Source organism: Ruegeria sp. E1 (assembly GCF_056534225.1).
In genome coordinates this window covers 57672-115342 of record NZ_JBQFPE010000002.1, presented here as the reverse complement: position 1 = coordinate 115342, position 57671 = coordinate 57672, and the positions used below count along the sequence as shown (strand labels likewise).

The following is a 57671-nucleotide window of genomic DNA, read 5'->3' as shown; positions in this document are numbered from 1 at the left end:
CACCCATGACGAAAGGCAACTGAACTTTTTTCTGCGCGCCATAAAGCTCGACATCGTATTCGATCTGAACCCTTGGCGCACGATTACGGGCGATGAACTTTTGCGAACTATCAGCCATTGGTTTGCCCCTTGAGTTCTGCGACCTCGCGGCGCAACGCTTTGACCTCTTGCATCAGCTCCATCACATGTTCATCAACGATATCTGTTTCGCTGCGGACGAGATCGCGCAGGTGCGAAAATTCTTCAACCGATTCATCCTCAACCGCGGATTGCATCGTATTTACCAACAGGCCAATAAACAGGTTCAGGACCGAAAACGCGGTAATCACGATGAAGGGTACAAAGAAGATCCAGGCGGTCGGATGGACCTCCATCACCGGGCGCACGATACCCATGGACCAGCTTTCCAGCGTCATGATTTGAAACAGCGAATAAAGCGACCGCCCAAGCGATCCGAACCATTCGGGGAAGTCGGGGCCGTACATCAGCGTCGCCATCACGGCGAAAACGTAAAATACGATTGAAATCATGATGATCACCGCACCCATGCCGGGCAGTGCATCCAGCAGCGCTTGAACCACCGAACGCATCTGCGGAATAACCGACAGCAGCCGCATAGCACGGATAACCCGCAACCCCCGCAAGGCCGACAAACCGTCGCGGTTGGGCAACAGGCCCAGCGTTACGACAACAAGATCAAAGATATTCCATGCATTTTTGAAGAAGGACAGCCGGTAGGCGTAGAATTTCACCAAAAGCTCGGCCACGAAGATGCCAAGAACGACCTTGTCGAAAGCTACCAGAAAATGCCCGACATTGGCCTGAACTGCAGGTGAAGTAGAAAGGCCCAGCGTGATCGCATTGAAGATGATCACGCCCAGAATGGTGTTGGTCACGGCCCTGCGCTCGACAAATTCCCGGGCACGTTCACGCAGCGTGGGGTCAGGGGCCGTACGAGATTCCAACGGGTTCACTCCTTAAACAGGACGGGCAGCGACGGAATTCATCCCGGCGCTGCCCGCGATATTCACCTTATTTTACGGCCTTGACGATCTTGGCACCGGATTTGGCAAGAGCCTTACCTGCGCTGATCATGAAGTTTGCGGTATCTTCGTGATCTTCCGCGAATTTGATCGCCTTGGACAGCTTGCCGCCGTCCCAGATACCCTTGGTTTCAAGATCCTTGATCGCCTTTGCGGCATCTGCCTTCAGCTCGTCATACTTCTTCTTTTTGACTTCAAACTTTTCGAGCTTATACGCCATCTCTTTCGCCAGACGTTCCGCCTCGGCGGCCTCGGCCGAGATGGCCTTGTCGGGATGACCTTTCATCTTGTCGGCATTTTCACGGGCTTCATTGGCCTTTACCAGCGCTTCGTTCATATGCTTGCGCATCAACAGCATCCGCGCCGCGCCATCCTCAAGGTGCTTTTTCAGCGACTTCACATGGCCCGAGGTTCCGGCCATCAACAACTTGACCTTCTCTTTCGGCCCAAGTTTGCGGAATTCTGACGCCTTCTTTTTCTTTTCCTGATAAGCGACGGCCTTGTTGATCGCTTCGATGTCCTTTTCGATCTTATCAAGGAAGCCTTTGTAGCTGTCATATTCCTTCTTGATGATCTTCCCGCTGGAGATCAGAGCCCCAACGCCGGTGCCAATCGCAGCCGCAATGACAACCGCAGCGACACCACCTGTCAGAACCGTCGCCGCAATGGACGCAGCTGCCACAGCCAGCGTGATCAGAACCAGAGCGGTGATTTTCAGACCCGTCTTGATCTTCTTGCGGGTCATCTTCTTTTTCAGCTTTTTCTCGACATAGTCATAGACTTGTTCCATGCAGGTCGTCGCCAACGACTGAACTTCGCTCTGAAAGGTTTTGAGACCCTGTTTGATCAGCTGGTTTGCAGTTTCGATAAACTTCTTCAGCTGATCTTCCGAATAGTCTTTTTTCTCGATGTCCTTTTCGGTGCCGTCCATTGCCTTTTTGAACTCGGCCGAACGCTTTTTCTCAAGCTTGGTAAAGTTCTTTTCCCACAGCTTGGCATAAGCGGCCCGCAACAGCTTGGTTTCCGTTTCGTCTTCACCCTCTGGCACGGCGTGAGCGACCGTGAACTCGCATTTGGGCTGCTTGAACATTTTGCCCTTGTACCCAATGTTCAGTTTCGCGCTTGTGGTAAATGCAGCCATTTTCTTTCTCCTAGTATGCTATGTGCTACGACCGTCGGTTGATCGCCCTTAGTCAAACCCATAAGTGAAGTCGCCGTCTGTGACATCGATCACGACTTTGGAAACTTCTTCACCCTCCATCATTCTTTTTAGAAACTCCGCCGAGATATCCGGCAACATGGTGTTGGTCACGATCGCATCGATCATGCGGCCACCGCTGTCCAGTTCCTGACACCGGTTGACGATCTCATCGACCACGGCATCGGTGTATTCGAAGGGTACACCATGTGCCTGTTGAACGCGCTTCTGAATCCGACCCAATTGCAGCTTGGTGATCTCACCCAGCATGTCCGGGCTGAGCGGATAATACGGAATTGTCACCAGACGCCCCAGCAGAGCGGGCGGGAAAACCTTGAGCATCGGGTCCCGAAGTGCCTTGGCCATCCCTTCAGGATCGGGCATCAGATCTGGATCGGCGCACATGTCCATGATCATCTCGGTGCCTACATTCGAGGTCAGCAGGATCAGCGTGTTCTTGAAGTCGATCACGCGGCCTTCGCCATCCTCCATGACGCCCTTGTCGAAGACCTGAAAGAAGATCTCGTGCACATCCGGGTGGGCCTTTTCGACCTCATCGAGCAGCACTACAGAATAAGGCTTGCGTCGCACCGCCTCAGTCAGAACACCGCCCTCACCATAGCCGACATAGCCAGGAGGTGCGCCTTTCAGGCTGCTGACTGTGTGGGCTTCCTGATATTCTGACATATTGATGGTGATGACGTTCTGTTCGCCACCATAGAGCACCTCGGCCAGCGCCAGCGCGGTTTCGGTTTTGCCGACGCCGCTGGTGCCCGCCAGCATGAATACCCCGATGGGTTTGTTGGGGTTATCAAGCCCCGCACGGCTGGTCTGAACCCGCTTGGCGATCATCTTCATCGCGTGGTCCTGACCGATCACGCGTTGAGCCAGACGGTCTTCAAGGTTCAAAATCGTCTCGATCTCGTCCTTGACCATTCGGCCCACAGGGATACCGGTCCAATCGCCGACGACGCTGGCCACCGCCTGATGATCCACGATGGGCAGGATCAGCGGGCTGTCGCCCTGAACCTCTTCCAGTTCGGTGTTCTTGGCTTTGAGTTCCGCCAACAATGCCTCGCGGTCGATGGGCTGCGCATCCGGGGCCTCTTCGGTCGCGGCTTCACCTTCGGCGGTGCCGGTGCCCTCGACCTCCTGCCCGCCTGCGCGCAGCTTGGCCCGCAGGTCGAGGATTTCTTCGACCACTTTCTTTTCGGCCTCCCACCGCCCATTGAGTTCGGCCAGCCGCGCCTCTTCCGCCTCTTTTGCGGCATTCACCGCCTCACGCCGGTCGGCAACGTCATAGCCTGCGGTCTCGTCGCGTTCGATGATCTCCAACTCGGTCGTCAGAGCCTCAATCCGGCGCTGGCTGTCATCCACTTCCGCCGGAACCGCGTGCTGAGACACGGCAACGCGTGCGCAGGCCGTATCCAGCAGGCTGACGGATTTATCCGGCAATTGCCGCGCGGGGATATAGCGGGCCGAGAGCGTCACCGCTGCTTCGATCCCTTCATCCAGCACCTGCACGCGGTGGTGTTTTTCCAGCATCGACGCAATGCCGCGCATCATCAGAACCGCCTTTGGAATATCGGGTTCTTCGACATGCACGACCTGGAAACGACGGGTCAGAGCCGGGTCTTTCTCGATGTATTTCTTGTACTCGGCCCATGTGGTCGCGCCGATAGTGCGTAGCGTACCGCGCGCCAGCGCCGGCTTCAGCAGGTTGGCCGCGTCACCGGTTCCGGCAGCTCCGCCCGCGCCCACAAGAGTGTGTGTTTCGTCGACAAACATCACAATCGGCGTCGGACTGGCCTGAACTTCGTCAATCACCTGACGCAGACGGTTTTCAAATTCGCCCTTCATGGACGCGCCCGCTTGCAGCAGACCCACATCCAGCACCAGCAGGCGCACATCCTTCAATGCCGGAGGCACGTCGCCCCGCGCGATGCGCAGGGCAAAACCTTCGACCACAGCGGTTTTGCCCACCCCAGCCTCACCGGTCAGGATCGGGTTGTTCTGACGACGGCGCATCAGCACATCGACAATCTGACGGATTTCCTCGTCCCGACCAACAATCGGATCAATCTCGCCATTGCGGGCCTGTTCGGTGAGGTCGGTGCAGAACTGCTCCAACGCCTCGCCTTTGCCCATCGCGCCGGGTGCCATCGCACCACTGGCCTCGCCGGGTTCTGCACCGCCACCCACGTTGGAGCCATCCTGCGCACCCAAAGTATCTTCGGGCGAGCCATCCGTGGCCTCTCCGAAGCTGTCCGCCAGATCATCCGCACCAATTTTTGCCAGTTCCGGCGACATGCTGGCCAGTATGTTGCGCAACGCAGGCGTCTTGAGCATCCCCAAGATCAGATACCCCGTGCGTACCTTGCTGTCGGAATACAGCAGCGAGCCCCAGACCCAACCACGCTCCATCGCATCCATCAGATGATCCGAAAGGTCCGAGATCGAGGACGCCCCGCGCGGCAGCATGTCCAAGCTGCGCGTCAGTTCCGAAGCAATCTTGCCCGGGTCCAGATCGTAGTGCTGGATGATGCGATGAATGTCGCTGTCTTGCCCGTTCAGGATCTGATGCAGCCAGTGCTGAATCTCGACATACGGGTTGCCCCGCATTTTGCAGAACACGGTGGCCCCTTCGATCGCCTGATAGCCCAGCTTGTTCAGTTTGCCGAACAGCGATACACGGCTGATTTCCGTCATCTTCAATACCTCTCGTTGTGGGCCATTTCTTCGGCCTCAAATTCTTGGTTCATGTATCCGGGATAAAGGATCAGGTCGTCCGCATCCGGTCGCGCGACGTCCGGGTCGTCTCGCGTTCGTATCCAACTGGTGTGACCCAACTGGGTTGTACCGCCCAACGATGCGCGTGGAACCTCATCCCCTGACAGGACCAGATTGACCTCCCAATCCAGCGTGTCGCCCGCATATGTACGCAGAATGGATTCCAGCCTTTGCTGCGAAACCCCGCCCGGTAACAGGCGCTTGTAGTCGTCCAACGACAACGGCCCGATCCGAACGCGAAACTTCGCAGAACGCGACCAGACACGGTTTCCGATACTGGTCGACTGACCCAGCCGAGCGGGACCACCCAGTTGCCATGTATCATCGGGTTCAAGTTCAAGCCATGAACCCACAAATTGCTGAATATGCGCCTCAACTCCGAAATAGTCCGAGATGATGGCGATCAGTCCTTCGACAGTCTTGGTTCCAGACCCCAGATGCCCCGCAAAGAAACGGCGCAGCATGTCCGGCATCGCATCGCGATCCGTGAAATCGGACCCTTTGAAACCGGCCAGCGCGGCGACGCGCTGTTCAAATGGATCATCGCCACGGTCGAAACTCGGCGCGGGCTCAGCTGCTGCCCATGCGCGATAAAGCAGACTCATCAGACGATGAGTCAGCATGTCGGCAAAGGCAACAAAGGTCGGATCACGGTGATTACGCTGACGGTCGCGGGCGAATTCAGTCAGGTGCAAAGGCAACGGACCTTGCGGACCAAAAAAGCCAAAGAACAAGTTGCTCAGCTTGCCGGGATTTGTATCTGAGGCCGGTTCAAATCGTGTCAAAGTATTCGGTGGAAAGGCCAGCGATACGTCCTGCCCAAGACGCACCTTGTCCTGACGGGGTCGACGGGATTCACCCAGACGGGGCGCATCGGCATAATGCGCCTCGATCACCCGAAGCGCCTGAAAGACGTGATGTCTTTCAGGATCTGCCGCCAGTGCGGCAAGCAGGCTCAGATGATCCTGCCCAGGCCGGCTGCCGGTCGCCATCTGGCAATCTCTCCCCTTCGTTCGGTTTTCAGCACAGTTTCGGTGAAACTGTTGATCGTCGTGTATTTGCGGAAAAACCGTTCCAGCACAGCACCCAAAACATAAACACTTGTGCCCTCATAAAAACTTTCATCAAAGGCCAGCGTGATTTCCAGACCCCTGACGGCGGTGCTGAGCACCTCATCGCTCATGCGGCGCACGATGGGACGGCTGGTGACAGACACCACGCCCTCCAGTTGTTTTTCGGTCACGCGATTGCCCAGCGGTGCGTAGATCCCCAGCAATTCGCGCAGTGCCCCGGCCCCGCCTTCCTTGCCATCACCGGCAATCGACAGATAGTTCAGGCTCAGATGACTGATCAGTTTCCACGCCGCATCACCCTGTGCCAGCGTTGCATGAGGGCGTGTGGGTGTTACCGGCGTTCGAATAGATTTGACCGGCCCGCCATCTGGCAAATGAAACACATTCTCACCGCCCGCTGCCAGCAACATCGGCAGATCGCGGTTTGAACACAGCGCTTCGACCGCAAGCTGATCCAGCGATCCGGGATACGGCGCCTGTGCGCGATCCACCAGCGTCAGATACACTTCCGATCCCAAGTACGAGGTCCGCACACCACGCAGCCGTTCCTTTTCATTGCGTTGGCGCATCCGGCGTTTGACGGTGTAATAGGCAGAGTGATTATCCCCAGCAGCGGTCAAATCGGTATCGCTATAGAACGGGCGGAAAGGTATGTCGCCCTCTTCTTCAGACTGAATACCTGTCACGCGTTCAATTGAGAAAATCTCGTAGTCCAACCCGGCTGTACGGTTCGGCACCACATGATGCTGGGTATCCATCTGAGTAATATGCACCCGGTCACAGCGACGTCGAAACAGGTTTACCGCCGGAACCGCGTTCAACGTGAAGGCCGTCGGCGTCACCGCCGGGGCCACATCCCGCATTCCATCCTGCAGCAGGATATAAATATCCACATCATTGCCTGCCGACTGTTTCAGAGCCGCATTTAACCCGGTCAGTTCCACAAACAGGAACCGTTCGGGCATCGCGAAATACTCCTGAATCAAGCGATAACCGTCAAAGGACTGGCGCGGGGTTGGCAACAATGCCTCGTCTGGGCCGAACCCTTTGGGGATCACATCCGCTTCGCTCAGCCGCACGGTCCAATCCGCGCGCCGGTCGGTCGAGCGCCCGGTCAGGCCGACGCATTGAGTCGATAGCAGTTCATGTAATGCCCAGGGCTTGCCGCTTTGCGTGTCCAGATGCAGGACAAGGTTTTCCATCTCCAGATCTGCCATCGGCTCGCCATCTGTGCGGTTCAGGCGCAATCGGATACCTGCGCGGGCGTCGGTTTCTTTCGCAACACCCGCCGCAACTAGTTCACCACGCCCGTCAATATATTCGGCCTCGGTTATTTCGATAGGCCATAGTGTCAGGTCCGAGGACGTCACAAATTCGCAAGCGGTCTGCTCACCCTCGGCCAAACGCGCGCGCAATGTTGTACCGCGCGCGATAGGATATCCCTCTTTCAACGCAGCATTGCCCACGTCCGGTTCGAGCTGCGCTATCATCATAGATGGCGTCGGGGCCAGATAATGCGGATAGACGATTTCCAGCAGGTTTGACGTGAACGTCGGAAACTGCATCTCCAGTTCCAACTGAACGCGCGCGGCTAGAAATGCGCTGCCTTCCAGCAGGCGTTCGACGTAAGGGTCGACAACTTCGATCCCTTCCATCCCCAGTCGGGATGCGATTTTGGGATAGGCGGTCGCGAACTCGGCCCCCATTTCACGCAGAAAAGCCAGTTCGGTCTCATAGTGTTTCAGCAGTCGCGTATCCATGCGCCTAGCTCCGCTCAATCGCGACTTCGCCGGTGGTCACATCCACCCGGCTGCGCAGATAAAGTTCCAGCGGCATGGGCTGTGCCCACATCACGGCGCGGATATCAAAATCGACATGCATTTCGCCTGACTTCATCTTGGACCGCAGCTCTACCGCGACCGAACCTTTTACGATCCGGGGTTCGAAGACCTCTATTGATTCCGCGATGGATTTCTGGATGCGCTGCGCCTGTCGCAGTGTTGAAAACGAGCCCGAGGTCTGGCGAATGCCATAGTTCAGAACCGATTTGGCCGCGTATGGATAGTTATCTTCGTCGATCAAGTCAGATTGATCCGTCGTATTCAAAAGCATCGACAAATCGCGCTGGATGATCTCGCGCAGTCGGCCAACATCGATCACCCGCGCATCGCGCCCCTCTTTCTTCTGGTCCGGCGCGTCGTCGGTCAGCCGGTCAAGAAGCGAAGGTTGTAGTCGCTCGGCAAGTGTCTTCTCAGCCATCTCCTGCCGTTTCCCCGGCCTGCATTGCCACGTCGAGAACCAGTTCGCGGATATCTAACAAAGCGACGTCGGACTTGTCGGTTGTTAACAACCGTTGACCCAATCCAACAAAAGTCTCGCCCCCCGCGTCAGCCCAGCTTGTCGCCCGTGCCAGACGCGCGGCATCGTCGCCCTGTTCCGTGGTTCCGGCATAGCGCGTCGGGATCAGCGCCGCGACTTCACCGCCGCTGGCAACCGTCAGAGTGCAGGCCGTCCAGACCGCGTCGCGCAGGTCGCTGGGTGCTTCGATATCCAACCGCACGATCTGCGCGAAGGGCAGCCAGAAATAGCGGCCATTCACGATGACCTCCAGCACCGGCCCCAGTCGCATATCTGCATCTGCGATCCACTCGAACGCCTCGCCATTGACCGTTCCAGATGTCGCAGGCGCTGCATCGAACGCACGCCCGCGCATCTCGGCCGCCTGATCAAAATGGCCACCCGCAGTCAGTTTCTGTGCTTCGATTAGATGGGCCAACCACTCTTGCGGCTCGCCAAAGATCATCGGAGTTTTCTCACCCGCAAAAACCTTTTCGCGGTAAACCTCGCAGATGATCGCCTCGCGATAGGTTTTGGCCATCATGGTGGCCGCCTCATCCATTTCCGCGCTCAGCTTTAGCTGGGTGATCGCACGTTTCCAGTCGCCCATCACGCAGAGCAGCTGAAACAGAAAAATCCGCAGCTTGGCATCTGCGGGATTGGCGCGAATTTTGTCTTGTAGCGTGGCCAGCGTGGCCGCCAGATCGCCTGATTTAAGATGCTCTTCCGGCGTCATGAAACCCTCGCGCAGTCAGGATGAAGAAAATGCGAAAGGCTCTGGCGATGAAATACCGCCAGAGCCGGATCGTTTCGGAAAATCAGCTGACGTCGCCGGTTTCCAGGTTCCACTTGAACTCGTTGCAATCGCTGAGTTTGCCGGTCTTGAAGTCCGCGATCTTGTATTTGATCGAGATGCCGCGATAGGCGACGGTCCAGCTTTCGGTCGGGATCGAATCTTCGCCGCCATCCACCGAATAGCTGTCGATGATCGCATCGCGCAGGGTGATGATCAGATAAGGCTCCATGCCCTTCTTTTCGTCATCGCCAGACCGGCACAGATGAATGATCATCTCGCCATTGGCCTTGCCCGACGCAACATAAGTCATCAGTTTTGCAGACGCTTTGCTCAGCTCGGTGTTCAGCGTGACCTTGCCGAAATTCGCGTTCGCATAGCCGCGCTGGGTGGTGCCCATGTCGCTCATGTCAAGCGTTCTGGCAACTTCCCAGTTGATCGATTTACACGCGATCCAGTCTACGTGTCCTTTTTCCCGGGCCTCGCCAGGGAAGTCCATTTTTGCAAATACGTTTTCCATTTTGCCTTCCTCTAAGGTTGATGTCTTTGAAATACTGGAGAGCAAAAGCTGCGGCAGTGAAACACATCACATGCCACAAACTTTTTTGGTCTTTATCCAGCTTTTTCGGACGGAAGTTTCGAGACCAGACGCAGCGAGACCGAAAGGCCTTCCAACTGATAATGGGGGCGCAGGAAGAACTTGGACGTATAGTATCCCGGGTTCCCTTCTACGTCCTCGACCACGACCTCGGCCGAGGCCAGCGGCTTGCGCGCTTTTTCCGCTTCGGCAGAGATGTCGGCGTTGAAATCCACGTACTGGTTGATCCATTCCTGCAGCCAGGTTTCCATGTCCTGACGGCTTTTGAACGAACCGACTTTGTCGCGCACCATGCATTTCAGGTAATGCGCAAAGCGGCAGGTCGCGAACAGATAGGGCAAACGCGCTGCCAGATTGGCGTTCGCAGTTGCATCTGGGTCGTCATACTCGGCCGGTTTATGCAGCGATTGTGCGCCGATAAAGGTCGCCGAATCGCTGTTTTTCCGGTGGATCAGGGGCATCATGCCGTTCTTGGCCAGTTCCGCCTCGCGCCGGTCCGAGATTGCAATCTCGGTCGGGCACTTCATGTCCACGCCACCATCATCGGTGGGGAAAGTATGCGCGGGCAGGCCTTCGACTGTACCGCCACTTTCCACGCCGCGAATCCGCGAACACCAGCCAAATTCCTTGAAGGACCGGTTGATATTCACCGCCATGCCATAGGCCGCATTGACCCAGCTATAGCTGTCGCTGTTGGCGCCGGTGGTGTCTTCCTCAAATGCGAATTCCTCGACCGGCTCGGTTTTCGAACCATAGGGCAGACGACCAAGGAAACGCGGCATCGCCAGACCGACATATTTGGAATCTTCGCTTTCGCGCAGAGACCGCCATGCGGCGTATTCCGGGGTCTGGAAGATCTTGGTGAGATCGCGCGGATTGGCCAGTTCCGACCAGCTGTCCATCTGGAACAGGCTGGGCTTGGCTCCGGTGATCAGGGGTGCGTGGGCTGCGGCAGCGATCTTGGACATCTCGCCCAACAGTTCGATATCCTGCGGGCTGTGGTCGAAATGATAGTCTGCAACCAGCGAGCCATAAGGCTCACCACCGAACTGACCGAATTCTTCTTCATAGAGTTTCTTGAAGATCGGTGACTGATCCCATGCAGTACCTTTGAACTTGCGCAGGGTCTTGTGCATGTCCTTTTTCGAGATGTTCATCACGCGGATTTTCAGCATCTCGTCGGTTTCGGTGTTGTTCACCAGATAATGCAGACCGCGCCATGCGCTTTCCATCTGCTGGAAATCGGCATGGTGCAGGATCAGGTTCACCTGCTCGGTCAGCTTCTTGTCGATCTCGGCAATGATCCCTTCGATCGAGCGCAATGCGTCGTCCGAGATCAGGCCGGTATTGGCCAGTGCCTGTTCGGCCAGCGTTTTGACCGCGCTTTCAACGGCAGTTTTCGCCTGATCGGATTTCGGGCGGAACTCTTTGGTCAGCAGTGCCTCGAATTCCGAGGACCCAAACGCTGTTGCGCCTTCGGCGGCTTCTACCTTGGCTTCTTCTTCGGCCATCTTTTATTCCTCCTCGGCGGCATCGCCGCCCGGCTTGGGCTGGGCTGCCAGTGTCTTCAGCAAGCTGGGGTCCTGCATGATCTTGGAAATCAGATCCTCGGCCCCGGTCTTGCCATCCATGTAAGTCATCAGGTTCGACAGCTGAGTACGAGCGTCCAGCAGTTCCTTGAGCGGCTCAACCTTGGCGGCAATCGCCGCAGGGCTGAAATCATCCATGCTCTCGAACGTGATATCGACGGCCAGATTGCCTTCGCCGGTCAGCGTATTGGGCACTGTAAACGCGGCGCGCGGGGCCATCGACTTCATCCGGTCATCGAAATTGTCCACGTCGATTTCAAGAAACTTGCGATCGGCCACAGCAGGCTGTTCGACCTCGGATTTACCGGCCAGATCGCTCATGACGCCCATGACAAAGGGCAATTGGACTTTCTTTTCGGCTCCGTACAGCTCGACATCGTATTCGATCTGCACCCTCGGGGCCCTATTCCGGGCTATGAATTTTTGTGAACTATCGGCCATCTGATGCTCCTCGATTCATCCATCAGTGTTTATTTTCAATCCGCTACCCGGCGTTTCCGGTGTGGATCAGTAATCGTCGTCGTCTGTCTTGAGCCCGCCGATCTGGCGCACCTCATCCAAGCCCTCTTTTGCCATGTCTTCGATAATCGTCATAAAATCGGCATTAACAAGGCGCTTTGCCCGCTCCAGCAGGATAGGCAGCGGGCTGGAGGGTTCGCAGCGCGCATAGTAGTCCATGATACGCTCCAGCATCATGGTCACATCATCAGGGGTATTGATCGCGCCGCCCGACGGACTACGCGCGGGTGCGCCCGGCGCAGCAGCGGCAGCGGGTGCATCATCATCGCCGCCATCTTCTTCGGTCAGATCACCAACATCCGCATACCGCGCAAGCGCTTGCTTGATGCTTTTCAGTGCTTCGGACAATGGATCAAGATCCGGCCCTTCGCCCGGAGTCTTGTCGGTGAAGACCGCGTCAATAGCCGCCACATCATCTAGCGCGGATGCAGCGGCCTCGGCATTTGCCGCAAGCACATCGTCATCGGTGTCCTTGAATGCTGCCGCAACCGAGTTCTCATCCGGTATGTCGTCAAGATCAGCAGGCATGTTAATGCGACCATCAACGACATCCAGATGGCGCAAAGTCATTTTCCCGAACATGCGACTGTCGGTCAGACCAGTCCGACGCAGCGCGCGCACCATCCGATCCGATGATGCAATCCCACGCACGGCGTTGATGCGCATCGTGGCGTCGCCATCGTCTTCGTCCAGCTCAGGGTGGCACGTATCCCAAAAGTCTTCTAGCAGAGACTTAATGTAGCCTATCGAACTTGCAAATGCGGTCAGTCCCTTGGTGTGCAATACCGCCTCAGCCAGATATACAGCGGCACGCAGGTCGTGGCTTTTCTCCATGACAGCCAGCGCCTTGGATTCCACGTCGCTCCAGTCTTGCTCTTCGGCGGCGACAACCTCGTCACCCATCTGACGCTCTTCACCGGGCTGCGCCGCGATTTCGAGATCGGTGAATGCCGGATCATATTCAAGATTTTCGCCACTCGGGGGCTCGTCGTCCCTCGGCTCCAAGTAAGATGATAGGTCCATGTTCTCCCCGAAACGCCTTTCTATTGCGCAGCTTATTGTGCTTTTTGTCGCTTAGCGCAGCGCCGAAGGCCATGTGTATGAATTAGTTCACATGACCAGACAACTGGCAATTTATGAGCGATTGATGCGCTGCCTTTGTGGTAAATCAGCCGCATCCGTCGGCCAAAGTCAAATCGAATATGCGTATTCTCCTCACCTGGCATGGGTTCCCTGCAACACCTCCGGGGCGACCGGACGTACGCCGTTGGCGACCACGCTGATCGGTGCCTGATTTTCTTCTTTCCGCCTGCCCCCTGTTCCTGCAATGATCAGGCCAGCGTCACGAATGCTGCGGTTCACAGGAAACAAAGCCGGATCAGGCATCACACCCGGCCTCAAGTGGACTCGGGCAAAGTATGGGAAAGTTGACGTAAGGGAACAAGGGAAAACAGCATGAGAAACAGCATCATCGGCGCAATTGCACTGGCCATGTCTGCAACGGCAGCTTTGGCCGATGACGGTAAATTGTCCATCGAACTCAATAAGTTTGAGGCCGGTGACACAGGAGGGTGCAGGGCGTTTTTCCTGTTCCGAAATCAGACGGAAAACAGTTTCGAGAATTTCGAAATGTCGCTTGCAATCTTGGATGGCGATGGGGTGATCGACCGTTTGCTCTCAATCGACGCGTCTCCCTTGCCGGTGCAGCGCACCGTTCTGAAACTGTTTGAGATCCCTGAAATCGACTGTAACAACATCTCGGAAATTCTGCTGCACGACCTGCCAGCCTGCAAACCCCAAAATGCCGATCCGGTGGATTGCTTCCCATTGCTGTCGCTCAGAAGCAAAACCTCGGCCAGTCTGGCGCAATAAGTCATGTTGGGGTTTGAAAATCTGGGAACCGGCGGCCCAATCATCGCCGTACTAGGACTGCTCTCGCTTTTGTCATTGACTTTGATCGTGGTCAAAGTGATCCAGCTTGCGCCGGTACGTTCAGGCGACCGGGCGCGGGACGCGGCGCTGGTGGAGTGGTCAAAAGGGGACCGACAGGGCGCTCAGACCGCTGTTGCATCAGGCAAATCCCCTGCGGATCGGGTATGTGCCTATGCGATGCAGGCCCTGATGGATGGCTTCAAAGGTCCGCCGCTGATGGCAGAACTGACCCGGCGCGGGAATCTGGAATTTGCATCCATGAACACCTGGATCCGGGTTCTGGAGCTTATTGCCATGATATCTCCTTTGCTGGGGTTGCTGGGAACTGTGACCGGAATGATCCAGTCGTTTCAGGAACTTGAACTGGCGCAGGGTGCGGCAAATGCATCGGTACTGGCTGGCGGTATCTGGCAGGCTTTGCTGACTACGGCGGCTGGGCTGTTGGTTGCGATCCCCGCAGCCGTTGGCGCATCTCTTTTGTCAGGCCGTGCCGAAGCGGGGGCACAGGCCATCGAAAACGCAGTCGGGCGCCTGATGGTGATCGAGGAACGCGGAACGGACTGAGGGGGTAGCGATGTCCGTCGAAATGACCCTGACCCGACGCAAGCCATCACGGCCCCTGATCTCGCTTGTGCCGATGATCGACGTGATGCTGATCCTGTTGGTGTTCTTCATGGTCACGTCAACCTATCTGAACCTCGACATGATTCCGGCCTTGTCCAGGACTGACCGCCCTGCCCCATCGGCCGAGGCTTCAGGCGATCAGTCGGGCGGGGCCATGCTGATCCGGATCGGAGCGGACGGGTTGCCGTATTTTCAGGGCCGTGCTTTGCAATCCGACGACCTCGGCGCTTTGCTTGCCAACCGGTTGTCCGCAAATCCTGCGCTGTCTGTCATCATCCTTCCAACGGGCAGCGCCAGAATGCAGGCGCTGGTGTCGGTCATGGATACGGTGACAACTGCCGGGGTGGCCAACATGCGCGTGGTTCGACTGGAGGCGCGGCCATGAGGATCACCCGCCCCGCTCCGCGCCATCACCCCGAAACAATCATTGCCCTGATAGACGTTGTCTTCTTCCTGCTGGTGTTTTTCATGCTGATCGGGCGGATGGATGCGACCGCGCCCTTCGACGTCACACCACCCATAGCCGGAACCGGAGCGGACATGCCCGCCGGGGGATTGACCCTTTCTATCAGCGCCGAAGGATTGCTTGCGCTGGAGGGTGCGGAAGTACAGTTAGAAGATGCCACCCAACAGGTTCAAGCAGCGTTGACTGATCAACCCGAGACACGGATCAGAATCAACGCGCACCGGGATGCCACGCTGCGCAATATCCTTCCTATGATCGCTCAGTTCGAAGCCATGGGCGCGCGCGAGGTTGTTCTGGTCGTCACCCCTCCGGGGCCTGTTCGGTGAGCCGCACCCCGATCATATGGAGCGTTGGCCTCGCCCTCTCGATCGCGCTGCATATTGCAGGGGCAGGCGTTTTGCTGTGGTCGATAGAACCAGAACCCGTGGCCGAACAACCCGTACCGGAAACCCGGATGCAATTGTCTGCCCATCAGGTCAAACAAAGCGACGCTATCGAGACACAGCCCGAGGCAGATCCTGCATCCGCCGAGGATGCGTCAGGGGCAAGGCTGGCGCAGGGTGCCATCCGCGAATCCTCGGCGGTTGCTTCCGAGATTACGCAGCAACAGGTCAACGCAACCGAACCTGAAACTGATGCCATTGCGGTGCTGGAACAGGTCGCCGAAGTCGGCGTGGCTCTGGATGCCAGCCCTGCCGCGCTGACCGAAGTCAACGGCGCAACACAGATTGTGCTGGCCGCCGAGGTCATCCCTGCAAACCTGAACGCTGCAGCGTTACCTCTGACCGCAGTCGGCGCCACGATTGCACAACCTCAACCTGTTGAGGCCGCCATACCCACCGTCGAAACTGCCCCAGCCGTTCAGGCGCAGCCCGTTGCCCTGACCCAGACCGTGCCGGATATCCCAAAGGCGAAAGCCTCTGACGTGTTTTCAGCCGTGGGCGACGACCCTATCGACCCGGTTTCGTTAGCCGCATTTCAAAGCTTCATGCGGCCCGAGGACGCCGGTCAGGGCGCACAGGATCTGCGTGATGGGATTGACGGGTTGCTGTCGCAAGTCCCCTGCTCGCGCTTGCAAGTTCAGTTTCAGCCTGAAACCAATACGCTGGAATTGATCGGTCATATCCCCGAAACCGGCCTGCGCGAGCCGGTTCTGGCAGCGTTGCAGGCTCAGATGGGCGAGAACATTCGTGTGGCGGACAACCTGCTGGTCCTGCCGCGCCCACAATGCGGGGCGCTCAGCGGGATTGCAGATGTTGGCCTGCCGCAGTCCACCGATCAGATCACCAACCCGCTTTTGGTGGGCGAGGACGTACATGCGCGTGAATTTCGATATACTCAGGGCCAGCAACTGGTTCTGGACCTGAGCGGTGCCGATTACGATGCCTATATTTATGTCGACTATTTCGACGCGGATGGTCAGGTCATTCACCTCAGCCCGAATGAAGCCACACCGCTTGAGTTGACGCAGGCGAAATCGGCGTTGCAAATCGGAGCCCAAAGACAAGGTGATCCGGGTCTTTTCATCACCATTGGGCCGCCTTACGGGCAGGAAATAGCCGTCGCGTTTGCTGCGTCAAAGCCGCTGTATCAGGGTCAGCGACCCCTTATCGAGCCTGCTGAAGACTACCTGAAATTTGTCAAAAGCCAGGTATCAGCCGCGCGCGCCGAAGATCCGGACTTCAAAGGGGAATGGGTCTATTTTTTCATAACGACGACCGAACGCTAGGCTGCCACGTCGGCCACCTGAGAGCGCATACCCAAATGCAACGGGAACAATTTTCTCGATCATTGAATGATTTCGCGCCCAAAAACCTGTTTTCCAGCGCTTTTTTGCGCCAGATATGCTAGCGTCGGGCGCAAGGACTAGAATATGAGTGACGAGATTAACCAGAATAGTGCGCCTGTGACCGTCGTCACACGCGGACGTTTTACGGTCCTGTGCCCCGAAAACCGGGATCTGACCCCCGCAAACAGGAAAGAGCGTGCGGTGGTTGCACTGCTTGCGGTCAGTCCCAGCAGACGCTGTTCACGCCAGTGGCTGCAATCGATTTTGTGGTCAGAAAGCGAACCTCCGAAAGCGGCAGGCAGTTTGCGTCGGGCTTTGACAAACCTTCGCGCCAATTTCACAGATTGCGGACCGGTCATTGAATCCAACAAGCACGAGGTTTGGCTGAGTGCTTCGGTAAGCGTCGATGACAGAGCCTATATGGCTGGAGCGGAAAACCTGCTGGAACTGGTGAACGCTCCTGACCCCGCGTTTGAGGAATGGCTCAGGGATCTTCGCGCCGAAGACGCCGCGCGAGCTGCGGAACAGGCCAACCCCGATCCGGCATCTCAGCCATCCGGGGCTACGGGTGGGACAATTGTCATTATTCGCTCGGCATCCGAACACCTGGACGGGACGGGGCGGTTCTTTGAAACGGTTCTGCTGGATACATTGTCGATGCGGTTTGAGGCGGAAGGAGCCGAAGACATCTACACTCTGGCAGAGCCAGAGCCCGAACAGATCGCTCGCGCGACCACGGTTGTGACTGTCGAACTGGTTTCGCTTGTCGAAGCCGGCCACTGGTCTGTTCACCTGCGCGCGCTGGCCGACCGGGACCGGCGGTTTCTGTGGTCGGGCCGCATGAGATTGCCGATCGAAGCGGGGGAGTTTTCAGCCGGGGTCGAGCTGGATGCCTTCGCCACGCGCGCGATTGCGCAGATCCTGCTGCGGTATCGGTCGTTTCGTAAGGTGGATCAATCGCCACTGATGATTTTAGGGCGCGCGTCCTCGCGGCTCTATGATCCCAGTATCGAACGGGTTCACGCGGCAGAACGGGACTTGAAAGGGCTGATCAACGGTGAGGGAGCGCCGGTGGCTCTGGCCTGGCTCAGCTTTGCCAAACTGGCACGCTTGCTAGAATTTGGGGATGCAGAAGCTGCTGAAGAGGCCCAGACGCTGGTGCAAGAGGCGTTGTCGCGCCGTCCGGGCAACGCCTTGATAACGGCGTTGGCGGCACGTGTTGCGATGGACGTGAGCGGCGATTTTGATCGGGCCGAAGCACATGCGCGCGATGCGATGAACAACGACGATGGCAATCCCTACGCGCTGCAAGCTGCCGCACGAATATCGCTGCTGCAGGGCCGTGTTGATGAAGCTCAGGCGTTGACAAGCCGGGCGCGGCGCGCCGCCGAAGGGCTGTCCCATGTCTTTGCGTGGGATTTCGAACTTTGCCTCAGCGCCCTTGCGCGCGGCGACTTTGCCGCCGCGCAAGAGGCGGTGCGGCAGGCGCATCGCAACAATCCCTCTCATCGCGCATCCTTAAGGTATCTCATCGCAACCAGCTTGCTGATGAAAGACACCGCAATGGCCGAAACGGCCGCCGCGAAACTCGCCGAGCTGGAACCGGGCTTTGCAATGTCCGACCTTGGCAAAAAGGACTACCCGGTTCTGACGCTCAGAAATCTCGGCCTGATAGATGCGCTGGAAGGCGGTTGAGTTCTACCTCGCCGCGATCTCACCCGCCAGACGAGCCGCCGCCAAAGACGTTCCGGCCGCCCGAAAACGATCTGGCCCCCCGTTCCCAAGCACGGCGCGCCCGACAAACGGACCAATCGGTTGCATATCGTAAAGCGCACCCGATGGGTTCATATCCGACAGTGACACCGCGTGATCGGCGACCTGTCCTTTCGGCAGCTGACTGGCATAGGGTGCCGGTTGCCCGTCTTTCAGTACAGCGGTGACAACGTGGATCTTGTTGTGACCCGAAGATGCCAGCACAGACGCACTGCCGTCCCGCCGGATGACGGAAAGCGGATCGCCCGGCCTTATCGGCCGGTCCTCATGGGCTAGCATTCCGATTTTGTCCGTTGGGCTGTACCGGCGATCTTCGAACCAGGATGGGCGCGAGGGTTGAAACGGATCAGCTTCAAACCCTGTCTCATCGCGAAGGATCCAAAAATCCGCGTCGGACTCAGCGCTGCAAATCCGCCATTTCCCAAACGGTGCAACCGGCGCCTGTGGCCGGGACGCAGCCGTGGGCACAAGAGTAATGCGGGTTCGCACACGATTGCCGCTGATATCCTCGGACCAGAGCGCCCCAATCGGTCTGCCCGCAACCTCGATCCGGGCAAGACCACGCTTGTCCGGGAGATCGACCAAGTCACCGCCCGGAGGTGCGAGTTTTAATCCACCCTGCCCTTTTGGACAGATGATTTCCACCGTATTGGCCGAATGGTCATCCGGCAAAACACGCCAGCCAACGCTTTGCCCACCCGTCAACCGCGCGTGCAGCTGGTCTTGCAGTTGATTGCCAATTGGCAGAACCAGTTCGACGTCCAAACCACAGCTGTTGTAGTCGGTGAGCGCCTGCTCCAATCCGCTGAGTATGTCGGAGGTGCCGTCCAGTGGACCACCAGTAAAGCCAAAGGCCATGATAATTACCAGACGAAATCCGGCACTATCCTTTTTGTCGGCATGTTTTCTGCGTTCGCGGACCTGTTCGACCAAGGCCCGCACAGCGATCTCCATGATCGCGCCCATCTGACCGCCAGACAAATCGCGCAGAACCGAAACCGGCAGTTCGAGCCCATGCAGTCGAGCCGTCCGAGGTGCCGTTGACAGAACCATATCGGTCATCGCAGTCCCATGGGCCAGACCCTCCGGTCGGACCAAAGGCCATCGCGCCCTGTCGCCATAAACGCTCTGGGGATATTTGGCAGCAAGGGCTTGCCGGTTGGCGGCGTCGGGCCGGGCGCAATACTCTGCGATCTCATTCGGGGTCAGGGCCCCGCTGACGAATTGTTTGTCCCTGAGTTTTAGGGCCCCAAACGACGCAAATCGGCAGGACGTATCCGAAGCACTGTCCGCGAAGGCAGGGTTCCAGAACGCAATTCCTGCATCAATAAGCCCGATCTCGACGTCATCCGGTTTTGGAGGATCGGCCTTGCCTGACAAGGCCACCGGTATGCTGGAACCGACCTGGCCAGATCGGGAAACCCGCGGCCCAAGAAAGATCGGGGCCGCCCGATCCGCAACCTGCCCCGAGGCATCGATCGCAGGCCACAGATCGCTAAACGGGGCCGCGGCTGTGGGTTTAGGGTCAAACTCTTCAATGAACAGACTACCCGAACTGTCACGAAAATAGACATTGGCGACGGTATCTGGGTCGGCCAAGCCCAAAATCATGTCCGGCAGCCCAGCGGGCAACAGGTTGCGGGGGGCTGGGTCGGGGCCTGTCAGGTATTCAAATCGCAACACGGGGCTCACTCCTGACCGATGGAAAAGCCAAGCTCGGCGCGCGAAAGTTCCATCGCCGCGCCAAGGACACCGCCGGGGTTGGTGAACACCGGCTCAGTTGGTTTGGCGTGCGCAACACCGACCTGCTTGGCTGGCTGCGCCAACAGGCCTGCCTGTCCAGCGCCACTCCAGACCGGAACCCGCGTGTCGTCGAGCGCCGGATTGGAGACCCCAAGACGCGCCGCGAAAATCTTGGCCAGATAGGTGGCAAGAAGCCGACCCATATGGCCGTCATGCTCATAATGCACCCCCGCCACGATCCGATTTTCTTCGATCCGGGCGGCGATCATCCGCAATTCCTGGGAAGCGCAGCTGAAGATCATGGATTCCATCGCAAAGGCCATCGCCCAGGATTCAGTCGCATGGCCACTGGGCGTAGCCCCATGTGCCGGTGTCCGAATGACCGGAGAAATCCCTGCCGACCAATCCGCCGGGCGTGGCACGTTCAGCTTATACTTGGCTTGCACGACCACTTTCCCCGCCGCTGCCAGCACGGCATCAAGCAGCGCCATGGTGAACGGATGTGTATCGCGGGTCATCGGATAAGCCAGCGCCAGAAAGCTGAGGATGTCGGTCTGCTGTTCGATAATCTCGCTAATGCGTTCCGCCCTTAGCCAGCGACGGCTGATGATTGCGTCCAGATCGGTGGCAACAAGCGACGGCCGCGTCAGCACGTCGGTTCCCAGATCGCAGCCGTGTTCCTGCACCATGACCCCGTCCTTTGCGGGCCTTGCATCATCAATCCCAAGCCCCCGCGACAAGGCAGCCGTCAGCAGAATATGCCGATGCAACGGCTGCAAGCGACGCAGGCTTTCCTTGTCGGGATCCTTGGCCTGTGTCGTTGCGCCCGCCTGCCCATCAACAGGCAACGTTTGCCCAACAGAATTCAGCGCATGGCTAAGATGCGACGAGCTCGCCCCACCCGCATGGTTCAGCGACGGAACGGACTGGGATTGCTGCGACTGCTGAGATTGTTGCGATTGCTGCGACTGTTGCGACTGTTGCGACTGTTGGGATTGCTGCGATTGTTGTGACTGGGCAAATGGCATTGAATTCTCCGTTGTTGCAGGTTCGAAGGATACCGGTGGCAACACCGGCGGTTTTTGACTGCAGGAGTTTTGCTGGTGTTCAACACGCCAACACTTTGCATTTGCAAATGTCCGGGGATGAAAAACACATAAAACTCGTTACTCGTGCACAGGGGCGATCAACTCTACCGACCTGAAAGAGAGCGGCGTGAAAATAGTGCCCGGGGGATCGTCAAATAACAACATATTTGCATCCAACCCCACCGGATGCCTGCTTTTATGAGGTCCAGCCCCAAAATCTGATGGTCAATAGGTTTCGCGCACATCCAGATCCAGCAGCACCGAGCTTTGCCAAAGGATCAGAACCTTGTCGTATTGGCCCTGTTCGGCAGGCGCTTCGAACCGGACCCGCTGATATTCGTCCCTGGAATTTCCGGCCCCGCCCGAGTTTCTGATTGTCAGGTCCAGTTCCAGCGTCGATGGCGGTGTGCGCGGGTCCATGTTGACGCACAGATGCGGACGCTCGGAATCGCTGGGCATTTCGCCCTCACCACTGACGATCAGTCTGGATGGTCCGGTGGTGTCCACATTGATCCAACTGGCAAAGGACCGGAGTTTCGGAGGATTAAACACGATATTCTCCTTTCAAAATCGTACGGGGAACAGCACCGGGATTGAAATGCTGTGCATAAGGCAGGGGGATTCTCGCGGGTATCGGTCTCACGGCAGCGTCACCACCCAGCCGCGATCGCGATAGTTCTGAACAACGGCCGTTAAGAGCTGATCAACACTGGCCGCCGGTGGCACCTTGGCCGGGGTCAGGAACAATCCATCCGAGCGGTATCGCGGCAGGTTGTTTACCTCGTCTAGAAAGGTGTCCAGATCCGCATCGCGCTTGCCGATATGGGTCATAACCTTGTGGTTGTCGGCCACCTTTCTTCCGCTTGCCCGCTCAAGGCTGTCAAACAACGCGCTTTTGATCGCGGTGTAGCTTTGGCTACCCATGGGTGTTTCCTTGCTCCAATCCAGATATTGCGTCTTAGACGGTATCAACCCAGCGTGATTTTTGCGTGATTAGCCAAGATTGAACCGTCGGGCGAGTTCAAAACCCAACTTGGCTACGGCTCGTTCCGCCACATTCCCATCGCCATTGACGCGGCCAAGAGCTATGTTCGTCAGTGCGTTGCAAAGGGGTGGTCATGAAGAATCAGTTCAGGCTTTGTCATGGCCGTCTCTGACCCACGCCCCAAAATATCTTCGGACGCGTATGACTATATCGTCGTCGGTGCAGGAACCGCCGGGTGCCTGCTTGCCAATCGTCTCAGCCAAGATCCCACAAAACGGATCCTCTTGCTGGAGGCGGGTAATACAGACACGTATCCGTGGGTCCATATTCCTGTCGGTTACCTCTTTTGTATCGGAAATCCGCGCACAGACTGGATGTTCAGAACGGAACCCGCTGCCGGGCTGAACGGGCGGTCGCTGCTCTATCCGCGCGGCAAGATGCTGGGTGGCTGTTCGTCTATCAACGGCATGATCTACATGCGCGGGCAGGCACGGGATTATGACAACTGGGCCCGTCTCAGCGGTGAGGATGAATGGAGCTGGGAAAATTCCATCCCGGATTTCATGGCGCATGAGAACCACTACAAGCTGGACCATGGGGCTGATCCGAAAACCGGAGACAACAGCCGCTTCTCGGACCATCATGGCCATGGCGGCGAATGGCGGGTGGAAAAGCAACGCCTTCATTGGGATGTGCTGGATTCGTTTGCGCAGGCCGCCAATCAGGTCGGTATCCCTCCAACCGATGACTTCAATACGGGTGATAACGCCGGGGTCGGTTATTTTGATGTCAACCAGAAATCAGGATGGCGGTGGAACGCCGCCAAAGGGTTCCTGCGCCCTGTAAAGCACCGAAAGAACCTGACTGTCTGGACCGAGGCTCAAGTCGAAAAGCTGACATTCACGACTACGCCAAACGGCGCAACACGCTGCACCGGTGCTGTCGTGCGACGTGCAGGGCAGCATGTTAAGGTGGACGCGAAATCTGAGGTCATATTGTCCGCGGGCGCGATCGGGTCGCCGCAGATACTGCAACTCTCGGGAATTGGCGATGTGGGGCTTCTGAAATCGCACGGGATCGACATTGTGCTGGATGCACCATTTGTTGGAGAGAACCTACAGGATCACCTGCAAATCCGGGCGGTTTTTAAGGTCAAAGGGACCAGAACCCTGAATACTCTCGCCAACAGCCTTCTCGGCAAAGCCCGGATAGGACTGCAATATGCGTTGCTACGCTCGGGGCCGATGAGCATGTCACCCAGTCAGCTTGGGGCCTTTAGTCGATCTGACCCGGGGCGCGCCCATGCCAATCTGCAATATCACATTCAACCGCTTAGCCTGGACGCCTTTGGCGAGGATCTTCACCCGTTTCCTGCGATCACCGTCAGCGTTTGCAATCTGAATCCAACCAGCCGGGGCCACGTTCGCATCAGGTCTGGTGCGTTCACTGATGCACCAATGATCTCACCCAACCATCTGGCCACTCAAGAGGATCGCCAGGTGGCGGCGGACAGCCTGCGGCAGGTGCGCGAAATCATGGCGCAACCGGCGATGAAGACACACCACCCACAGGAATGGAAGCCGGGGGTTCAGTATCAAACGGATGAAGAACTGGCCAAACTGGCTGGCGATATCGCCAGCACCATTTTCCACCCGGTCGGCACTGCCAGAATGGGGCGCAAGAATGATCCGACAGCGGTGGTTGACCCTCGGCTAAAGGTCAAGGGTATCGAAGGGCTGCGCGTTGTCGACGCCAGTATCATGCCCGAGATCACCAGCGGAAACACCAATGCCCCAACATTGATGATCGCGGAAAAGGCAGCGCGGTGGATCCTCGAAAGCCGCTAGGTCAGACATCAAACGGGATTGACGACACACCACATTCCATAGATGTCGAAGATCATGCAGCCCGTCGACCAAATCCTTTTGTCCTGTCAAACTCAATCTCGCGGATTTTTACACGATCTGCGAATTCTGGAGACAGGAACCGCATCGGCAACGGCCTTGATCGCAAAATTCGACCAGGACCAGTATGCGGACAGCGTTTATGACACGCTGGGCATAGACTGCCCGGACAGGCTGAACTCTGCGGTTGTCAAACGACGGGCCGAATATCTCGCAGGGCGTGCCCTTGCGCAGTCGGGCCTGTTGTTGATGGGCAGAAAGCCTGAATTGATCGCAACCGGGCCCAACCGGGAACCGGTCTGGCCAACCGGCATTGCCGGTTCGATAACTCATTCCAAAGGGCGCTGTGCCGTCATCGTCTCGGAAAATACCAATTTGCTGATCGGAATCGATGTAGAGGATATCGCCAGCGGATCAGCGTTGGACTCAATTTTTCACGTCACGCTGCGGCCGAACGAGACCAGCCTGATCCGCACGCAAGACAAGCTGCCAAAGGATATGCTGGCAACGCTTGTCTTTTCCGCCAAGGAAACACTTTACAAGGCACTGTTCCCAATTGTGCAGCGGTTTTTTGGATTTGATTGTGTTGAACTCGATGCATTGCCCGCAACGAATGGCTTGCGCCTGCGCCTGACCAAACCTCTTGGGGATCAACTGCGCACGGGCAACTGTTTTGACGTTGGCTATGCAACGATGGGAAGTTCCGTCATCACCTGGCTTATCACCCCCAGACCTGAGCCTGAGTGACGGGATCCTTCGCGGCAACTCAACCTTTTGTCACCAGACCATCCGCGACCCAACTGTCAAACAGCGCCAGCACAGCCTGAGCGAAGACGTCATCGTTAATATGCGCCGCAACCTCGGTGACAGGCGTCACAGCGGGCATCACGGCGCGGGCCTCGTCAACCATGGCCGCGCGGGCATCTGCATCGTAGGTTTCCCCGCCAACCCGATCCCATTCCTCGACACCTTCTAGCGGAAGGAAAAAATGCATCGGGCCAGTCGCTGCAGACAGACGATCGGCCATTTCCCGGATACCGGCCCGACGCTCATCGGCATTGAACACGGCGCTTTTGATCAGACGATTGTGTTCATGGAACGGGCGATCAGAATATTGTTCCGGAATCTCCTGCCATCCGGCGAAATCCAGCAGGTCCAACGCCCCTGGTGCGACCATCTGCGGCACCCCGACGCGTCCGGCGTTAGTCAGCCGGTCCTGACCCGATGAAACCAGGGATCCTGCCAGCATATTGGCAAACTCCTGCATACAGAAATCCATCACGCAGCAGAACGCGCCCTCGCCCGCCAGTTTTTCGAACGCCATGCCGCCCATGCCGGTTGAATGAAAGACCGCCACGTCATAGCCGCGCTCTTCAAGCGCTGGCTTGAGCGTTTTCATATAGCGCAGGCAAGACGACCCCAGCGAAGTCATCCCAATCATCGGGCGATCAAACCGAGGCGGCTGAACAGCGCGCGCTGCACCCAGAACCGCGCCAGCCGCTTGGCTCAATGAGGAACAACAGACCGAGTTCATGCCATAAAGACCACCCGCCCAGAGGATCATCTGAATATCCGGGGCCAGACGATGCGGTGGGATCAATGGCGAAAAGCTGACGGTGGATACGATATATTTCGGCACTCCCATCGGCAGGGCTTGCGCACAATCCAGCGCCAGATCGGTGCCCATCGTGCCTCCGGTGGCGAGCATTCCGTCAAAGCGGCCTTCTGCATAGGTTTGCGCAACGACAAGGGCTGCGCCTTGGGACATTACGCGAAAAGCTTTGTTTTCATCACCAAGCGCGATGACCTCATCGATTGTCATGTTCACCGCAGCGGCGACATCGTGTTTGGAGATATCCGTCGGTGTCTTGGGATCACCCAGCACCGAGACATCCATTGTCAGCACCGTTCCGCCCTGCCCGATTATGCAGTCTTCGATGAAACGCATCTCGGGTTCTTTGGTGTCATAGGTTCCGATCAGCAGAATGGTCTTGTCGCTCACGGGATTATCCTTTCGTCGAGGGATCGGGTTACAGCTGAATCCACGCTGTTTTCAGATCGAAATACTTCTCCATCGCGTGCAGCGATTTGTCGTGCCCGTTGCCCGATTGCCGAACGCCACCCAAAGGCACCGTTCCATCCGCGCCACCATACGTATTGACATGAACAACCCCGGCACGAATGCCAGCGACCATACGGTGCGCCCGGCTGAGGTTCGACGTCCACACACCCGCAGCAAGGCCATAAACGCTGTCATTGGCCAAACGCAGAGCGTCTTCTTCGTCATTAAAAGGCGTCACCGCCAGAACAGGCCCGAACACTTCGTTTTGGAACAGGTTGTCTGTGGGTTTGACCCCGTTCATGACCGTAGGCTCCATATAATATCCGCCCGTTTCAGACAGGATACGTTTGCCACCTGTTCGAAGTTCGGCGCCTTCAGCTTCGGCCTTTGAGACAAAATCAAGATTGCTTTCAAGTTCTGGCAACGAATGAACTGCACCAATTTGACTGTCCAGATCCAAGGGGTTGCCGACACGGAACGCACGCGCCTGTTTGGCAATCTCGGCAACAAACTCTTCGTGAATATCCTGCTGCACCAGCAGGCGCGAACCGGCGACGCAGATCTGACCTGAATTGCGGAAAATTCCTGCGGCGGACACTTTTGCCGCCTGTACCAGATCGGGCGCGTCATTGAAGATGATGTTCGGGGATTTACCGCCCAACTCAAGATAGCAGCGTTTCAGGTTGGACCGCGCCGAATATTCCAACAAACGCCGCCCTGTCCCCCCCGATCCTGTAAAGACCAAGACGTCAACGTCCATCGAAAGCGCCAGCGCTTCGCCCACCACACTGCCCTTGCCGGTGACAACGTTCAGAACGCCGTTAGGAAGCCCGGCTTCATGCGCCAGTTCGACCAGTCGTATCAACGTTAGCGAGGCCGACTCCGCTGGCTTCAGAACCAACGAATTCCCCGCCGCCAAGGCTGGTGCGATCTTCCAGGCACCGATCATCATCGGCATATTCCACGGCACGATCTCACCCACCACACCAACTGGCGCGTGATGCACAAGGCCCAGAATGTTTTCACCCGTGGGCGCGATCTGACCGTAAATCTTATCGATGGCCTCGGCATAGTATCGGAACGTACCCGCTGCCGACATCGGTTCGGCCTTCATGGCCATGTTGATCTCGGTCCCATTGTCCCGCACGCCGAGAACCGCCAGCTCCAATGCGTGCTTCTCGATCAAGTCCGCCAGCTTTAGCAACACTTTCTTGCGCGCCGCTGGCGCCTGTCGCGACCAGCGCCCATCTTCAAAGGCCCTGCGGGCCGCAGCAATCGCACGCTGCATATCGGCTGGCGATCCCTCAGCGATCCGGGTCAAAATGCCACCGTCGATTGGTGAGATGACATCCAGTTGCCCACCTTCAACGGCCCCCTCGTGCCGACCGTCAATCAGATGGCGTTGGTCCGGCACTGGCAGATTTCGCAGCGCGTCAATGGAGAGTTGGTCCATCGGTTGATTACCCTTGTTGGTTTGGATGATCAGAGTCCACGGGTGGCAGATGGGGCTCTGGCGTCAGCTTGTTCTTGAACTCGAAATACAGCGTACGGAAATGCAGAATCAGGATCAGAATGATCAGTCCAAACAGGATGGCCGCGATAGGGCGGTCGATGAAATCCAGCGGGGTTTTCACACGCGCCATGGCACTGCGCAGTTTGGTTTCCATAATACCGCCCAAAACCATACCCAGAATGATAGGCACAATCGGCAGGTCCAGCCGTTTCAGGATCAGCCCAAACACACCAAATCCTGCTGCGATGGCGCAATCAGTGATCGAATTACGTAAGGAATAGACACCCACAAACGCAAGGATCAGGATCATCACTCCAAGAAAACGCGTCGGAATCTGAATGATCTTCAGCAGCAGGTTGGTCGAGAACAGCAGAAACACCAATACGATAACGTTCAGCAGGATCAACGCCATATAAAGCGCCATCACGAAATCCATCTGGGTCTCAAAAAGCTGCGGGCCGGGGATCACATTATGCACATAGAAAACCGACAGCATCATTGCCGTCAGCGCCTCACCCGGAATGCCCAAAGCCAGCAACGGGATCATCGCAGCACCGGGAACAGCATTATTCGCTGCCTCTGAAGCGACCAAGCCCTCGGGCGAGCCTTCACCGAATTTTTCGGGACTATCCGAGCTTTTTTGCGCATAGGTGTAGGACAGAAATTGCGAGGTAAACTCTCCGGTACCCGGCACCATACCCATCAGAACACCGATGCTGGAAGACACGGTGGCGACGCGTTTGATGCCCAGTAATTCCTTAAGACCCGCAAACATGTTGCCACTGACATGAGTGTCACCGGGCGCGTGGTTCTTTTCCAACAACAACAAAAACGCCTGGCTGATGGCGAATAGGCCCAACACCACAACAATCAGGTCAACGCCCGAAGCCAGCCAACTTTGATCAAAGGTGAACCGGCGGGTGTATTTCACCGGCTCAAGCCCAACGGTGTTCAGAAAGATTCCAAACGCGGCCAGCATACCAGCGGCAAAAATCTGCCCCCTATGCGCCAACACAACCAGAACGATGCCCAGAAGTGCCGCAAGAAAGATCTCTCGGCTTCCGAAATGAGGGGCAATCAACGCCAGAACCGGTGACAGCACCATCAGGCAGATGATCGCAAATACACCGCCAAAGAAGGACGCCGAATAGGCCAGCGACAAAGCCCGGTGCCCTTCGCCCCGCTTGGTCATCGGATAGCCATCGTAGGTGGTCAATGCATTGACCGCCGTACCGGGCGTATTGATCAGAATTGCCGGAATCGCTCCGCCATACATAGACGAGCCATAGATGCCCAACAACAGCGTCAAACCCACGATGGGTTCAAACGCAAACGTGGCGGGCAACAGAATGGCAATGGCGACGGCCGCCCCTACACCGGGCAATGCGCCAATGATGACACCCCCGATCGAGCCGATGAAAAGGGCCACGATGACCTGCCATTGCAGCAGAATTGAAACCCCGGACCAAAGCGTTTCCACGGGCGCCCTCCTATAGGTAGGTCAGCGCAAAGGCGCGGACTGAGTCAGGCAGGTATTCATAGATCGCCCCGGCAGGGATTTTGACCTGCAGCATGGCGCGGAACACGATGGTGACGACAAATCCAAAAAAAGCGGCAATGGCAATTGCTCCAGACCCGCGAAACCCCGCACGCAAGGTCAGAAACACCGCAAACAGCATGGTCGACGGCAGATAACCAAGCTGCGGCACCAACAGGACATAGATCAGAAAATAGGCGACGTATTCCAGCGATCTGACCCAAAAGCCCACCTCGGCCCAACGACCGCTGATACGGGCCGACAAGGCCGAACTGAGCCAGTGAAGAAACGCAAATACAACCATCGTCCAGACCGCAACTGTCGGCCACAGCCCGGGTTGTGCAAACCATTTGGTCCGTTTGACCACTTTGGTCTCGGTCCCCAATTGGCTAAGCAGGAAAAGCGCGAACAGCAAAAACAATGAGGCAAAGACAATGTCCCCTGGACGCCGATAGCGCCGGAACATGTCCTGTAGGGTCTTTGCGATCATCGCGCTCTCCTGTCAGATATGAAAACGCCCGGCATCCTTTTGGACCGCCGGGCCGATTTCTTCTTACTCGCCCAAAATCTCTTCGATTTTCGCGAAAGAGGCTTTGTCCTGTTCGATCTGAGCGTTGGACGCATCCGGATCCTGCCAGTAGATCAGAGCTCCGGTTTCCTGAGCCAGCTGCTTGGCCTTATCAGACTGCAACGCCTTTTGTGCGGCTGCCGTGATCTTTTCACGGGCATCAGCAGGCGTGTCTTTGTGCACGAACAGACCGTTCCACAGGGCCAGCGGCAGGTCGGGGTTCATTTCAACAACGGTCGGCGTATCCGGAACCAGAGAAATACGCTCACTGCCGATGCTGGCCAGAACGTTCACCTTGTCGAGGCAGGGCAAAACAAGCTGCAGTGTTGTGTTGATAACATCCACATCGCCTGACGCCAGCGTATTGCAATCAAGCGCGTCAAAGGCTGCTTCGCTTGCAAAATCAAAGCCACTGCTCACGGCTGCGGCAAAAGTTACCTGAGTGGGTGGCAGGACCGAGCCAAAATGCCCCAGCGCGACGTCGTTTTCCTTACCGTGGGCCACAAGCTCATCCCAGTTCGAGAAAGGCGCATCTTTGCTGGACGCGATGACAAATGGGTAGGTCAGAAAGATCCCGATAGGCTCGAACGGATTGGGGTTGAGTTCGGGGATACCAATTTCCGGTCCGATAACAGGAACGCCGATTACAAACGAACCAATGGTATATCCATCCGCCGGTGCGGTTGCGACTTCGACTGCGCCGGGGAACGGACCGCCACCACCACCGGGCTTGTTCACCACCGCAGCGGGTACACCGTACATCGCCTGAAACTCATCCGCGATCATCCGGGTAAGCACATCTTCCAGATCACCCGGAGGCCATGGAACGACAAAAGAAACCGGCTTTTCCGGGTATTCGGCAAAAGCCGCTGTGGCTGAGGCGGCCAACACGGCAGCCGCGAGAAACTTTTTCATTTACACCTCCCAGTGTTCGGTTCATTATTTGAACCGTGTTAACAATATTTATCTTGCTTTGTTAAATTCTATCTGTCAAGTATATGCTTGACCCACGGAGGCACCGGGAATGGGAACAGCACTCAACGCTCTGAAATTGCTGGAATACTTTTCTTATTCTCGGCCAGAGATCGGCCTGAGCCAGTTCGCACGCCTGTCCGGGGCCAACAAGGCAACCACCCTAAGGCATCTGCGCGCGCTGGAAGAATTCGGACTGATTGAACAGAATCCCATGTCCAAATCTTATATGATCGGGCCTGCGGCTTTGCGGCTGGCCGCGCTGCGAGAGATAGCGAAACCCGGACTGGATGGCGCGCGAACGCAAATGCGGAGTGCGATGCAGACGGTTGGCGAAAGCCTGCACCTTTCCTTGCTTGAAAAAGAAACACTCAAAACCGCTCTGGTTGTCGAGACAATGCAGCACAGCGTGCGCGTTAGCCTGGATCCGACAGAAATCATCCCGTTCAACGCCACCGCGTCCGGCCTGTGTATGCTGGCCTTCGGGCCCGAATTTCTGTCCCAACGTCTTGATGACGGTGATTTGCCCCGATTTACCGAGACGACAATGATCGACCCCGATCAAATCCGAAAACAAGTCGAACGCATCAAGCAAACCGGATGGTCCAGCAGCAATGGCAGCTTTGAAGCCGGCGTACACGGATTCGCGACACCCGTATTCGGCATCGACAAGCTGGCGATCGGAACGGTGGCCTTTGCCGTGCCGACAAACCGGGCCGTTCCGGCGTTATTGCCCGAAATTCTGACATCTCTTCATACCCTCTCGCTGGAGCTGACCGCAAATTTCGGCGGTCAGATGCCCGAGAGTTTTCCAACTGCTTTCCAGCCATGACCAATGGTCGGACATAAATTCCGGAGACACCCGCCATGAAAGACTCCAACTTTCTGAAAGAAAACAATGCGCGCCACTTCTGGCACCCAATGGCGCATCCTGCCGACAGCCAGAACAATCCGCCGACAATTCTAACCGGAGGAGAGGGTGTTTGCATTGTGGACATCGATGGACATAGGGCCATCGATGCCGTGGGCGGGCTTTGGAATGTGAACCTTGGCTATTCCTGCGACCCGGTGAAACAAGCGATCAGCGATCAGCTGAACGCCCTGCCCTATTATTCAACCTTCCGAGGCACCAGTAACGACAAGGCCATCGAGCTGTCCTATGAACTTGCGCAATTCTTTGCCCCGGATGGGCTGACCCGCGCGTTCTTTACCTCGGGCGGTTCGGATTCTGTCGAGATCGCGTTGAAGCTTGCCCGCCAATACCACAAGGTCAGGGGTGAACCCGGTCGGACCAAATTCATCAGTCTGAAACAGGGCTATCATGGCACACATTTCGCCGCTGCCTCGGTCAACGGAAATCAAAAGTTTCGCACGGCTTATGAACCGCTAATGCCCGGTTGCTTCCACATCCCTGCGCCTTGGACCTATCGCAATCCCTTTGATGAGACTGATCCGGAACGGTTGGCATATCTCTGCGTCAAGGCACTTGAGGCCGAGATTGCATTTCAGAGCCCCAACACCGTGGCCGCCTTCATTATGGAACCCGTGCTGGGCGCAGGAGGTGTCATTCCACCCCACAAAAGCTTTATGCCGATGGTGCGCGAAGTTTGCTCGAAACATGGTGTGTTATTGATCGCGGATGAGATCATAACTGCATTTGGCCGTACCGGCAGCGAAAGTGGCTCACGGCATTGGGGGGTGCAGCCTGATATCATGGCAACCGCCAAGGCCATCACCAACGGTTACTTCCCATTCGGCGCGGCCATGATTTCCGGCGCAGTGGCCGAGGTGTTCGAAAATGACACAACCGGTCTTGCATCAATCGATCAGGGTTACACCTATTCCGGACACCCCGTCGGCGCCGCAGCGGCCCTTGCCGCGCTAGCAGAGATCAACCGATTGAAACTCTGGAAGAATGCCGCCGCGCGTGGGGATGAGATGTTTGCAGGGCTCAAGAAACTGGCCGAGAAACACGATGTGATCGGCGACGTGCGTGGGGGCGAGGGCCTGATGTGTGCTTTGGAACTGGTCTCGGACCGCGCCTCCAAGGCACCAACGGCCAAACATATCCCAGTACAGGTTCAGAAAGCGGCCTATGAGGATGGGGTGATGATCCGCGTATCGGGCAACAACATCATCCTTTCGCCGCCCCTGATTGTCACTTCGGACGAGGTCGCCAAGATTCTGTCGGCGTTGGATACCGGACTATCCAGCCTGTAGCTACGCATTTAAGGCTTCCCGTGCGCGACGGGCTCAGATTTTGACGGCTTGCAACTCTTCTAGCAGGTCCAGCAATTGGTCAAGCTTGTCGCGACCCATCTGGTGTTCGATACTGCTGTAGATCGCCTGAGAGGTTGGTAGGTTATCCTCGAGAATAAACCGTCCGGCATCGGTGATCGTCACTATGGTACGGCGCTTGTCCTGACTGTCCTGACGACGCGAGATCTGTCCATCAGCCTCCATCGCCCGCAGGATACGGGTGAGGCTGGGCAATAGCAGGCAGGCTTCATGAGCTATGGCACTTTGCTCGATCTCGCCCATCTCGTCCAAAACCCGCAGAATGCGCCATTTCTGTTCGGTCAGTTGGATACCCTGCAGCATGTCGCGGATCGGCGCCATGACGGTTTCACGGGCGCGCAACAGCGCGATTGGCAAAGCACGCGACGTGCTGGTGGTGTGGCTTTGACTATCCATGCGGGGCTTCTAGTGCGCGGTTCGGAAAATTGCAAAGTTTGAGCGAACAAGGCTTTAGAAGCTCAGGTCACCTGTGACCGGACCTGAAAGCGATCTTGTTCCCAACTGCCGCTTTGCAAAATGGTCTCCATCCGGTTGACGGCTTCCAGAATGTCTTCCTCATTTATGAACAGAGGCGTTATACCAAACCGCATCACATCTGGTGCACGAAAATCACCGATGACCTTGGCTTCGATCAGTGCTTGCATACAGGCATAACCGTGCTCGAACCGAAAGGCGACGTGGCTGCCCCGCGCTTGCGGGTCACGCGGGCTGGCAAGCGTGACGCCCGAGCACCGGGCATCGACCTCGCGAATGAACAACTCGCTCAGTTCAATAGCGCGGCTGTGCAGATCATCCATATCGACTTCATCCCAGACGTCCAGAGCCGCGTTCAGCAGTGAAAACGCGGCAATCGACGGGGTGCCGATCCGCATCCGCTCGATCTTGCCGGGCATAGGGCGGTAGTCGGTGTCAAAGGCAAACGGGGCTTCATGCCCGAACCAACCGGACAATACCGGCTCGACCGTATCCAGCAGGCGCGGGGCGACATAGATAAACGCCGGGGAACCCGGCCCCCCATTCAGGAACTTATAGGTGCAGCCAACAGCGAAATCCGTATCAAGCCCGGCGACGTCCACGGGGATAGCACCTGCCGAATGCGCCAGATCCCAGACCACAACCGCGCCAACCGAATGCGCCTTTTCAATAAGAGACGCCATATCGTGTTTGCGTCCCGTGCGGTAATCGACCTCTGTCACCATAACAACTGCCACCTCGTCGGTGATGTTGTCCATCACATCCTGAGGGTCGGGAATACGAAGCTCATAGCCTGCATCCTTCAGTTTAATCAGCCCCTCGGCCATATAGAGGTCAGTTGGAAAGTTGCCGTTGTCCGACAGGATCACCCTGCGATCCGGCACCATGGACAGCCCCGCCGCGACCGCCTGAAACACCTTGATCGATAGAGTGTCACCAACAACGGTTGTCCCAGCTGGCGCACCGATCAAGCGGCCCACACGGTCGCCCAGCGTATTGGTCTGCATGTACCAGTTCCTGGTGTTCCATCCTTTGATCAGTTCGGTTTTCCATTCATCGTGCAGAAAATCATGGATCGCGGATGGTGCGGCCTTTGGCATTGGACCCAGCGAATTGCCGTTCAGATAAATCATGCCTTCGGGAATATCGAACATTGCGCGGGTCTTGTTGAAATCGGTCATGCTCTGCCTTTGTCGGTTGAACACACGCTGTTTTACGGCCGGATGGCTTTGACCTGTCCGGTTCGGCAGCGTTGTGTGGTACGCCTGTCTGCCGGATTGATAGCGCCAATAGCCGTGTGCGGCAATGACGCTTAAAAACGATGCTGCGCAGATCAACAGACCGATGTTTCACACAAGAAGAGCGGCCCCGCTGGTATCATCTTGAGCCGCTGGCCACTTTACGTGGCACCGATTCAGGGGCACAGTAGGTCTGTACTTCACTTATGTTCGACCTTCAGTATGCATCGGTAAACGGTGTCATGACCCTGTAGCAATTGCCATCCACAAGACGTGTCGAGCAAGAACTCAAAAGGTGCCGAATGACTTTTTCCAGCCGCAACGCAATCTCCCGCCGCCACTTTCTGGTCACAACCTCAGCCAGTGCCACCGCCATCACCCTGCACCCCTTTTCAGCCTCTGCCGCCAACAACCAGGCGCATCTGAGGATCATGGAGACGACGGACATTCATGTTCACGTGTTCCCTTATGACTACTACGCCGACAAGCCTCGTGATACCGTCGGGCTGTCCAGAACCGCCTCGATCATCAATGACATCCGGGCCGAGGCGACCAATTCACTTTTGGTCGATAACGGCGACTTTTTGCAGGGTAATCCGATGGGAGACTACATCGCCTATGAACGTGGTATGAAAGAAGGCGACAGCCACCCGATCATCACCGCCTTTAACACTGTCGGCTATGATGCTGCGACGCTGGGCAATCATGAATTCAATTATGGGCTGGATTTTCTTGAAAAGTCATTGGCCGGGGCCGATTTTCCGGTGGTTCTTGCCAATGTCGCCAAGGAAACCGGGGCAAACCCGCGTGATGACAAGACGCTGGTCAAGCCATACGCAATCCTTGATCGCGAGATCGAAATGGGCGACGGCACCAAACACCCGATCAAGGTTGGCGTGATCGGATTCACCCCACCGCAGATCATGAACTGGGACAGGAAGCATCTGGAAGGCAACGTCCAGGCCCGCGATATTGTCGAAACCGCGAATGCCTATGTGCCCGAGATGAAAGAACAGGGCTGCGATCTGATCATCGCCTTGTCACATTCGGGTATCGGCGATGCAGATCATTCCGATGGCATGGAAAACGCCTCGGTCGTTTTGGCGGGCGTTGACGGAATCGACGCGCTGGTCACTGGGCACAACCACCTGGTTTTCCCGTCGGCCACGTTTGCTGATCGCCCCGGCATCGATGTGGAAAAGGGGACGTTGCTAGGTAAACCCGCAGTCATGGGAGGGTTCTGGGGATCCCATCTAGGCTTGCTGGACCTTCTGCTTGAACGCGATGGCAATGAATGGCGCGTTGTCACCACAACGTCCGAAGCGCGCCCGATCTCGAAGCGCAACGAAGACCGTTCGATCACTGCGTTGGTTGAGGACGATCCAAAGGTTCTGGACTCGGTCGCCGCCGATCACGACGAAACGCTGGCCTATGTGCGTCGCGCAGTCGGAAAAACTGCGGCACCGCTGCACAGCTACTTCGCACTGGTTGCGGATGATCCTTCGGTTCAGATCGTGTCGATTGCCCAGAAATGGTACGTCGAAGAGATGATGAAAGGCACCGAACACGAAGGGCTGCCAATCCTGTCAGCCGCTGCCCCCTTCAAGGCAGGCGGTCGTGGCGGGCCCGAGTATTACACCGATGTACCGGTGGGGGATGTCGCCATAAAGAACGTGGCAGACCTCTACCTCTATCCCAACACGGTGCGCGCGGTGCGCGTCAACGGGGCACAGGTACGCGGCTGGCTAGAACGCTCGGCTGGTATGTTCAATCAGGTCGAAGCGGGCGCGAAGGATGCGGTGCTTCTGAACCCTGAATTCCCATCCTATAACTTTGATGTCATGGACGGCGTGACCTACCAGATCGATCTGTCGCAACCCTCTCGGTTTGGTCCAAAAGGCGAAGAGACCAACCCCGACGCGGCGCGGATCGTCAATCTTGAATTCAACGGCACGCCAGTGACCGATGATATGGAGTTCATCATCGCCACCAACAACTATCGCGCATCGGGCGGCGGGTCCTTCCCCGGCGCGTTAGGCGATACAATTGTGTTTGAGGCCCCGGACACCAATCGCGACGTGATCGTCCGGTACATTGTCGAACAGGGCACAATCGATCCGAAGGCTGACGCCAACTGGTCGTTTGCTCCGTTGAATGACACAACTGTGTTGTTCGAGACCGGCCCGAAGGCTCGCGACTATATGAATGACGTCAAAGGCGTATCGATTGAAGATGCGGGCGAAGGCGCGGATGGCTTTGCAGCCTTCCGCATCAAACTGTAACGCTGGAATAAGCCTGATGGATCGTCAGACCTTCAGGTCATAAATCAGCGAGACCACAACTTTTGGTGGCAGCCCAAGCTCTTGCCGATCGCGGTCGGGTAAGCCGGATATATCGGACGGCTTTATCCGACCGGGCTCTGAATACCTGCGCTTCCAGCGGGTTCTGACATTACGTATCATCTAAATCTCCTTGCTTCATAAAATGAGAGAGACGGCTCTGCCCTAAATGTGGGCGACCGTGGTGTCGGACCTGTGCGCAAGACGCGCGCAGGTCATTCCCGTATCCCTCGGACGCATTTAGAAACCGCCTGAGGGCTTTCTGAAAAACGCGGGCTTCAAGGCGTCGCCGGGGCTGCTGATTGGATAGTGCCAAAAGCGCTGGCGGCGCGGTTTTGACCGAACGGGATGTAGTATCACTTTGACTTCCTTCTCAAATTTTCGGCGAATGGCGTAGGCCCCCCGCATTTTTCTATTGCGCCGCGACTGGATGGGCATGTTTGCACGCGTGCCCCATTGCATCCACATGCCGGTGATCGGTGCCGCAGCAGCCGCCCAGCACGCGCAGATTGGGAAGCAGCGTCAGCAGGCGCCGATAGTCTTCACCCAACTCTTGAGGATTGCCGTCATCCAGAACCTCACTTTCGTCCAGTTCGGCATGAGACATGCGCGACGCGTTTGCGCGGATGCCGCCAATACGGTGCACCCAATCCCCGCCCTGCCGCAGCACCTCTTCGAAATGATCGGGATGCGCGCAGTTGATCATGTAATAGGCCGGATAGCTGCCGGTTGCCCTGTCGACCTCGGCAATCGCCTCGGCCAGAGGCTGACCCGTCGCCAGTGCGCCGTCTGTTTCCACTGTAAAAGCAAGCACGACAGGCACAGATTGCGCCTTTGCGGCCAGCGCAATTCCCAGCGCTTCAGGTGTGTTGTTCATGGTGATCGCCGTGACCATATCCGCGCCAGCCTTGGACATCGCGGCAATCTGCGGCGCGTGATAGTCGCGCGCGTCGCGTGGTGTCATCACCTCGCCCGGCACATAACCGTCGCCGCGCGGGCCGATGCATCCGCTGATCACCAGCGACGGAACCGAGCCTTCGTGACGATTGCGCAGCGTCCGCATCAGATAGATCGCCTCGGCATTGATGCGGTCCATGTCGGCTCCGCTATATCCAAGTTTCCGACCCCAATCGCGGCTTGACCGCCAGGTCGGGCTTTCCAGAACAAAGCCAAGCCCATGGGCTTTGGCAACTTCGATATGACTTTCGAAATAGCGCGTTAGCGCCGCGCGCCCTGTCTCGTCCTCGAGCAAGACAAAGGCCGCGAATTGCGGCAGGTCAATTCCGTCATGGAAGATCAGGGTTGTCTCGATCCCGCCATCCGTCAGAAAGAAAGCCTCGCCCATATGGGGCAGAACTGCGTGAACGGGGTTGGTGTCGTGTTGGGTCATTTGCGTCTCCTGCGTTGGTTCGATCCGGCAAAATTACCGCCGACCTGAATGCGCCGCAGGGAGCCCGGGTGGAGATTTCCGGGATATTGCAGGGATTCTCAATCCCTCTATGCTGGAAACGCAGATTATGAGAGGCAGACAGCCACCGTGATTTATGCGTTTGAACCCTTTCTTCTGAACGGCTTGCGCCGCGAATTGTTGTGTGACGGAAATCCGGTTCACCTGCAGCCACAGGTCTTTGACCTGCTGCGCTTGCTGGTCGAAAACGCGCATCGCGTGGTTAGCCGCGATGAAATCATCGAAAAGGTATGGGGTGGGCGCATCGTTTCCGAAGACGCCCTGACCAGCCGCATTCGGGATCTGCGGCGGGTTCTGAACGAAACCGGACAGAATGCCGACCTGATCCGCACAATTCGCGGGCATGGGTTTCGGTTTGCAGGCGACGTTACCTTGCGGGCGGATGCCCATCCCGAGGATCAGGCCGACCCTGACCGAACCTCACTGGCCGCACCAGACAAGAACAAACAACCATCAATTGCCGTGTTGCCCTTTCAGCGAAATGGCGATTTCGACCGGTTCGAAGCCATCGAAGAAGCGATCCCACGCGAATTGATCATGACACTGGCCAGTCTGCGCTGGATCAAGGTCGTGTCACACGGATCTGCCTTCCGATTTCGGGGATCACAGGTCGATCTGACAGAGGTCAACCGCATACTGAACGCAAATTACTGCCTGACAGGCGTCATAGAACTGACTGGAAATCAGATCACCGTGGACACCGAACTGTCGGATACGCGCAGTTCCGAAGTCGTCTGGGCCCTGCGCAAAAGCGCAAGCATCGATGACATTCACAATCTGCGAGCCGAAATCGCGGCCAATGTCATCATGGTGGCGGAACTGGAAATACCCCAGCACGAGGTCACGTCGCTGAACGCTCGGGATGCCGAGAACCTTGATGCGTGGTCTGCCATGCATCTGGGGTTCCATTACCTGAGTCAATTCAACCGCACCAGCAACGAACGCGCCGAGCAGGTGCTGAGCCGCGCCATCGAGCTGGACCCCCGGCTTGCGCGCGCCCATGCCGGAATGGCCTTCGTACGATTTCAGAACGCGTTCATGCGCTACAGGCCGGACATTGCGTCCGAGGCCGACACCGCGCGCAGGTTTGCCGAACAAAGCCTGTCGCTGCAGCCGCGCGATCCGTTTGCAAATTTCATGATGGGCCGCTGCCACTGGCTGGATCATGATCCCGAAGCCAGTAAACAGTGGTTCGCACAATCGATCAGCGCCTGTCCGAACTATACCTGGGGCTATTATGGGGCCAGTTGGGCCCATGTCTTCACCGAAGATTTCGAAACGGCGATGGACAGTGCCGACAAGGCAATTGACCTCAGCCCCATCGATCCGTTCCGGCCCGGAATGACCGGCAACAAGATGTGGATATATATCGCGCAGCAGGACTATCCTCTGGCAGTAAAATGGGCTGAAATTGCGGCTCAGACACCGTGGTCACATGCCGGAATGGCCTTTTTCGCAGCGTTCAGCAACTGGCTGAACGGGGATTTGGGCAAGGCTGAGCGGTGGGTGGCCGAGGCGCGGCGGCGCAATCCGGCGCTCGGGAAAGACGATGTTCTTGCACTTGTCCCAACCAGCAGCCCCCGGTTTCGCGGATTGCTGAAAGATTCACTATCAGCTCTGGAAATCTGATAGGGCAAGCGCGGTAAAACTAGGCAACGTGGCTCAGCTTGTAGTCCGGCGTCCCTTCCCACTCCAGTTCCCAGGATGCGCCGGGCCGAACGTTCTGCACTGCGTGCGGATCAAAACACACCAGACAGTTGCCCTCAGCCGCCCGGACCGATGGGTATATCAACCCACGTGAACCCGCGCGCCGCAATTCTGCCGCCAGACGTTGCCCTTCGGGATAGCCGATCGATGGATCAGGGTGCAGTGCCTTGTGATCAGCCATGCCGGTGAGATCGTCAAACGTGCCGATGAAATCTGCATGAAGCTCGACATATCGTGCATTGTCGATGAAACAGCCCGTATACTCCAGCTCACGCGTGCGATGATATGCGATTTCGGCCACTGAAACCATGACATCCCACGAACAATACCACGCGCCGCGTTCTTCTCCGTTAAAGCGGTTTCCACCAGGCCGGGTATAGGTGAATGCAGCATTGACATGCGATTTGCCGTACACACGAAGGTCAGATTTTCGACGCTCCCACGCCAGTTCTCGCGCGTCCAGATGCGGGTTTCTGCCCTTTTCGGCGATCAACCGAGCGCTGGTCATCCCCTCAATCTCGGCCAAAATATCCGCTTCGTCATCCGTATCGACCAAACCGCGAAGCACTGGAGGTTTGTGATAGGTGGCAGAGATAAGGCGTATAAGACCGCGATCCGACAGCCCGGTCTGCCTCATGTGCCGCCTCGCAGCGCATCCAGATAGGTTCTTATGCTCAGAATCTGGGGCAACCCCCCCTCAATCGCCACATCAATGGGCCGCGCGCCGCCAAAAAACGGACCAGAATTGGGCCGTATGATCCACGTTTTTGCTAGCGGGTCCGAGAAATAGAGTTCGAGGGATTTGAAAATCCCGATAATGGCTGAAAGCCTCAGCAGCTGATCCTTGGTCAACTCACCCGCAAAATTTGGCTTTTTCGCCCGCTTCCAAGTGCTTTCGGACATATCCGCCAGACCAGCGGCCTCTTTCACGGTAAGCCCCCAGGCTTCTGCAACCCTGCTATAGGCTTTCAGTGCAACCGCATTGCGCTCTACCGGCTGGTGGGTTCTGGCTAAGACTTGCATGGCGTTACTCCTCATCTTCAATATAGGCCATATGACCCCGATGTAAAGTCTATATGAACGCCATACGGAAGGAGACACCTGAAAGGAGAGGTCTTAGCGCCAAAACCTCGGCGGGCGATGCAAGCCGGTGTGACACTTTACTACGACAGCGGCATGAGGCACCGGTATAGTTCGATCAGAATACAGGGCGCATAAGTACTTTGGGTTTCTCTGCAACAGCAATTACTCAGAACTTGAAACAAAAAAGGGGCACGAATTGTCTCAGTTCAGGGTGAATCTCATCGGCGCCGGGAAGGTAGGTAAAACTCTTGTCAGCCTGCTGGACACGATCGAAGGCTGCACAGTCCAGGACGTTCTGAGCAAAAGCCATCGCTCTGCGCAAGAGGCCGCCAGATTGACCGGCAGCGCGCGCGTGGCTGAGAACTATGTGCACTTGCGACCGGCTGACCTTTGGATCATTGCGGTTCCTGACGCCGCTATATCAACGGTGGCCTCTGATCTGGCCAATGCGTTCCAGTATAATGAACCGCTCAGAACCCCACCTATCGCCATCCACTGCAGCGGGTTCCATACCGCAGATGAATTGAGCGCCCTGCGTGCGCTGAACTGGCAATTGGCCAGCGCCCACCCAGTACTATCCTTCGCTGACCCGCTGGTCGCGAAATCCCAGTTTCAGGGCGCATTGTGCGGGCTTGAAGGCGACAAAGGCGCGATCGCGACCATCCGACAAATATTTGAACGCATGGGTGCCAAGTGTTTCACCATACGTTCAGACAGGAAAAGCCTGTATCACGCTGCGGCGGTGTTCTCGAACAACTTCACAGTGGTCTTGCAAGCAATCGCGCGTGAGGCCTGGGTCGAAGCTGGTCTTTCAGAAGAAACCATCGATGCGATGAACCGGGGCCTTCTGAACGCGACATCAGAAAATGTTGCAGCCCTTGGTCCACAGCGCGCATTGACCGGTCCCGCTGCCCGAGGCGATGAGCATGTGGTCACAAGCCAGGGCAATGATGTCAACAGATGGCATCCTCGAGCCGGAGCAATCTATTCCGAGATGAGTGCGCTCGCCCAGACCCTCAAGAAACATGGCGTTACGCAAAGCCCGTCCCGACCGGATGCCGAGGGTGATGCATAATGGCGCGAACCCCGTTTTGAGAGACTTGATTGATACGCGTTCTGGCAAAATAGAAACCTAGGGTCGGGACCCTAACCGACCCCTCTTTTGCAAAGCACTTTCCTGCCCTATGATCCCCTGAGTTCGTAGAAGTTTACCTGTTTCAATTCGGCCAGATCTGATCACCTTGAAAAAAATTACATACTCAATTCCCAAAGTCCTTATCTGGATCTTCAGCATCTATATCACGCTGCTAGCGTTCCAGGATTTTCAGCTTGGTGGCAATTCCTGGAAACAGGGCGATTGGCTAATCAACAGCATCGAAACAACCATCCGACGCGGCATGGTCGGTTCGCTGATCCTGCACACCTCTCAGGCATTGTCCATGAACCCGGTACTGTTGGTCGTCCTGCTACAGGTCACGATCCTGATCGCTACGGTCAGTCTGATCTCGTTATCCGTCAGAAAGCTCAACACCCCAGCAACCTTGTGGTTGCTGATCCTGTCACCCGGATTTTTCCTCAGTTTCTGGTCGTTGGACGATCAAGGCGGACTGCGCAAGGAACTGATCATCTTTCTGGCGTTTGCGATCCTGCTCTTTGCATCCAGTCGCCCTATTCCGAACAAACCGCTGATCTATGTTTCGTCACTTTGCTTCGGGCTTGCGGTCATCAGTCATGAGGGTCTTCTGATATTCGCGCCATTCTTTGCGTTTTGCTACTATCTTCTGTGGTCCAAAACTGAGATTTCAAAGGCGGATTTCATCGCATTGCTGGCCATTCTTGGCATCGCGTGTCTCGGCACTTTGATTATCGCGATGCGATTTGGCACCCTGAACGATTACCAAACCGTGTGCCAACCGGTTCTGGATGCCGGTGCTTCCGCGGATATCTGCGAAGGCGCAATCAAAGCGCTGGAAGTACCGCTCCGGGAATACATGACTGCGACTTTCTGGTTGCTTCTGTCACCGCGCGTACTTTCTTTTGCGCTGATATACACCATCGCGGCGGTTTCTGTGCTGATCATCGGATCCTACCTTTTCGGAAGGCCGCTGTTTGTTCGTGCCTATCTTGTTTCAGCCCTGATATTCTTGCCGCTCTATGTTGTTGCGGTGGATTGGGGGCGTTGGGTCAGCTTCCACACCTCGGCAGTGATTTTCACACTACTGATCGCGCTCTGCCTCGGCTATTCAAAAGATGCAAATCAGCAAGAGTTGCCCTTGGGCAAGTTTCAACTGTTGCTGCTATTCTCACTTGTGCTGGGGTTTTCGCACTTTGTTGACGTAAAATGGGGCGGGATGACCTGGAAAACGGTCAACGGAATGACACAATTCATCAATTAAATACGCCTTTGAGTCTCGTTAGCATCATGGGCAAACCACCCATCACCATCAGCTTGACGACCCCGAAGAAAATTGAACTTAATCAACCGCAAAGTACGTGTACCAATTTGGAGTTTTAGCCATGCGAATGATTTGTGCCGCGATGTTTGCCGTCGCGACCCTAAGCGCTGCCCCAGTCCTTGCCGAAATCAAACAGGGTCGGGTCACAGGCGCGTATATGAACAGCCTCTACGACCGGCTTCCGCCTTTTATTGATTTGCTGACCAAGACACACGGCGGTCAAGCCTTCGCTGCACAAGGAAGCTATGGCATCCAGCCCCCTGTGTCGCCGCCGAATTGGGATCAGAACTGGGCCCGCCTGGGCGTTCGGACACCGGGGGCCGGAAACAGCTGGCCAGCGGTGGATCGGGCAAACATTACTGACATTTTCATCGTCACCGACAATTTCTCGGGGCCTCCTGTCTATACCTCGCAGGGACTGGATCCAGACCCAAGCATTGGCGGACCCATTCCAAGAGCGCCGGAACCGGGAAAGGCACAATATTGGACACAGGAAGTCGCCGACATCATCTCGTCTCACGAGACCAACACCAAAGATACGCCAATATACTGGATCTACGAAGGCTGGGCAGATGCTGGCAAAATCCTTGAGGAAGCGACCGGTGCGGGTTCTCCCAAGCAGTTCAAAGCGTGGCGCGAAAGAACAACCACTGCGATGAACTACACCGGTTGGTTCGACAACCTGTTAAGCCAGACGCAGGCAAATTTCCCTGACCAGGCGTCGCGGATCAAGATGATCCCCGTTGCCCGCACGATGGTCTCGGTCATGGAAAATACACCGGCTTCGTCCATTACCGCAGACGAGTGGTTTATCGATGACGCACCCCACGGCAGCGACACGCTGCATATGCTGGCCGCGATGATCGTCTACACGGCTATGTTCGAGGAACAAGCCCCCAAACCGAGCTTTAATGGGCTGAACATCCATCAGACGTTTCAGGACAACTACGACACCATCGCCGCGCATGTTTTTGAACTCAGATAACTGGGCGAATTACCAATAACGAACCACGGCATGGTTCAGTCGAAAAACCATGCCGTTGTCACCTTCCGCTGACAGGCGCTGTAACGAAACGATCAGCCCAACAAAGCTGCAATGTTGAAACACCGGGCACGCGCACGCACGGCATGGCCCGGAAAATTGACATTGCCCGCCTCTTGAAGTTCCTTAAGTGCGGAAAATCTGCGCCGCTTGGTTAGTTAAATTTGTACCGTATCCAGTTGTATCGGGGATAGTCGTGAAAAATGCATTGATCGGAGCCACCGGATTTGTCGGCAGCATCCTGGCAAAACACGGATTTTCAGACCACTATACCTCGGGCAACATCGATGAAATTGCCGGGCAAGACTATGGTACCGTAGTGTGTGCCGCTGCACCGGGATCTATGTTCGAGGCGAACAATTTTCCCGATCGCGATAAAGCCCAAATCGATGGCCTGATCCGACATCTGACCAGTTTCAAGACGGAGCAATTCGTCCTCATCTCATCCATCGCGGTTCTGGCTGATTTCGCGGGGCAGGACGACGAAAGCTCGACCCGGTTTCAGCAGGATAAGGCCTATGGCCGCAACCGCCGCGCGCTTGAGGTCGCCTGCGCCAACCACTTTGAAAAATGCCTGATCATTCGCCTGCCCGCGCTTTTTGGGCCGGGTCTGAAAAAGAACTTTATCTTTGATATTTTGAACCCGGTCCCGACGATGCTGTCGCCGGATCGCATGTCCAAAGCTCAGGAACTGGCATACGGGGCCTGGGCAGATCGGCTTGCGCAAATCTACAGCTGGGACGAAAATGTCAGCATGTACAGGGTCGACAGGGCCGCGCTTGATGCACTGGATGACCGGGCCGAACTCGAAGGTTTGCTGACCGCGGCTGGATTGTCTGCGGTCGGATTTACCAATCCTCAGTCCACCTTCCAGTATTACAACATGGACCGGCTTTGGGATGACACCCAAAGCGCGCTCACCTCAGATCTGGATGTTCTGCATCTGGCAACCGAACCGCTACAAGCTGGGGCAATCTACAAAGCCGTCACCGGACGCGAAATGCACGATGCCGGAGCTAACATCCATCATGAAGATATGAGAAGCCGCCACGCGCAGCTTCTTCGCGGCACATCGGGCCCTTACCTGTCCCATGCTGATCAGATTCTGAGAGAGCTTTGCGATTTTATCGCATCTGAAAAAGGTCGCGGCAGATGAAGTTCGCCGTCTCAAACATCGCATGGTCGCCCGAGGAACGCCTTTCGGCTTATGCAACCCTGTCTGAAGGTCAGGTGCGCGGGCTCGAGATCGCTCCGGGTCTTCTGTTTCACGGGGCTGAAGATGTTTTTGTACCTGATGAGTTGCTTGCCCGCGACCGGATGACCGAAATCTCAGATGCCGGTCTGACATTGGTTTCGATGCAATCTTTGCTGTTTGGCGTCGAAGGCGCGGCGCTTTTCGAAGGTGACGCCGCCTTGAAACGGCTGATTGACGGGATGAAGCGCGCCATTGATCTGGCCAACCGGTTCGAGATTCCCAACCTTGTATTTGGCTCTCCCAATCAGCGCGTTATCCCGAAGGGTATGGCGCGCGAGACCGCCCTAGAACATGCCGTGAAGATCTTTCAGGAACTGGGTGACTATGCTGCCCAAGCGGGCACCGTCGTCGCCATGGAAGCCAATCCGGAAGCCTATGGGACAAATTTTTTGACAGCAGCCGAAGACGTCGCAGCATTTGTGAAACACGTCCGGCATCCAGCGGTTCGAATGATCTTTGATGTTGGCGCCATGCACCTGAATGACGTTTTCGATGACGCTCCCAACTTTGTTGCCGGGCATTCTGATATCATTTCTCATGTCCATATCAGCGAGCCCTTTCTGGAACCCGCCCCCGCCAGAGCAGAAGATGCGGCAAAGGTTCTGAAGGCGCTGCAGACAGTGCACTATGATCATTGGATATCAATTGAAATGAAGGCCACGCCGGTCGACAGCGTCGACCAGATGGGTCAAGCTGTGCGCAGGCTGCAAGACGCTGCGGACATGGCAAAGGCGACTTCATGACGGACCAGAACACCAGCCTTCAGGCATCAAACGCAAGCCCACCACGGGATGACGTCCTGATTTCGCTTTGTTTCGCCGATGTACCCGCTGAAGAGGTGTATTTCGAAACGCTCCGACAACTCGCGGATCAAGTCGCGCAGAGATACAGATATTGGGAGATTGTGCTGGTAACGGAGGCTGCAGAAGCGCAGGCCTTTCAGTCCTTGCTGAATTCCACACAGAACGTCAGGATAATCAAACTGCGCGCTGGCGTACCGCTCTATCAGCGTCGGGTCATCGCCGCGCTCGAAGCAATAGGGGACATTGTTCTGCTATCTTCGGTATACGAGTGCCACGTGATTGACCTTGTCAGCATGATTGAAAAGGCCCGTGCGCAGGACAGCGTCGTGGTTGGAATGCGCGAGCAATCCAACATGTTGAACCCTGCTGTTACCGCACTTGGCAACCTCAGCGGATTTCGCGCCACAACGCGCAATATGGCGTCCGCAGCTTATCCCAGAACTTTGCTGAACAGATTGCTGGCCTATCCAGATCGGCAACTGGTCTTGCGCTTCATACCGCGAGACCCTGCCCTGCCCGTAATCCACATGCCCGCATCTGCCGGGCAAGCGCGGCGCGGATTTAGCGGCGTAGGTCAGCGCCTCAGCCTGATCCAACGCCTGTTGGTCAACGCCGCACCGCGAGTTCTGGGTTTTCTGTCGATCCTGTCTGCGATCACCGCGATCGCTGCGTTTTCATTCGCGATCTATGCGGTGGTTGTCTGGATCATGCTGGAAACGATCCAACCCGGCTGGCTGACGACCTCGCTCGCGCTCAGCGCGACGGCCTGTTTCCTGGGTATATCGATCTTTGGCCTATCCAGCGGGCTGCAAAAACTGATCGAGCTTGTCTCGCCAAATCAGATGCTGGATGTGGTTGGAGAGGACAGTTCAGGCGATCTTTACAGCCAGGTTATCCATGAATTGAATGTCGAACTGGAACTGGACGACGCCGACAAGCCAGAGAAAATTGCCATTTCAGCCGCTGAAACGACGCAAAAGCCTCCGATAGATGCCCACTGATCCAGATTTCGATGTCGACTACCTTATCATCGGCGGGGGGTTCTACGGCTGCTGCCTGGGTTTGTTTTTGCGCTCAATCTCCGAAAAAGTGGCGATTGTCGAGGCTGCCGCCCAGATCATGGAACGTGCAAGCCGGGTAAATCAGGCACGCGTGCATTCAGGGTTTCACTATCCCCGCAGCGTTCTGACAGCCGTTAAGTCCCAGATGTTGCACCGGCGCTTTGCCGATGATTTTCCCGATGCCGTAAAAACGGATTTTCGGATGCTCTACGCCATTGCGCAGAACCATTCAAAGGTCACTGCCCTGCGATTCGAGCGGATGTTCCGCGATATGGGTGCATCCATTCAGACCGCCAGCCCGGCACAGCTGTCCCTGTTTGATCCTGATCTGATCGATGCCGTATTTGATTGCACCGAATTTGCCTTCGACTTTTCCGTTCTCAGGGACGCATTGATGGCGCGCATGGACGCGCTTGATATGAACCTTGCCCTCAACACCGAAGTGCAGAACGTGACCGAGGAGAACGGTGGCGTCACAGTCACCCTGTCCACCGGGCGCGAAATCCGCGCGCGATATGTCTTTAATGTCACCTACGCCCATGTGAATGAGATTTTGCGCATGGCAGACCTTCCTCCTGCCAAGCTGAAATTCGAACTGACCGAAATTGCACTAATCCAACCCCCGGAAGAGATCGCGGGCGCGGCGGTTACGGTCATGGATGGGCCGTTCTTTTCGACCATGCCATACCCGGCAGAGGGCCTCTATTCCCTGACCCATGTGCGTTATACCCCGCATCTAAGCTGGAGCAGCACAAACCAAGCGCCCTATGACATTGCCCGCAGCTATGACAACACCAGCCGCGCGCGGTATATGATTCAGGATGCCAAGCGGTTCATGCCCTGTTTGTCCAATGCCAGTGTCAAAAAATCACTGTTTGACGTCAAAGCTGTATTGATCAAAAACGAAGATGATGACGGGCGGCCGATCCTATTTCAAAGACGCCCCGACACCTCGCGCGTTATTTCGATCCTCGGCGGCAAGATCGATAATATCTACGATCTGTTTGAATCGGTGCGCGCAATCGACCCAGCCCTCTCGCAAGCAAATGATCGTCACGTCCTGCAAAGGGCCAATCGATGAGCAACCTTTTGAATGCCACATACAGGTTCCTGACAACCGGACCACAAATTCTGCGGTTCGGCCTTGTCGCAGTTGCGGGCCTGGTGGTGGATATCGGCGTGGCCTGGGGGCTGGTTCAGCTTTGGGCAGTACCAATCCTTGTCGCGGCTACGGTCGGCTTTCTTTGCGGCGCTCTGCTGAACTATGTACTGCACGAGCTATGGACCTTTCAGGACAGTTCAAAACGCCTGTCCCTGACCCGGCTTATGGCCTACCTGCTGGGTCTGTGGTTCGTCCTAGGGGTTCGTATGGTAGGCGTCGCCGTTTTGAGCCTGCTCATCCCCGGTCAGTCTCTCGTTATCCTGGTGGCGGCGACCGGGTTGTCATTTTGTGCAAACTACCTCGTCAGCAAATCCCTGATATTCCGCAGAACCAAGGGCCAAGAAAGCAACGATCACCACTGACCCGCAAACACGATCACAGAAACAATGGGGAGCTAATGCACCTACTATTGCCGCATTACAAATTATTTCTTTCGCTAAATTGACAGGTGGCACCATCCTATTCATTGAGATGGCAATTCGACAATCCAAGCAATATCATTTGATGAACTTAGCTCAACGCACCAAGCTTTGTTCCGTTTCAAACCAAAACAGGTATTTCGACTTGAAGCCCCAAGACCTGAACGATGCCGACTGGCAAATCCCAACATTCGAGACAGCGCAATACGCTGACAAAAAGCACCGATATGCTTTGGTTATTCCCGTAATCAACGAAGGTGAACGTATTCGGGGTCAGCTAAAGCGGATTGCCGAAGCAGCACCGGCGGTCGACATAATCGTTGCCGATGGTGGGTCAACCGACGGATCATTGGACCCTGATTTCATCACCACAGTGCCGGTTCGAGCGGTGATAACAAAAACCGGACCGGGAAAGCTTTCTGCGCAATTGCGCATGGCTTACGCTTGGTGCTTGCGCGAAGGCTATGAAGGCATTGTTACCATCGACGGCAATGGCAAAGACGGTGTCGAGGCCATCGGTGAAATGGTCGCGTTGCTTGATGATGACTGCGACTATGTTCAGGGCTCGCGCTATCTGCCCGGAGGGATTGCTGAGAATACCCCGCTTGAGCGCACGATCGCCAATCGCGGTATTCACGCCCCGCTGCTTAGTCTGGCCGGACGGCATAGATTCACCGACACGACCAACGGGTTTCGCGCCTATTCGGCCCGCTATTTGCTCGATCCTCGGGTGCAGCCCTTCAGGGACGTGTTTCAGCGTTATGAATTGCTGTTCTACCTGACCGTCCGCGCGGGCCAGATTGGCATGAAGGTGGCGCATCTTCCCGTGCAACGCCGCTATCCTCAAAACTCTGCCGTTCCCACTAAGATTGATGGATTTTCCGGCAAGTTCGCGATCCTCAAACAAACCTTCGCCGCAGCGATGGGACGCTTCGCGCCGTAAACTGGTTTAACTGACATCCAACGGCAGGTTCAGAAAGAATGCCATGAAGAATAATAGCGACAGTTCCAACTCGATCCTGGGTTACGCCATTCTGGCGCTGGTCCTGATCTTTGGTGCTGTCCAACTGTATTTCTGGACCGACCGCAGCATCTGGATCGATGAGGTCTCGCAGCTTCTGAACTTCCCGCTGGACACTCTGGCGCAGGCCTTTGGTCCCCTGCCCGTGGCACAACAAGCCGGGCCACCGCTGTTCAATTTGTTGCTGCATTTCATTTCCGGCCTGCCTATCCCAGCGATGCGCATCATCATGATCATGGTGACACTGGGCGTCATCTTTGCAGCGCTGTTAGGCGCGTTTGGCCGACGCCCGTTACCAATCGCTGCAGGGCTGTTTGTGTTGCTGTCGCATCAGCCCTTTCTGATCAACGCATCGATGTTGAAATTTTACGCGCTGGATGCAGCCGGGTTCGCGATATTCGCCGCATGGATCTATGCCAAGGATCGGACTTCGCCGCTCAACCTGCGAGATACCGCGATCCTTTTGTTCGGAATGTTGCTGGGCGTCTCGACCATTGTCGGAGCTTGCGTTGTCGTCGGATTGTTCCTTGCACTACGCCTCGTCAATCGGCAGCTGGGTATGGGTGAAATTGCCTTTGGCGGCCTCATCATCGCCGTTGCTTTGGCATATTACCTACAGATCGGCTATGCGACCAGAATCCAGATCACGGCCTTCCCCGATGCCTACGGAGGAACTGGGCTGGATGCGATCCTAAGATTTGGCGAAGCCGCGATGCAATTGCTTCAAAAACGAGGGGCGGCGGTTCTGGCAGTGTTATGCCTTGTCGCAGTCGCCGTACTTGTTTTTCAAAAAAGCGAGAACCAAACGCAATTGGCGGGGCTTGTCCTGTTTGGTGCAACCATCACTGCCGTGTTTCTGGTGTTGGCCGCAATCGGCAAATACCCGGCAGTCAGCCCGCGCCATTTGGTATGGGTTTTGGGGCTATTCCCAATACTGGCCGGGGCCGTGACACAAGCGTTGTTGGCGCCAAAACCCAGTATTAAACGCCCCCTTGCCCTTGGCAGCTTGATACTACTGGCCTGCCTGTTCGCAGGCACCGGCGCCCGAGTGGCCATGAAATGGCCACCACAAATTGTCGAAGGGGCCAGCGACCAGATCGCATCTACCCTTGCCGAACTGCCTCCGTCTCAGGTGGTACATTATTTCGGGTCTTTCCGTCTTGTCCCACTGATGATCGAGCACGGCGCACCGATTTCGCATCATTCCTATGCGCCTGCTTTAACGACCCAAAGTGGTGCAATCGATCCCTCATATTTTAGCGCTGAATGGAACGAACTGGACGACGACGCGTTTTCTGACCGGATCGTTGATTTGTTGCGCAACGACCCGTTGGGTTGGGCAAAGATGTATGTCATCTCGCGCATTCGGGGCGATTTCCGTCCGTTGGCCCGATTTGTTCTAGACTCCGCGCCCTCGGATGGAAGCACCTTTTACATCCCGTCGATCCACGCAAGCTGGCCGGGCGAATCCGGCCGAGCAACCCACGGATTGCGCCAGATTCTCGATGAGAAAGGTTGTGAATACGCGCCTGTGGCAACGTTTGATACACTTCTCAGCCCGGGCTATGTGCTAAAGGTCGCGTGTCCCAGCAGCGGATGACCTTTCAGGACAAAGGCGCGGGATCAAATCTTCATCTTTTTGAAAATACGCTCGGGGATGTTGCAGATGATCTTCATAATCAGCCACCAGATCGGGCGGACGTAAATCACATTGCGCTCGCGCTCGACCGCTTTCGCGATTTTGTCGGCAACTTCGCTGGGTTGGGCCGTCAGCTTGGCGGGCAAATCCATATCTTCGGTCATGCGCGTAGCAACAAACCCCGGCAACACGGTGATCACATGAACACCTGTTGAGGCCAGTCGATTGCGCAACCCGGACAGGAACGCGGTGAAACCCGCCTTGGCCGAGCCATAGACATAGTTGGTCGCCCGCCCTCTCAAGCCCGCAACAGAACTGATACCAATCAAGGTGCCAGAGCCGCGCGCCACGAACCGGTTGGCGAGTTCAGCCAAAATCCCGGCTGGCCCCTCATAGTTTGAGCGCATCACCAATGTTGCAGCATTCAAATCTTGTTCATTCTCGCTTTGCTCGCCCATATATCCCACCGCACATGCCACGATCTGAGGCAGCTCGGGCAAGCTATCCAGGAAACCGGCATAGCTATCCTGATCCAGCGCATCAAATTCGTGCAACGTGACCTGAACGTTATGGCGTGTAAAAATGTCATCGCGATCGGCGGCAAGCGATCCGACATCACGCGCCGCAAGCTGAATGGGATGACCAAGGCTTGCAAATTTTTGTGCAACGGCCAGCCCGATATCCGACCGGGCACCCAGTATTAGAACAGAACCTTCGCTCATAATGCGAGCCTTTCTGATTGAGAGGACTGGAACGCCCCCGATGCTTTGGATTTTTGTCGTTTCGCTAGAAGGTCCGCAGCGCGCGGGTCGCTTTCGAAAAGTGTTCGGGCGCTCATTCTTGCGTCTTTGGCCAAATAAAAGCGGCCGCCATGGGCAATTGTGATCTGGTCAAGTCTCTTGAGCAGCTTCAGGTTTTTCTCGGTCGCAGGGAAATCCAGGGCCAAGGTATAGCCCAACATCGGGAAGGAAAACGCGCTGGTTTGTTCGCCAAAGCGCTTCAGAACCGCAAGGAAAGACCCCGCGCCCGCGTCTGAGATGGCCGATAGCAAAGCCTCAAGCCCCTGTTTCGACGTTTCCAGTGGAAGGACGCATTGGAACTGCAAAAAACCTTTGCGGCCATAGACCTTGTTCCATTCCAATATCGCATCAAGCGGATAGAAATAGCTGTCCCAATCGACAAGGCTATCACCTTGTTTGCGCATGCCGGCACGATAATAGAGCGCGTTAAATATCTTCACCACCAGACCGGACATCGCAAAACCCGGAAATTCAAAGGGTACGCGCTTTTTGCGTTTTGGCTGCAATGCATAGCGGTCATTCGTTTCCCGCTGGGTCAATTCATCCACTTGCGCGTGCTCGCCAAGCATGACCAAAGATCGACCCATGTTTGCGCCGCCCTGCAGGCAATCGATCCAAGCTACTGAATACTGGCTGGCTTCGTTGGTCTCGAAAACGTCCATCGCTTCGACAAGGTTTTCGGCGGGGATAAGGGTCTGTCTGATCCAACCCGTCTCAACCGGTTGCAGACGAATGGCTGCGCGCAGGATGATACCGGTCAGCCCCATCGCGCCGAAGGACCAGTTGAACAGATCTTTGTTTTTCCTGGGCGAAGCACGGCGCACCTTGCCCTTTGCATCCATCACATCCACCCAATCGACCGCGGCAGACATCGCGCCGTCACGGTGGTGGTTCTTGCCGTGAACATCGGCGGCAATCATGCCGCCCAATGTCACAAATTTGGTGCCTGGCGTGACCAGCGGGAACCACCCCCGAGGCAGAAATGACGTGATGACATCGGACAAAAGCACTCCGGCTTCGGCCACCAGAACACCGGTTTCATCGTCGAATGAGATCATGCGGTTGAAATGGCGCATATCGACGGTGCCACGGCGGCTAACCGCGCTATCGCCATATGCGCGACCGTTGCCGCGGGCGATAACTCCACCTTTGGCGATTGCTTCCGCCAGTTCAGCCTCGGTTCGCGGGACCACCACATCCGGCGCGTATACGACCGGAAACCGCCCCCATCCGCTCAACATCATGCTGCACGCCCCTGCGTGAGTGTTGCGTCGGTGAACACAAAACGGCGATCAAGATTGTATTTGACAACATACCCGATGGCGAGGCCGATCACCGCGCCCGTCTCGCGCATCAGATCGGTTTTCCAGATGAACCAAAAGGCCGTTTCCGTCCCCCAGAAAATCGCCGTCGTAAGCAATCCCATGGTTGTATAAAGCGTGAATTTCTTGCCGTGGGCCGCTGCACCGGAAGAGAAATCGAAGAAGATCCAGCGTTTGTCCAATATGTATTTGACCACAAGCCCCGCCAATGTCCCCGCGCCCATGGCCAGCAGAAAGACCTCGGTGCTTTCACCGGCCAGCAAAACCAGGCGCTGAGTGGCCAGATTCACAATCGTCGCGATCACCGCAAACATTCCGTATCGGATTATCAGACTGCGTAACGTCACAACAACGCGCCCCAGACCACGCAAAAGAGAATGGCCAGAAAGCAAAGCTGGCTCGTCCGGTCCTTCGCCGCAAAGACAACAGGATCGTCATGCATGTGCCCGCGATGGGTTATCATGATAATCCGCGTCAGCCAGTAAAGCAGGATCAGGCACACCACCCAAAGCGCCAGAGGTGAGGAATAAAGCTGCGTAACGATGGGCGAGTTTATGTAAAGCGCCATCACCAGAACCGAGACATATCCTGACGAAATTGCCACCTGACTGATCAGTGGCAGATCATCCACCTGATACCCGCGGCCCGCAGCCTCCATCTTGTCACGTTTGGCGGTGTCGATCAGTTCAGCCTGACGTTTGACCGAGGCAAGCGACAAAAAGAAGAAGACCGAAAACGCCAGCAGCCACACCGAGAGCGGTATCTGAGTCGCCATACCACCGGCAATTATACGTGTTGTGTAAAGGCCCGCCAGCATCATGATATCAACCACGATACGACGTTTCAGGTTGAGAGAATAGGCGGTCGTGGCGACATAGTAAAAGACCATGATCCCCAGAAACGCCATGTTGACGCTGGCCGCGATGATCGCGCCCAACCCCAGCATCCCAAAGGCCATCCAGGTACCGTGCGCAATCGGGATCGCTCCTGAAGCGAAGGGGCGTTTGCACTTTCGTGGATGGGCCCGGTCAGCGGCCAGATCCAGAAGATCGTTCATGACGTAGGCGCTGGATGCCACCATCGAAAATGAAACGAACGCCATAAACGCGGCAAAGAATGTACCCCAGTCATATTGATGCGCGGCCAGCATCGGCAGAAAGATCAGGATGTTCTTCAACCACTGATGCGGGCGGATCGCTTTGATGTAGGGCTTGATCGTGTTTGACCGGGTTTGCAGATGTTCAACCTCGGTTCCAAGCGCCTCTGCCTTGTTTCGCAATCCAGTGGGCGCATTGACGGTGATCGCACGTTCGGCCTGAGACCAGACCGGGATATCGGCCGGAGCGTCGCCCATATAAGCGTATCCGTCGCCATAATGGTCTTTCAAGAACCCGGCTTTCGCCCGCCCTTTCAGGTTATTCACCCCGTCCGAGCCGTAGATTTCATCGAATATCCCAAGATGATCACCAATCTCTCGGGCGATTTTCTCATCGCTCGCTGTCACCAAAGCAGCCTGCCCGCCTTTGGCGCGCCAATCCTTCACATAAGCAATGACATCTTGATCATATGGCAGTGTCTCTATGTCCAACGGCCCCGACCGGGCCAACTCACGCTTCAAAACAGCCCGGCTTTGCGACAAGGACCGCGCCGCCTGAAACGGCGTTCTCCAGTCTTTGGCCAGAGCGCTCCAGAACGTTTCGAACAATATATCGGAACGCAAAAGCGTTCCGTCCAGATCCACCACCAATACGGATTTACGTGATCCCTGCGTCATGTGATCTTGCAACAAAAGCTACTCTATCAATACTCAATTTCACCAACATTTATACTGGCCCGGTTATGGGATTAATATGGCGGATGTTTGTCATCGGGCGAAATCAGCCGTACCAGTTGCGGCTGTGCCATTTTTTACGCGGATACCCGTCGACTATTTGCCATCACACCAGACGATCAAGGACAGAACCCGGTTCACTGGCTGAGTTGACAGTTTATACTGAACTCCATACCCACCGGATATTCCGCAACCGCGTCAGGAACAGCTCTATGGGTCGCCCGTCACTGCAAGACCAGCGTCGAACCGAGGTGCTTGATGCGTTTATGACCTGTGTTGTTCGCTTTGGAGTCGAAGGCGCGACCCTGGAACATATTGCGACTGAAGCGGGGCTGAAACGCCCTCTGATCCGGCATCACCTGGGCAACCGCAAATCCATGGTTCTGGCCTTGGGGGAACACGTCGCCGCAACCCTCAATAGCCAGAGCGAGGATTTGCGCACTGCGCTTGCAGACCATCCCGGGGCCCACAGCCTGATTGACGCGCTGTTCAACTCGGAAGGGGATTTGGATCCACGACTCAACATTTGTTATCAGGCCCTGATCAATTCGGTCGAGAATTACCCTGAACTGCGCGCGCCTCTGCTTGGCGCGATGGAGGTTTTTTACAAGGTCGCTGCGGATATCGTGCTGGCCTCTGCCCCGCGAACCGACAAACAAACCTGCGAGATCGTCGCCCATGGCATTGTGAACCTGTTCATGACAACAGACGCGTTCATCCCGCTTAGACCACCTAAAAGCTGGGCGGCGTCATCCTATTCCGCTGCTCTGAAACTGGCCGAGACGCTGGAAATCCAAACCTGATCGGTCCATCGCATAGTTGCGATGTTCTTGCATCAAAGTTCTGATAGTTTGCGAATAAGATCATCCGCAAACACGACTTACGATTGCACCCGTCATGCCACAACACGCCCCAAAAGACCTGAGCCTCAAAGGGCTGGAGCTTTTTCAGATCTGTGCGCAGAAAGGATCGTTACAGGCCGCCGCAAAGGAAACCGGCCTGACGATCAGCACGGTTTCACACCATCTACGCAATCTCGAAGATCATTTGGGCGTGGCACTGTTCAATCATGCGCGCAGACCCATGGTGCTTACCCCAAAGGGCCGGGCTTTCCTGCGCAACATAGACGATGCGCTTTCGTCCATCCGCAAGGCCAAAGCCGAAGCCACAGCAGGAAGCATTGCTGAGGCCAGCTATCTGAGGATCGGCACGATCGAGGATTTCGACAGCGACATCATCCCCGAACTGGCGGTGTTTCTTTCGACAAATATGCCCGCCTGCGATTTCATGTACCAGACGGATTCAAGCCACGCGATCATTGAAATGCTGCGGGATCGCCATCTGGATCTAGGGTTCA

General features: G+C 56.3%; 54 protein-coding genes and 1 pseudogene (2 of these 55 cut by a window edge). 24 read left to right on the top strand and 31 right to left on the bottom strand.

Features of this window, described 5'->3' with window-relative positions:
- The 12 genes and pseudogenes from tssB (ACR0FG_RS02550) to tssA form a co-directional block, all read right to left on the bottom strand.
- Positions 1–118: pseudogene (gene tssB, locus ACR0FG_RS02550) on the bottom strand (type VI secretion system contractile sheath small subunit); its annotated part reaches 365 nt to the left of the window's first position; the annotation flags it as partial.
- Entirely contained in the window at positions 111–965 is an 855-nt protein-coding gene (locus ACR0FG_RS02545; RefSeq protein WP_170710789.1) for an ion transporter, read from the bottom strand. The gene ACR0FG_RS02545 and the pseudogene tssB (ACR0FG_RS02550), both read right to left, overlap by 8 nt.
- A gap of 67 nt (positions 966–1032) precedes the next feature.
- Positions 1033–2184, bottom strand: coding sequence for a hypothetical protein (locus tag ACR0FG_RS02540; RefSeq protein WP_170710790.1), 1152 nt, complete (start codon positions 2182–2184; stop codon positions 1033–1035).
- Between the two features lie 48 nt (positions 2185–2232).
- Complete coding sequence (tssH, locus tag ACR0FG_RS02535; protein ID WP_480889757.1) at positions 2233–4950, bottom strand: type VI secretion system ATPase TssH; 2718 nt, start codon at positions 4948–4950, stop codon at positions 2233–2235.
- A 2-nt stretch (positions 4951–4952) separates the two neighbouring features.
- Positions 4953–6023: a type VI secretion system baseplate subunit TssG gene (gene tssG / locus ACR0FG_RS02530; protein ID WP_480889755.1), complete on the bottom strand. Its 1071-nt coding sequence runs from the start codon at positions 6021–6023 to the stop codon at positions 4953–4955.
- Complete coding sequence (gene tssF, locus ACR0FG_RS02525; RefSeq protein ID WP_480889753.1) at positions 5987–7864, bottom strand: type VI secretion system baseplate subunit TssF; 1878 nt, start codon at positions 7862–7864, stop codon at positions 5987–5989. The genes tssG and tssF overlap by 37 nt, the downstream gene beginning before the upstream one ends.
- A gap of 4 nt (positions 7865–7868) precedes the next feature.
- A complete protein-coding gene (tssE, locus tag ACR0FG_RS02520; protein WP_170710794.1) occupies positions 7869–8363 on the bottom strand; it encodes a type VI secretion system baseplate subunit TssE in 495 nt (164 codons plus the stop codon).
- Positions 8356–9177, bottom strand: a complete 822-nt coding sequence (locus tag ACR0FG_RS02515) for a type VI secretion system accessory protein TagJ (protein ID WP_480889750.1) — start codon at positions 9175–9177, stop codon at positions 8356–8358. The genes tssE and ACR0FG_RS02515 overlap by 8 nt, the downstream gene beginning before the upstream one ends.
- 82 nt (positions 9178–9259) lie before the next feature.
- Entirely contained in the window at positions 9260–9754 is a 495-nt protein-coding gene (locus ACR0FG_RS02510) for an Hcp family type VI secretion system effector (protein ID WP_170710796.1), read from the bottom strand.
- Between the two features lie 92 nt (positions 9755–9846).
- Complete coding sequence (gene tssC / locus ACR0FG_RS02505; RefSeq protein WP_170710797.1) at positions 9847–11343, bottom strand: type VI secretion system contractile sheath large subunit; 1497 nt, start codon at positions 11341–11343, stop codon at positions 9847–9849.
- Between the two features lie 3 nt (positions 11344–11346).
- The gene (gene tssB, locus ACR0FG_RS02500) at positions 11347–11862 is read right to left on the bottom strand and encodes a type VI secretion system contractile sheath small subunit (protein WP_039526464.1); all 516 of its coding nucleotides are present in this window, start codon (positions 11860–11862) and stop codon (positions 11347–11349) included.
- Positions 11863–11928: 66 nt separating this feature from the next.
- Positions 11929–12963, bottom strand: a complete 1035-nt coding sequence (gene tssA / locus ACR0FG_RS02495) for a type VI secretion system protein TssA (protein WP_480889747.1) — start codon at positions 12961–12963, stop codon at positions 11929–11931.
- A gap of 432 nt (positions 12964–13395) precedes the next feature.
- On the opposite strand from tssA, the gene ACR0FG_RS02490 reads away from it, so the two are divergent.
- From ACR0FG_RS02490 to ACR0FG_RS02465, 6 genes are all read left to right on the top strand, one after another.
- Positions 13396–13812 (top strand): hypothetical protein, encoded by a 417-nt coding sequence (locus ACR0FG_RS02490; protein WP_170710800.1) that lies wholly within the window; start codon positions 13396–13398, stop codon positions 13810–13812.
- Between the two features lie 3 nt (positions 13813–13815).
- Entirely contained in the window at positions 13816–14436 is a 621-nt protein-coding gene (locus ACR0FG_RS02485) for a MotA/TolQ/ExbB proton channel family protein (RefSeq protein ID WP_480889743.1), read from the top strand.
- Positions 14437–14446: 10 nt separating this feature from the next.
- Positions 14447–14881 carry an ExbD/TolR family protein gene (locus ACR0FG_RS02480; protein WP_480889741.1) on the top strand — a complete coding sequence of 145 codons (435 nt, stop codon included), beginning with the start codon at positions 14447–14449 and terminating at the stop codon, positions 14879–14881.
- Positions 14878–15288, top strand: a complete 411-nt coding sequence (locus ACR0FG_RS02475; RefSeq protein WP_480889738.1) for an ExbD/TolR family protein — start codon at positions 14878–14880, stop codon at positions 15286–15288. Before ACR0FG_RS02480 ends, ACR0FG_RS02475 begins: the two co-directional genes overlap by 4 nt.
- Positions 15285–16691 carry a DUF4384 domain-containing protein gene (locus ACR0FG_RS02470; RefSeq protein ID WP_480889735.1) on the top strand — a complete coding sequence of 469 codons (1407 nt, stop codon included), beginning with the start codon at positions 15285–15287 and terminating at the stop codon, positions 16689–16691. Before ACR0FG_RS02475 ends, ACR0FG_RS02470 begins: the two co-directional genes overlap by 4 nt.
- A 144-nt stretch (positions 16692–16835) precedes the next feature.
- Positions 16836–18446: a tetratricopeptide repeat protein gene (locus ACR0FG_RS02465; RefSeq protein ID WP_480889734.1), complete on the top strand. Its 1611-nt coding sequence runs from the start codon at positions 16836–16838 to the stop codon at positions 18444–18446.
- A gap of 3 nt (positions 18447–18449) precedes the next feature.
- Here ACR0FG_RS02465 and ACR0FG_RS02460 read toward each other — a convergent pair whose 3' ends face one another.
- The 4 genes from ACR0FG_RS02460 to ACR0FG_RS02445 all read right to left on the bottom strand — a co-directional run bounded on the left by ACR0FG_RS02460 (position 18450) and on the right by ACR0FG_RS02445 (position 22279).
- Positions 18450–20207 carry a hypothetical protein gene (locus tag ACR0FG_RS02460; protein WP_480889732.1) on the bottom strand — a complete coding sequence of 586 codons (1758 nt, stop codon included), beginning with the start codon at positions 20205–20207 and terminating at the stop codon, positions 18450–18452.
- Positions 20208–20212: 5 nt separating this feature from the next.
- Positions 20213–21295 carry a phosphatase PAP2 family protein gene (locus ACR0FG_RS02455; RefSeq protein ID WP_480889730.1) on the bottom strand — a complete coding sequence of 361 codons (1083 nt, stop codon included), beginning with the start codon at positions 21293–21295 and terminating at the stop codon, positions 20213–20215.
- Positions 21296–21580: 285 nt separating this feature from the next.
- Complete coding sequence (locus ACR0FG_RS02450; RefSeq protein ID WP_480889728.1) at positions 21581–21907, bottom strand: hypothetical protein; 327 nt, start codon at positions 21905–21907, stop codon at positions 21581–21583.
- 87 nt (positions 21908–21994) lie between these two features.
- The gene (locus tag ACR0FG_RS02445; protein ID WP_170710807.1) at positions 21995–22279 is read right to left on the bottom strand and encodes a hypothetical protein; all 285 of its coding nucleotides are present in this window, start codon (positions 22277–22279) and stop codon (positions 21995–21997) included.
- A 219-nt stretch (positions 22280–22498) separates the two neighbouring features.
- Here ACR0FG_RS02445 and ACR0FG_RS02440 point away from each other — a divergent pair, with 219 nt between their 5' ends.
- Positions 22499–24187 (top strand): GMC family oxidoreductase, encoded by a 1689-nt coding sequence (locus tag ACR0FG_RS02440; protein ID WP_480889725.1) that lies wholly within the window; start codon positions 22499–22501, stop codon positions 24185–24187.
- A 156-nt stretch (positions 24188–24343) separates the two neighbouring features.
- Positions 24344–24991 carry a 4'-phosphopantetheinyl transferase family protein gene (locus ACR0FG_RS02435; RefSeq protein ID WP_480889723.1) on the top strand — a complete coding sequence of 216 codons (648 nt, stop codon included), beginning with the start codon at positions 24344–24346 and terminating at the stop codon, positions 24989–24991.
- A 19-nt stretch (positions 24992–25010) separates the two neighbouring features.
- Here the strand turns inward: ACR0FG_RS02435 and ACR0FG_RS02430 are convergent, their stop codons facing one another.
- The 5 genes from ACR0FG_RS02430 to ACR0FG_RS02410 form a co-directional block, all read right to left on the bottom strand.
- The gene (locus ACR0FG_RS02430) at positions 25011–26246 is read right to left on the bottom strand and encodes a Tm-1-like ATP-binding domain-containing protein (RefSeq protein ID WP_480889720.1); all 1236 of its coding nucleotides are present in this window, start codon (positions 26244–26246) and stop codon (positions 25011–25013) included.
- Positions 26247–26274: 28 nt separating this feature from the next.
- Positions 26275–27759 (bottom strand): aldehyde dehydrogenase, encoded by a 1485-nt coding sequence (locus ACR0FG_RS02425; protein ID WP_480889718.1) that lies wholly within the window; start codon positions 27757–27759, stop codon positions 26275–26277.
- A 7-nt stretch (positions 27760–27766) separates the two neighbouring features.
- Entirely contained in the window at positions 27767–29299 is a 1533-nt protein-coding gene (locus tag ACR0FG_RS02420; RefSeq protein WP_480889715.1) for a tripartite tricarboxylate transporter permease, read from the bottom strand.
- A gap of 10 nt (positions 29300–29309) precedes the next feature.
- Positions 29310–29846 carry a tripartite tricarboxylate transporter TctB family protein gene (locus ACR0FG_RS02415; protein ID WP_170710813.1) on the bottom strand — a complete coding sequence of 179 codons (537 nt, stop codon included), beginning with the start codon at positions 29844–29846 and terminating at the stop codon, positions 29310–29312.
- Positions 29847–29909: 63 nt separating this feature from the next.
- Complete coding sequence (locus ACR0FG_RS02410; protein WP_480889713.1) at positions 29910–30839, bottom strand: tripartite tricarboxylate transporter substrate binding protein; 930 nt, start codon at positions 30837–30839, stop codon at positions 29910–29912.
- A 109-nt stretch (positions 30840–30948) separates the two neighbouring features.
- On the opposite strand from ACR0FG_RS02410, the gene ACR0FG_RS02405 reads away from it, so the two are divergent.
- Positions 30949–31728 carry an IclR family transcriptional regulator gene (locus ACR0FG_RS02405; RefSeq protein ID WP_480889710.1) on the top strand — a complete coding sequence of 260 codons (780 nt, stop codon included), beginning with the start codon at positions 30949–30951 and terminating at the stop codon, positions 31726–31728.
- A gap of 35 nt (positions 31729–31763) precedes the next feature.
- On the top strand, positions 31764–33116 hold the full coding sequence (locus ACR0FG_RS02400) for an aminotransferase class III-fold pyridoxal phosphate-dependent enzyme (RefSeq protein WP_480889708.1): 1353 nt from the start codon (positions 31764–31766) through the stop codon (positions 33114–33116).
- A gap of 33 nt (positions 33117–33149) precedes the next feature.
- Here the strand turns inward: ACR0FG_RS02400 and hpaR are convergent, their stop codons facing one another.
- Both hpaR and kynU read right to left on the bottom strand, forming a co-directional pair.
- The gene (hpaR, locus tag ACR0FG_RS02395; protein WP_480889705.1) at positions 33150–33590 is read right to left on the bottom strand and encodes a homoprotocatechuate degradation operon regulator HpaR; all 441 of its coding nucleotides are present in this window, start codon (positions 33588–33590) and stop codon (positions 33150–33152) included.
- 62 nt (positions 33591–33652) lie between these two features.
- The gene (kynU, locus tag ACR0FG_RS02390; RefSeq protein ID WP_480889703.1) at positions 33653–34849 is read right to left on the bottom strand and encodes a kynureninase; all 1197 of its coding nucleotides are present in this window, start codon (positions 34847–34849) and stop codon (positions 33653–33655) included.
- A gap of 359 nt (positions 34850–35208) precedes the next feature.
- On the opposite strand from kynU, the gene ACR0FG_RS02385 reads away from it, so the two are divergent.
- Positions 35209–37188 carry a bifunctional 2',3'-cyclic-nucleotide 2'-phosphodiesterase/3'-nucleotidase gene (locus tag ACR0FG_RS02385; RefSeq protein ID WP_480889700.1) on the top strand — a complete coding sequence of 660 codons (1980 nt, stop codon included), beginning with the start codon at positions 35209–35211 and terminating at the stop codon, positions 37186–37188.
- A 24-nt stretch (positions 37189–37212) separates the two neighbouring features.
- On the opposite strand, the gene ACR0FG_RS02380 is transcribed toward ACR0FG_RS02385, so the two are convergent.
- Positions 37213–37368 (bottom strand): hypothetical protein, encoded by a 156-nt coding sequence (locus ACR0FG_RS02380; RefSeq protein WP_170710820.1) that lies wholly within the window; start codon positions 37366–37368, stop codon positions 37213–37215.
- Positions 37369–37657: 289 nt separating this feature from the next.
- Positions 37658–38635, bottom strand: coding sequence for a homocysteine S-methyltransferase family protein (locus ACR0FG_RS02375; RefSeq protein ID WP_480889699.1), 978 nt, complete (start codon positions 38633–38635; stop codon positions 37658–37660).
- A 147-nt stretch (positions 38636–38782) separates the two neighbouring features.
- Here ACR0FG_RS02375 and ACR0FG_RS02370 point away from each other — a divergent pair, with 147 nt between their 5' ends.
- Positions 38783–40342 (top strand): winged helix-turn-helix domain-containing tetratricopeptide repeat protein, encoded by a 1560-nt coding sequence (locus tag ACR0FG_RS02370; RefSeq protein ID WP_480889697.1) that lies wholly within the window; start codon positions 38783–38785, stop codon positions 40340–40342.
- 19 nt (positions 40343–40361) lie between these two features.
- Here ACR0FG_RS02370 and ACR0FG_RS02365 read toward each other — a convergent pair whose 3' ends face one another.
- Both ACR0FG_RS02365 and ACR0FG_RS02360 read right to left on the bottom strand, forming a co-directional pair.
- The gene (locus tag ACR0FG_RS02365; RefSeq protein WP_480889696.1) at positions 40362–41057 is read right to left on the bottom strand and encodes an RES family NAD+ phosphorylase; all 696 of its coding nucleotides are present in this window, start codon (positions 41055–41057) and stop codon (positions 40362–40364) included.
- Entirely contained in the window at positions 41054–41443 is a 390-nt protein-coding gene (locus tag ACR0FG_RS02360; protein ID WP_480889693.1) for an MbcA/ParS/Xre antitoxin family protein, read from the bottom strand. Before ACR0FG_RS02360 ends, ACR0FG_RS02365 begins: the two co-directional genes overlap by 4 nt.
- A 256-nt stretch (positions 41444–41699) precedes the next feature.
- On the opposite strand from ACR0FG_RS02360, the gene ACR0FG_RS02355 reads away from it, so the two are divergent.
- The 10 genes from ACR0FG_RS02355 to ACR0FG_RS02310 all read left to right on the top strand — a co-directional run bounded on the left by ACR0FG_RS02355 (position 41700) and on the right by ACR0FG_RS02310 (position 52322).
- On the top strand, positions 41700–42578 hold the full coding sequence (locus ACR0FG_RS02355; protein WP_480889690.1) for a Rossmann-like and DUF2520 domain-containing protein: 879 nt from the start codon (positions 41700–41702) through the stop codon (positions 42576–42578).
- A 166-nt stretch (positions 42579–42744) separates the two neighbouring features.
- Complete coding sequence (locus tag ACR0FG_RS02350) at positions 42745–43899, top strand: hypothetical protein (protein WP_480889689.1); 1155 nt, start codon at positions 42745–42747, stop codon at positions 43897–43899.
- Positions 43900–44020: 121 nt separating this feature from the next.
- Positions 44021–44944, top strand: a complete 924-nt coding sequence (locus tag ACR0FG_RS02345; RefSeq protein ID WP_480889686.1) for a hypothetical protein — start codon at positions 44021–44023, stop codon at positions 44942–44944.
- Positions 44945–45197: 253 nt separating this feature from the next.
- Positions 45198–46157, top strand: coding sequence for an NAD-dependent epimerase/dehydratase family protein (locus ACR0FG_RS02340; RefSeq protein ID WP_480889685.1), 960 nt, complete (start codon positions 45198–45200; stop codon positions 46155–46157).
- The gene (locus tag ACR0FG_RS02335) at positions 46154–46999 is read left to right on the top strand and encodes a sugar phosphate isomerase/epimerase family protein (RefSeq protein ID WP_480889682.1); all 846 of its coding nucleotides are present in this window, start codon (positions 46154–46156) and stop codon (positions 46997–46999) included. The genes ACR0FG_RS02340 and ACR0FG_RS02335 overlap by 4 nt, the downstream gene beginning before the upstream one ends.
- Complete coding sequence (locus ACR0FG_RS02330) at positions 46996–48060, top strand: hypothetical protein (protein ID WP_480889679.1); 1065 nt, start codon at positions 46996–46998, stop codon at positions 48058–48060. Before ACR0FG_RS02335 ends, ACR0FG_RS02330 begins: the two co-directional genes overlap by 4 nt.
- Entirely contained in the window at positions 48050–49201 is a 1152-nt protein-coding gene (locus ACR0FG_RS02325) for an FAD-dependent oxidoreductase (protein ID WP_480889677.1), read from the top strand. Before ACR0FG_RS02330 ends, ACR0FG_RS02325 begins: the two co-directional genes overlap by 11 nt.
- Positions 49198–49644: a GtrA family protein gene (locus ACR0FG_RS02320; RefSeq protein WP_480889674.1), complete on the top strand. Its 447-nt coding sequence runs from the start codon at positions 49198–49200 to the stop codon at positions 49642–49644. The genes ACR0FG_RS02325 and ACR0FG_RS02320 overlap by 4 nt, the downstream gene beginning before the upstream one ends.
- Before the next feature lie 202 nt (positions 49645–49846).
- On the top strand, positions 49847–50644 hold the full coding sequence (locus ACR0FG_RS02315) for a glycosyltransferase family 2 protein (RefSeq protein ID WP_480889672.1): 798 nt from the start codon (positions 49847–49849) through the stop codon (positions 50642–50644).
- 43 nt (positions 50645–50687) lie between these two features.
- Positions 50688–52322, top strand: a complete 1635-nt coding sequence (locus ACR0FG_RS02310) for a hypothetical protein (protein WP_480889669.1) — start codon at positions 50688–50690, stop codon at positions 52320–52322.
- Positions 52323–52345: 23 nt separating this feature from the next.
- Here the strand turns inward: ACR0FG_RS02310 and ACR0FG_RS02305 are convergent, their stop codons facing one another.
- From ACR0FG_RS02305 to ACR0FG_RS02290, 4 genes are read right to left on the bottom strand one after another with little or no spacing between them, the layout of a single operon-like run.
- On the bottom strand, positions 52346–53083 hold the full coding sequence (locus ACR0FG_RS02305) for an SDR family oxidoreductase (RefSeq protein ID WP_480889667.1): 738 nt from the start codon (positions 53081–53083) through the stop codon (positions 52346–52348).
- Entirely contained in the window at positions 53080–54405 is a 1326-nt protein-coding gene (locus ACR0FG_RS02300; RefSeq protein ID WP_480889665.1) for an FAD-binding oxidoreductase, read from the bottom strand. The genes ACR0FG_RS02305 and ACR0FG_RS02300 overlap by 4 nt, the downstream gene beginning before the upstream one ends.
- A complete protein-coding gene (locus ACR0FG_RS02295; RefSeq protein WP_480889664.1) occupies positions 54402–54830 on the bottom strand; it encodes a GtrA family protein in 429 nt (142 codons plus the stop codon). The genes ACR0FG_RS02300 and ACR0FG_RS02295 overlap by 4 nt, the downstream gene beginning before the upstream one ends.
- Positions 54827–56257, bottom strand: coding sequence for a UbiA family prenyltransferase (locus tag ACR0FG_RS02290; RefSeq protein WP_480889662.1), 1431 nt, complete (start codon positions 56255–56257; stop codon positions 54827–54829). Before ACR0FG_RS02290 ends, ACR0FG_RS02295 begins: the two co-directional genes overlap by 4 nt.
- Positions 56258–56526: 269 nt before the next feature.
- Here ACR0FG_RS02290 and ACR0FG_RS02285 point away from each other — a divergent pair, with 269 nt between their 5' ends.
- Both ACR0FG_RS02285 and ACR0FG_RS02280 read left to right on the top strand, forming a co-directional pair.
- Complete coding sequence (locus ACR0FG_RS02285; protein WP_480889659.1) at positions 56527–57117, top strand: TetR/AcrR family transcriptional regulator; 591 nt, start codon at positions 56527–56529, stop codon at positions 57115–57117.
- Between the two features lie 94 nt (positions 57118–57211).
- Positions 57212–57671 carry the 5' portion of a LysR family transcriptional regulator gene (locus ACR0FG_RS02280; protein WP_480889658.1) on the top strand. 512 nt of this gene lie beyond the right edge of the window, so the window shows 460 of its 972 coding nt (coding positions 1–460); the start codon lies at positions 57212–57214; the stop codon falls past the right edge of the window.

What these genes read in the sequence shown, in the direction of transcription:
- ACR0FG_RS02540 (WP_170710790.1), bottom strand. Translation starts at nt 2,184, where the DNA reads ATGGCTGCATTTACCACAAGCGCGAAACTGAACATTGGGTACAAGGGC.
- tssH (WP_480889757.1), bottom strand. Translation starts at nt 4,950, where the DNA reads ATGACGGAAATCAGCCGTGTATCGCTGTTCGGCAAACTGAACAAGCTG.
- tssG (WP_480889755.1), bottom strand. Translation starts at nt 6,023, where the DNA reads ATGGCGACCGGCAGCCGGCCTGGGCAGGATCATCTGAGCCTGCTTGCC.
- tssF (WP_480889753.1), bottom strand. Translation starts at nt 7,864, where the DNA reads ATGGATACGCGACTGCTGAAACACTATGAGACCGAACTGGCTTTTCTG.
- tssE (WP_170710794.1), bottom strand. Translation starts at nt 8,363, where the DNA reads ATGGCTGAGAAGACACTTGCCGAGCGACTACAACCTTCGCTTCTTGAC.
- ACR0FG_RS02515 (WP_480889750.1), bottom strand. Translation starts at nt 9,177, where the DNA reads ATGACGCCGGAAGAGCATCTTAAATCAGGCGATCTGGCGGCCACGCTG.
- ACR0FG_RS02510 (WP_170710796.1), bottom strand. Translation starts at nt 9,754, where the DNA reads ATGGAAAACGTATTTGCAAAAATGGACTTCCCTGGCGAGGCCCGGGAA.
- tssC (WP_170710797.1), bottom strand. Translation starts at nt 11,343, where the DNA reads ATGGCCGAAGAAGAAGCCAAGGTAGAAGCCGCCGAAGGCGCAACAGCG.
- tssB (WP_039526464.1), bottom strand. Translation starts at nt 11,862, where the DNA reads ATGGCCGATAGTTCACAAAAATTCATAGCCCGGAATAGGGCCCCGAGG.
- tssA (WP_480889747.1), bottom strand. Translation starts at nt 12,963, where the DNA reads ATGGACCTATCATCTTACTTGGAGCCGAGGGACGACGAGCCCCCGAGT.
- ACR0FG_RS02490 (WP_170710800.1), top strand. Translation starts at nt 13,396, where the DNA reads ATGAGAAACAGCATCATCGGCGCAATTGCACTGGCCATGTCTGCAACG.
- ACR0FG_RS02485 (WP_480889743.1), top strand. Translation starts at nt 13,816, where the DNA reads ATGTTGGGGTTTGAAAATCTGGGAACCGGCGGCCCAATCATCGCCGTA.
- ACR0FG_RS02480 (WP_480889741.1), top strand. Translation starts at nt 14,447, where the DNA reads ATGTCCGTCGAAATGACCCTGACCCGACGCAAGCCATCACGGCCCCTG.
- ACR0FG_RS02475 (WP_480889738.1), top strand. Translation starts at nt 14,878, where the DNA reads ATGAGGATCACCCGCCCCGCTCCGCGCCATCACCCCGAAACAATCATT.
- ACR0FG_RS02465 (WP_480889734.1), top strand. Translation starts at nt 16,836, where the DNA reads ATGAGTGACGAGATTAACCAGAATAGTGCGCCTGTGACCGTCGTCACA.
- ACR0FG_RS02455 (WP_480889730.1), bottom strand. Translation starts at nt 21,295, where the DNA reads ATGCCATTTGCCCAGTCACAACAATCGCAGCAATCCCAACAGTCGCAA.
- ACR0FG_RS02445 (WP_170710807.1), bottom strand. Translation starts at nt 22,279, where the DNA reads ATGGGTAGCCAAAGCTACACCGCGATCAAAAGCGCGTTGTTTGACAGC.
- ACR0FG_RS02440 (WP_480889725.1), top strand. Translation starts at nt 22,499, where the DNA reads ATGGCCGTCTCTGACCCACGCCCCAAAATATCTTCGGACGCGTATGAC.
- ACR0FG_RS02425 (WP_480889718.1), bottom strand. Translation starts at nt 27,759, where the DNA reads ATGGACCAACTCTCCATTGACGCGCTGCGAAATCTGCCAGTGCCGGAC.
- ACR0FG_RS02415 (WP_170710813.1), bottom strand. Translation starts at nt 29,846, where the DNA reads ATGATCGCAAAGACCCTACAGGACATGTTCCGGCGCTATCGGCGTCCA.
- ACR0FG_RS02410 (WP_480889713.1), bottom strand. Translation starts at nt 30,839, where the DNA reads ATGAAAAAGTTTCTCGCGGCTGCCGTGTTGGCCGCCTCAGCCACAGCG.
- ACR0FG_RS02405 (WP_480889710.1), top strand. Translation starts at nt 30,949, where the DNA reads ATGGGAACAGCACTCAACGCTCTGAAATTGCTGGAATACTTTTCTTAT.
- ACR0FG_RS02400 (WP_480889708.1), top strand. Translation starts at nt 31,764, where the DNA reads ATGAAAGACTCCAACTTTCTGAAAGAAAACAATGCGCGCCACTTCTGG.
- hpaR (WP_480889705.1), bottom strand. Translation starts at nt 33,590, where the DNA reads ATGGATAGTCAAAGCCACACCACCAGCACGTCGCGTGCTTTGCCAATC.
- kynU (WP_480889703.1), bottom strand. Translation starts at nt 34,849, where the DNA reads ATGACCGATTTCAACAAGACCCGCGCAATGTTCGATATTCCCGAAGGC.
- ACR0FG_RS02385 (WP_480889700.1), top strand. Translation starts at nt 35,209, where the DNA reads ATGACTTTTTCCAGCCGCAACGCAATCTCCCGCCGCCACTTTCTGGTC.
- ACR0FG_RS02380 (WP_170710820.1), bottom strand. Translation starts at nt 37,368, where the DNA reads ATGATACGTAATGTCAGAACCCGCTGGAAGCGCAGGTATTCAGAGCCC.
- ACR0FG_RS02375 (WP_480889699.1), bottom strand. Translation starts at nt 38,635, where the DNA reads ATGACCCAACACGACACCAACCCCGTTCACGCAGTTCTGCCCCATATG.
- ACR0FG_RS02365 (WP_480889696.1), bottom strand. Translation starts at nt 41,057, where the DNA reads ATGAGGCAGACCGGGCTGTCGGATCGCGGTCTTATACGCCTTATCTCT.
- ACR0FG_RS02360 (WP_480889693.1), bottom strand. Translation starts at nt 41,443, where the DNA reads ATGCAAGTCTTAGCCAGAACCCACCAGCCGGTAGAGCGCAATGCGGTT.
- ACR0FG_RS02345 (WP_480889686.1), top strand. Translation starts at nt 44,021, where the DNA reads ATGCGAATGATTTGTGCCGCGATGTTTGCCGTCGCGACCCTAAGCGCT.
- ACR0FG_RS02335 (WP_480889682.1), top strand. Translation starts at nt 46,154, where the DNA reads ATGAAGTTCGCCGTCTCAAACATCGCATGGTCGCCCGAGGAACGCCTT.
- ACR0FG_RS02330 (WP_480889679.1), top strand. Translation starts at nt 46,996, where the DNA reads ATGACGGACCAGAACACCAGCCTTCAGGCATCAAACGCAAGCCCACCA.
- ACR0FG_RS02325 (WP_480889677.1), top strand. Translation starts at nt 48,050, where the DNA reads ATGCCCACTGATCCAGATTTCGATGTCGACTACCTTATCATCGGCGGG.
- ACR0FG_RS02320 (WP_480889674.1), top strand. Translation starts at nt 49,198, where the DNA reads ATGAGCAACCTTTTGAATGCCACATACAGGTTCCTGACAACCGGACCA.
- ACR0FG_RS02310 (WP_480889669.1), top strand. Translation starts at nt 50,688, where the DNA reads ATGAAGAATAATAGCGACAGTTCCAACTCGATCCTGGGTTACGCCATT.
- ACR0FG_RS02305 (WP_480889667.1), bottom strand. Translation starts at nt 53,083, where the DNA reads ATGAGCGAAGGTTCTGTTCTAATACTGGGTGCCCGGTCGGATATCGGG.
- ACR0FG_RS02300 (WP_480889665.1), bottom strand. Translation starts at nt 54,405, where the DNA reads ATGATGTTGAGCGGATGGGGGCGGTTTCCGGTCGTATACGCGCCGGAT.
- ACR0FG_RS02290 (WP_480889662.1), bottom strand. Translation starts at nt 56,257, where the DNA reads ATGACGCAGGGATCACGTAAATCCGTATTGGTGGTGGATCTGGACGGA.
- ACR0FG_RS02285 (WP_480889659.1), top strand. Translation starts at nt 56,527, where the DNA reads ATGGGTCGCCCGTCACTGCAAGACCAGCGTCGAACCGAGGTGCTTGAT.